Below are 57671 nucleotides of genomic sequence, written 5' to 3' on the forward strand. Positions count from 1 at the left end.
AAGCCAGCCGAAAATGGCGGCAAAAAAGACATTTCTTGCCCACCGAGGTGTGAATGTCGAAGGGATACGGTCAGTCTCGCTCATTTCCAGTCAAATGCTTATTTGTTCAGCGTGTCCCTAATGGACAATTTGGGGTTATATCTTCTGTCATCAGAGAAAGGAGAATCCCGATGAAACTGCGTAGTCTCCTCCTGTTGATCGCAGCAGCGGTCTTGGTGTTACAGATCGTCGTTGCGGTGGTTTCGTGGAACGTGCTGGATCGCAGCATCCACCATTTTTCGGTGGTGCGTACCGTAGTGATGCCCAACACCAAAGCGTTGGATGACGCCTTGCTGATCGGGGTGCAGGTACAGGCCGCAATGCGATTGCTTGTCTTTGAACCCAATGATGCTTTAGCATCCGAACGGATGCTCGCCTCAATGCGTCAATTTCCCGACGCGCTCAAACCAGTACTTGAGACCGCGCGGCGCGAGAAGGTTCGCCAGCTCGTGCAGCAAATGATTCACGACTGGGAGTAGAGCGTTGTTCCGCTCATCGACCGTTTCCGTATCGCCCGGGAGAACAACGCGTCACCGAGCGAACTGATGGCACTGGCAAAAGAAACCACCCAAGCTTGGCGGCAAATTCGAGATCCGCTCGAAAAGATGATCAAAGAGCGCAATCAAGCAAACGATCGTGAAATTGCTGAGCTGGCCGATCGGCTCGATCAGTCACGGATCACAATCGAAGTGTTGCTAGCTTTGGCGATCGCTATTTTTCTGATCTCTGTCGCGATTTTCTACCGCCTGTTGGTGCAGCGCACCGCAGTGGCGCGACGCATCGTCGAGGAGGTTGCCGTTTCACGGAATTTGAGTGGGATGGATGGAAAACCGGGACGAGACGAGCTTGGCGAGGTGATTCAAGGAATCCTTCGCCTCAAAGCGGTATTACGGGAACTCATCACCGAACAGAGCAAAAGCCTTGAGGCCATCGTCCAGGTAACGAACAGCCAGGAGCGCGATGCCGATACGGCGGCACAGATGGCGCAAGCCGCTGCGCGCAACGCCGAAGAGATCGCTCAGGCAATTGATGAGATTGGTAACGGCATGGCGCTGCTGCGCGCCAACGCCGAGCAGGCGCAGAAGACAACAGAAACCACCGACCGTGCGGCGGCCTCAGGTGAGCAGACGATCGACAGGACAGCTGCGGAAATGGAAGCGATCGCCGCGATCGCCTCAACCGCTGCCGCCAGCGTCGAGGCGCTTGTCGAGCAGACGCAGCGCATCGGCACGATTGCTCATTCGATCGAGGAGATTGCCGATCAGACCAATCTCCTTGCGTTGAACGCTGCGATCGAGGCGGCGCGCGCGGGTGAGGCAGGGCGTGGTTTTGCCGTTGTCGCGGATGAAGTGCGCAAGCTCGCGGAACGTACTGCTGCGGCTACACAGCAGATCCGTTCGATCATCACCGAAGTGCAATCCGATTCCAACGAGGCGAGTCGGCAGATGGAGGAGGTGAAAGCGAAAGTGGCCAACGGCCAGGCGATGGCGGGCGATGTGCGCAGCGTGATCGCCCGCATTCGCGCCGCGGCCGATGAAGCGCGTGAAGCGGTGCGTACCATCGTCACGCAGATTGCCCAAGAGGTGCAGACGGCAGAGGCGCTTCGGACGCGCGCCGCACACGCGCTCAAGGCTGCCCATGAGAGCGCTGCCCGCGCCGAGGAGAGCAAACACAAAGCCGTGGCGCTCCGAGTAGAGGTCGCGGCGCAGCGCGATCGCCTTGCCGCAGCGTTTCGGCTCTGACCGCGCGGGTGCCATGCGCTTTGGGGTTGCGTTTTCCTGAGGAATGTGCTAAAAAACCGATCATCATGCCCTTCACGGACTTTGTGATGCCTCTTCTTACGCTTTCTGCCCTTCTGGTCGTAGTCGTTGTAGTAAGCCAGCCAACCGGCCGGAGGGCGGGCGTGTAGCCAGTAACGGTAAAGCAACCCCAGCAAACCCCTCCGGCAACCCCGGAGGGGTTTTTGTTTTAGAGGAGTCGAAAATGGAAACGATGACCGGGGCCGAATTGATGGTGCGGCTCTTGGAGCGGCAGGGAATCACCCACCTTGCTGGAATACCTGGTGGGGCCATTCTTCCCTTTTACGACGCATTGGCGCAAAGGGGGACGATCCAACACATCCTGGCGCGTCACGAGCAAGGGGCGGGTTTCATCGCGCAAGGCATGGCGCGGGTAACGGGGCAGGCGGCGGTGTGTGTTGCATCGAGCGGTCCTGGCGCGACCAACCTGCTCACCGCGATTGCCGATGCGCACCTCGATTCGATCCCGCTCGTCGCGATCACCGGTCAGGTGCCGCTTGCGATGGTGGGTACTGACGCGTTTCAGGAGGTCGACGTCTATGGCATGTCGATCCCGATCACCAAGCACAATTTTTTGGTGCGCTCGGCCGCCGAACTGTTGGAGGTGATTCCGCAAGCGTTCCGATTGGCGCAAAGCGGTCGGCCCGGTCCGGTGCTCGTCGATGTCCCGAAAGATGTCCAGAATCAGAAAATAAGCTTCGAACATTGGCCGGAACCGGGAGTGCGTGAGCCGGGTCCCGAAATCTCCTTGCCAGCGATCGAACAAGCAGCGGCGCTGATCAACGAAGCGGAGCGTCCGGTGCTCTACCTGGGCGGAGGGGTGGTTGCCAGTGGGGCTGCGCCGCTTGCGGTGGCACTGGCCGAACAGGCATCGATGCCCACCGTGATGACGCTGATGGGGCTGGGCGCGATGCCGGTCGATCATCCCCTCTCATTGGGGATGCTCGGCATGCACGGTGCACGCTACGCCAATTTCGCGGTGCAAGAGAGCGACCTTTTGGTAGTGGTGGGCGCGCGTCTCGACGACCGAGCGGTGGGCAAGGCAAGTGCTTTTGCCCCCAACGCCAAGATCGTTCACATCGATATCGACCGTGCGGAATTTGGCAAAATCAAAACACCGTACCTCGCGGTTCATGCCGACGTGAAAGCGGCGCTTGCGGCGCTGTTGCCGCGCGTGCGGCCGCAGATGCGCAAGCGGTGGCTTGCGCACGTCGCCGCGCTCAAGGCGCGTTACCCGCTGGCGATGCCCGGACGCGACGACGTGCGCCAGCACTACGGCCTCATCGCGGCGGTTGCCGAAGCGCTTGACGATTCGGCGGTGGTGGTGACCGATGTGGGCCAACACCAGATGTGGGCCGCGCAGGCCTATCCGTTGCGCCGACCGCGCCAGTGGCTCACCTCGGGCGGATTGGGGACGATGGGGTTTGGTTTGCCCGCTGCGATCGGCGCGGCGCTTGCCGAACCGCAGCGGACCGTGGTGCTGTTCACGGGCGATGGCAGTATCAAAATGAACATCCAAGAGTTGGCAACCCTTGCCGAGCTGCAAGCCAACGTCAAGATCGTCTTGATGGACAACCGCTCTTTGGGACTTGTCTATCAGCAACAAAACCTCTTCTACGGCAAACGGGTGATTGCGTCCCGCTATGGTCATGGGGTCGATTTCGTCACCGTGGCACTGGGGTTTGGCGTTCCCGCGTTCGATCTCGATGGCGTGGCGGACCCGAAAGCGGCACTGACGGAAGCGCTGACCACACCGGGCCCGGTCTTCATCCGTTGTCCGATCGATGCCGAGGCGTTCGTCTATCCCATGGTGCCCCCCGGGGCAGCGAACACCGAAATGATCGAGGCGTAACGACAAGGAGCAAGCGATGATCGAACAGGTGGCAGAGCCGCTGCCGACGAGCGGTTTCGAGAAAACGGTGTTGGAGCTCGAAGTGAACAACCATCCGGGGGTGATGAGCCACATCGTCGGGCTCTTTGCGCGGCGAGCGTTCAACGTCGAAGGGATTTTGTGTATGCCGTTGCCTGACGGGACGGTGAGTCGCATTTGGCTCCTTGTGTTTGCCGACCAACGGCTCGAGCAGCTCATCAAACAGTTGGAAAAACTCGTTGACGTGCGTTCGGTCCGTCAGCATGGGGCGGACCACGAGGTATTCGTTCAAGCAGAGCGCTTCTTCCGCTGACGCGTGCGATAATCGCCTTTTCGCGATGTTCAGGATCGGCGGATGAGCGGAAACACCTTTGGGCAGCTTTTTCGCGTGACGACCTTTGGCGAGTCGCATGGATCCGCGCTTGGGTGCGTGATCGATGGGTGTCCTCCCGGGCTTGCGATCGACGCGGCGGAAATCCAGCGGGAATTGGATCGGCGCAAACCGGGCACGAGCCGTTTCGTGACGCAGCGGCGCGAGCCGGATCGCGTCGAAATCCTCTCCGGGGTCTTCGAAGGGGTGACCACGGGCACGCCCATTGCGCTCCTCATTCGCAACGAAGATCAGCGCTCGAAAGATTACGGCAAGATTGCAGCAACGTTCCGTCCTGGTCATGCCGACTACCCCTACCTGATGAAATACGGGATTCGCGACTATCGAGGGGGCGGACGCGCTTCGGCGCGCGAAACCGCGGCGCGTGTTGCGGCCGGGGCGATCGCGAAGAAGTGGTTGCGCACCCACTACGGAATCGTGATTCGCGCGTTCTTGGCGCAGATGGGGCCGATCGCGATCCCATTCGTTTCGTGGGACGAAGTGGAGCGCAACCCCTTTTTCGCCCCCAACGCGGAGATCCTTCCTGAACTCGAAACCTACCTCGACGGGGTGCGGCGTGCGGGTGATTCGGTCGGCGGCAAAGTGACGGTCGTTGCGTCCCACGTGCCGGTGGGGTGGGGAGAACCGGTCTTCGGCAAGCTCGACGCGGAAATCGCCTACGCGATGATGGGCATCAACGCAGTCAAAGGGGTCGAGATCGGTGACGGAATGGCGGTTGCCGCACAACACGGCAGCGAACATGGCGACGAAATCACGCCGGAAGGGTTCTTGAGTGACCATGCGGGGGGAATGCTTGGCGGCATCAGCACCGGGCAGCCGATCATCGTCCATCTGGCGATCAAGCCCACTTCGAGCATCCGAATCCCGAAACGCTCCATTACCGTCACCGGCGAGCCCACCGAGGTGGTGACCACTGGCCGCCACGACCCGTGCGTTGCGCTGCGCGCGGCGCCAATCGCCGAAGCGATGCTCGCGCTGGTATTGATCGACCAGGCGTTGCGTCACCGGGCGCAATGCGGCGATGTGACGCCCCCCCTTCGTCCAGTTCCCGGCGTTGCGCCGCACGGTGCGTTGCCGTTCCCCCTTCCGCCTGAAGCGCCGTAGCGCACCGACCGCTGCGCGATGACCACCGCGCGTTTTCCCTTCTGGCCGCTTGCCGGTTACCAGTTTTTCTATTTTGCGTTCATCGGGATCTTTTCGCCGTACTTTCCGCTCTACCTCGACGCAGTGGGGTGGGGTGCCGGGTCGATCGCGGCGTTGATGGTGGTGATGCAAGCGGCACGGATCGTCGCGCCAACGCTCTGGTCGCTCTGGGCCGGTAACCGTTATGCGCGCATGCGTCAGGTGGTGCGTTGGGCACCGCTAGCCGCGGTCAGCGGGTTTTCGCTCTTCTATTTTTCGGACGACGTCCAGGCGGCGCTCGTCGCGGTTGGGATCGTCGCGTTTTTCTGGAGTGGGGCGCTGCCGCTTTTCGAAGCATTGACGCTGGCCCATCTGGGCCGGGCGGTGCGGCGCTATCCTCTGATTCGGCTCTGGGGGTCGGTGGGTTTCATCGCAGCCGTGGTGGGGGTCGGGGCGTGGCTCGAAATCATGCCGCTCTCTACGGTTCGCGACGGGATTGTGCTGGTTCTGGTCCTGCTTACCCTTTCGGGGTGGGCGCTGCCGCTGCCGGCAAACCCCCCTGCACGCCACGTGCCGCACCCCGCAAACTGGCGGTGGTGGCGTATCCCGGCGGTGCGCTGGTTTTTGCTGGCGACCTGCCTCATGTCGGTCGCACACGGGGCGCTCTACACCTTTTTTTCGTTGCATCTCGCGCTCATTGGCTACAGTAAAGTCGCAATCGGGGCTTTGTGGGCGTTGGGGGTGGTTGCTGAAATCGGGCTCTTTTTGATTCTGCCGCGTCTGACCGAGCACTGGGGCGTTGCCTGGCCGTTCGTCGTAACCTTTGCTGTTGCCGCGCTACGCTTTCTCCTCATCGGTTGGTTGGCGGAGTCGCCCGTCTGGGTGGGGGTCGCCCAGCTCATGCACGCGGTCACCTTTGCGCTCTACCACGGTTGCGCGGTGCAACTCATCAACGGTTGGTTCGGGCCACGGGCACCGGCGTTGGGTCAGGCCCTTTACAGCAGCCTCTCTTTCGGCTTGGGGGGGATGATTGGCTCGGCGTTGGCTGGCGTTGTCTGGACACACGGCGGCCCTGGGTGGACGTTTACCGCGTCGAGCGTTGCGGCACTTGCGGGGTTGTTTGCGGCGTGGCAGAGCGTGCGCACCGCAACACCATTTGTCAGAGCAAACGCTCCTATGGAATAATTGCACGATCCAACACAGGAAAGATGGGATGGCAGGCAAAACACTGTACGACAAACTCTGGGACGCCCACCTCGTTCGGCAGGATCCGGATGGTACGGCGCTCATCTATATCGATCGGCATCTGGTCCACGAAGTGACTAGCCCGCAGGCGTTCGAAGGGCTGCGCATGGCGGGGCGGAAACCGTGGCGCATCGATTCGGTGGTGGCCACCGCTGACCACAACGTGCCGACCGACCCGCAGGAGTCTGAGATCAAGGATCCGGTCTCGCGTGAACAGGTGGTGACGCTCGACGCCAATATCCGCGCGTTCGGGGCACTGGCCTATTTTCCCTATCGCGACCCCCGACAGGGGATCGTCCATGTGATCGGACCGGAAACTGGAGCTGTCCTACCCGGGATGACTGTGGTTTGTGGCGATTCCCATACCTCGACGCACGGGGCGTTTGCCTGCTTGGCGCACGGTATCGGCACGTCGGAAGTCGAGCATGTCCTGGCCACGCAGTGTCTGGTCGCGAAAAAATCGAAGAATATGCGCATCTGGGTCGATGGTGCGCTTCCGGAAGGCGTCACGGCGAAGGACCTGATTCTGGCGATCATCGGCAAGATCGGTACCGCAGGCGGAACAGGGCATGCGATCGAATTTGCGGGGCCTGCCGTTGCTGCACTCTCGATGGAAGGGCGGATGACCCTCTGCAACATGGCCATCGAAGCCGGTGCCCGTGTGGGGATGGTCGCGGCGGACGAGAAAACCATCGACTATTTTGCCGACAAACCCTTTGCGCCGAAAGGAGCGTTGTGGGAACAAGCGGTCGCTTATTGGCGGACGCTTACGAGCGACGACGACGCCCATTTCGATCAGGAAATTCATCTCGATGGGAGAACGCTGGTACCGATGGTCACCTGGGGCACCAACCCGGAGCAGGTGACGACGATCGATAGCGTCGTTCCAGACCCCGAATCGTTTTCTGATCCGGTGAAGCGCGCGGCGGCGAAACGGGCGCTTGAATACATGGGCCTTACGCCCGGCACGAAGATCAGCGAAATCGCCGTCGATCAGGTCTTCATCGGCTCATGCACCAATTCGCGTATCGAAGATCTGCGTGAAGCGGCACGGGTCGTGCAGAAACTGGGCCGCGGCAAAGCGGAAAACGTCAAGCGTGTGCTGGTCGTTCCCGGCTCAGGACAGGTGAAAGCGCAAGCCGAAGCCGAGGGACTCGATCGGATCTTTCGTGCCGCTGGCTTCGAATGGCGTGCGCCGGGCTGTTCGATGTGTCTGGGGATGAATCCCGATCAGTTGCAACCGGGCGAACGGTGCGCTTCGACCTCGAACCGCAATTTCGAAGGGCGCCAAGGGCCGGGCGGCCGTACCCATCTGGTGAGCCCCGCGATGGCTGCTGCCGCGGCGATTTTCGGCCATTTCGTCGATGTCCGGAGCTTGTGATGATGCAACCGTTTACCGTTCATGAAGGAATCGTCGCGCCGCTGGATCGCGCCAACGTCGATACCGATGCGATCATTCCGAAGCAGTTTCTGAAATCGGTGCGCCGCAGCGGTTTTGGTCCCTACCTCTTCGACGAATGGCGCTATTTGGACCGGGGCGAACCCGGTATGGACTGCAGTCAGCGGCCCAAAAATCCCGATTTCGTCCTCAATCAGCCCAGGTATGCCGGAGCCACCATTCTGCTCGCGCGGGAAAATTTCGGTTGCGGCAGTTCCCGCGAGCACGCGCCGTGGGCGCTGGTCGATTACGGATTTCGCGCGATCATCGCGCCGAGCTTTGCCGATATCTTTTATAACAACAGCTTCAAGAACGGTCTGTTGCTCATCACCCTGCCAGCGGAGACGGTCGACCAGCTCTTTGCCGAATGTGCGGCAACCCCGGGCTATCGCTTGAAGATCGATCTGGCGCAGCAGACGGTCACCAAACCGGATGGGTCGTCGTTGCGGTTTGCGATCGACCCATTCCGCAAAGAGTGTTTGCTGAACGGCTGGGATGAGATCGGTTTGACCTTGAGGTACGCCAGCGAAATCCGTGCGTTCGAAGCGCGGTATCGAGAACGCTACCCCTTCTATTTCGTGAAAGGATGATCATGTCGGTTACCACCAAAAAGGTCTGTCTGCTTCCGGGCGACGGGATCGGGCCGGAGATCGTTGCCGAAGCGGTCAAAGTGTTGCAAGCATTACAGCTTCCGATCGAATTCGAGACGGCGCTCATCGGCGGCGCCGCGGTGGATGCCACGGGGGAACCCTATCCTGAGGCAACGCAGAAGCTTGCGCGCGAAGCCGACGCCGTTTTGTTGGGGGCAGTGGGTGGCCCGAAATGGGATACGCTTCCGCGGCCGCAGCGGCCGGAACGGGGCCTTTTGGCGATCCGCAAAGACTTGAACCTCTTTGCCAACCTGCGCCCAGCGATCCTTTATGATGAACTGGCCGCGGCCTCGACCCTCAAGCCGGAGGTGGTTGCCGGGCTCGACATTCTGATCGTACGCGAATTGACGGGCGACATCTACTTTGGTGAGCCGCGCGGGATCGAGGTTCGAAACGGCGAGCGCGTCGGGTTCAACACGATGATCTATTCGGAAGCCGAGATCCGTCGCATTGGTCGAATCGCGTTCGAGGCGGCGCGCAAACGGCGTAAGCGCCTCTGCTCGGTCGACAAGATGAACGTGCTCGAAACCACGCAACTGTGGCGTGACGTGATGAACGAACTCGCGCCGCAATACCCCGACGTGACGCTCACCCATATGCTGGTCGACAATGCCGCGATGCAGTTGGTGCGCGCACCGAAACAGTTCGACGTGATCGTCACGGGCAATATGTTCGGCGACATCCTTTCGGACGAAGCGGCGATGCTCACCGGCTCGATCGGCATGCTCCCTTCGGCGTCACTCAACGAAACGGGCAAAGGGCTCTACGAGCCGTGTCATGGTTCCGCCCCCGATATCGCAGGGCAGGGGGTTGCGAACCCGCTTGCGACGATCCTCTCGGCAGCGATGATGTTGCGTTACAGTTTCGGTTGGGAAGACCCGGCAACGGCAATCGAGCGCGCAGTGCAGAAGGTCCTGGCGCAAGGGCTTCGCACGCGCGATATCGCTGCGCCTGGGGATACGGTCGTAGGAACCGCGGCGATGGGAGACGCGGTAGTCGCGGCACTGGCTTGACTTTTTGGTAATGGGAGTGGAACACGATGGCAAAACCACGCGTGGGTTTGATCGGATGGCGCGGCATGGTCGGGTCGGTGCTCATGCAGCGGATGACCGAAGCGGGCGATTTCGCGCTGATCGAACCGGTCTATTTTTCCACGTCGGCAGCGGGAAAACCGGCGCCGACCTTTGGCGGCGTGACACCCGAGCTGCCGCTGCAAGACGCATACGAGATCGACGCGCTGAAACCCATGGAGATCATCGTCACTTGTCAGGGGGGCGATTACACGAAAGCCGTCTACCGCAAACTGCGTGATGCCGGGTGGCAAGGGCACTGGATCGACGCAGCGAGCACGTTGCGGATGGAACCCCATACCGTGATCGTGCTCGACCCCGTGAACCGGGCCGTGATCGACGCGGCGTTGACAAACGGTGGGCGCGATTGGATCGGCGGCAACTGTACCGTTTCCCTGATGCTCATGGCCATGGGCGGTTTGTTTCGGGCCGGGTTGGTCGAATGGGTCAGCGCGATGACCTACCAAGCCGCCTCTGGCGCCGGTGCGCAAAACATGCGCGAACTCTTGCAGCAGATGGGGCGGCTTTATCAGGCGGTGGAACAAGAGCTCGCCGACCCCGCAAGCGCGATTCTGGAGATCGACCGCAAAGTCACCGAAACGATGCGTTCGCCCGATTTTCCCACCCACCATTTTCGCGGTGCGCCTCTGGCGGGGAGTCTCATTCCCTGGATCGACGTGCCGGTCGAGCACGGACAGTCGAAAGAGGAGTGGAAAGGGGGGGCGGAGTGCAACAAAATCCTGGGGTTGCCGCCTTTCCGTTCGCCGGGGTCGATCCCGATCGACGGCATCTGTGTGCGCATCGGGGCGATGCGGTGCCATTCGCAAGGGCTGACCGTCAAGTTGAAGCGTGACGTGTCGTTAACAGAGATCGAAGCGCTGATTGCCAACGCCAACGAATGGGTGAAAGTAGTGCCCAACGAACGGGAAATCACGGAGCGTGCGCTGACGCCCGCAGCGGTTTCCGGAACCCTCACCATTGCCGTTGGGCGGCTGCATAAATTGGCGATGGGGCCCGAGTATCTGGGGGCGTTCACCGTCGGGGATCAGTTGCTCTGGGGTGCTGCCGAACCGTTACGGCGTATGTTGCGCATTTTGTTGGAACAGCGTTCCTGATACACGGGCAGAGAACGGCTCGGCGACGCGACGAAAGGGGAGACAACCGTGACTGCACCACAACATCGCATGAAAAAATGGTTGCTTGCCGTGACAGGCGGTTTGGCGTTGTCGCCAGCCTTTGCAGCAAGCCTGGGCGAGTTGACGGTTGCTTCCCGCTTGGGCGAACCCTTGACCGCATTCGTGACGGTGCACGCCGACGCTGCCGAACTGCGTTCGATGGCGGTGGGGCTTGCCGACGAAGCGGCGTATCGCGAAGCCGGAATCACGCCCTCTTCGCTCCTGCCGAAACTCTCCGCGCGCCTGATTCCGCGGGGCGCCGGGTGGGCGGTCGAACTCAAGACGCGCGAGCCAGTCCGTGAGCCGTTCGTCAATGTCTTGCTCGATTTGCGTTGGAACGGCGGGCGGATTCTTCGCGAATACGCGATTCTGATCGACCCGCCCGAATACGCGCTGCCCACGCAACCCGTTTTGCCCAAAGCGGTTGCCGCATCCCGCATGACTACCGAGCCAAACGCTCAAGGTCGTGTCGGGGCACGTACCCCAGCAGATCCGTTCGTTCCGAACTCACCCGGAACGCGGTGGGTACGTCCGGGGGAAACGTTGCTAAAAATCGCTCGGGAAACGCAGCCGCGCGGGGTGCCGCTCGAGGTCGTCCTCTACGCGCTCTGGCAGAAAAACCCGGAGGCATTTCTTGGCAACGACATCAATCGGCTTCAGGCAGGCGTGCGGCTTCGTTTTCCCACTCCGGACGAACTGACCCAGGTGCCGGTTGCGGATGCGCGCAGCGCGATCGAAGTCCAGCTCAAAGGCGCGTTGGCTACTCACCGACAGCGCGTTGCCGAAAAGCCAGCGGTCGTCGCCGAAAAATCTGCTGCCGCTGCGAAAGGTTCGGTCGTTGCCCGTACGTCGATTACCGAAACCGAGCCAAGCGCACAAGCGCGCGACCAGGTTGAGATCAAACCCACTCAGGTCGTTTCTTCCCCTAAAGAGGCGCCACGGGCAGGGGCAAAAGCGGCTCCCCCTGATGCGGTGCCCATTGAAGATTGGCTTGCTGTGAAAGGGGAGTTGGAAGAGGCGCGCGAACGCATTGCGGCGCTCGAGCAACAGCTGGCGCGCGTTGCGCAGCTTTTGGAAGTGCAAAATGGGCTTTTGGCCCAACTGCAGCAGCAGGCGGTCGCGCAACCCGGAGCGAAGGCGAGCACAACGCCAGCCGCGCATTCGGAAGCGCCAGGCGCGAAAGCGGGGGCGGTTCCGCCGCGTCCCAACGAACCGGAACAAACGGCGGCAGCCCAACCCGAAGCGAAAGGAAACGAGCCGGCGCAGCCTAAGCAAGCGGAAACCGAGCCTAAGCAAGCAGAAACGAAGCCCAGGAAAACGGAAACCGAAAAGCCAGCGGTTTCTGAAACGGCGAAAACACCCACCAAAGCGCCGGCCGATGCTTCACTGCCTCGCACGACCGAACCCAGCTTCCTCGATTTTCTCCTCGAGCAACCGGCGCTGCTGGCAGGGGCGGGGGGCGCGGTGCTCCTTTTGGTTGCGCTCCTCATAATGCGGCAACGCAAACAACGGGAAAGTGATGCCCATTCCCCTGCCGCTGAGGCTATGGAACCCGCAACGCAGGCGGTGACGCAGACTGCGCAGAACGCACAAGCCACACAGCTCAAGACGCTCAGCACCGAACCCTCGCCTTCGCGGCTTTCGGCAGCTTCAGGGCAGGAGGTCGATACCTCTGCCAGTATTTTGGGCGCCGACTTCACCCAGGTTGCGTTCAACGCGCTGCAAGCGGACGAAGGGATCGATCCGGTGACGGAAGCGGAGGTGTTGCTTGCCTACGACCGCGACCAGCAAGCCGAAGAGATCCTCCTCGACGCGCTCAAAGAGACCCCGAATCGACCGCAGATTCCGTTGAAATTGCTCGAAGTCTATGGGAAGCGGGGTGACCGGCAACAGTTCGACCACTATTTCGCTATGGTGGCGGCACTGACCGGGCGTAGCGGCAAAGAGTGGGATCGCGCCGTGTCCTTGCATGAACGGTTCTTCGGCCCGATGCCGGGTGCGCAGAGCGCGCCGCTTGCTGCCGCTACGAATTTGACGCCTCAAACCGACGAAGAGACGCTGCACTTCGACAGCGCAGAAACGTCTGCTAAGCCGCAAGCCGTGCCGCAAGGGGAGTCCGAAGCGGGTATTGAAGCGGCCCCAGAGCCGACGCCAGCAACATCGTCAGAAGCGCCGCTCGATTTCGCGTTCAACCTCGATACGGCCCAGAAGGAAGGTGAAGCCGGTGCCGATGAGGCGACGGCGCGTGGCCCCGAGTCGGCCGCAGAGCCGGAACTTGCGCTCGATATCGATCTCGGCGATCTCGATTTTGATCTCGATCTCGAATCGGAACGGAAACCGCCAACCCAATCCGGAACGACACCGGAACGCCTGGGGGGCGACGCGCTTGGGGCGTTGGCCGAAACGCTCGAACCACAGACTACAACGCCATCGTCAGAAGCTTTGCCCAGCCAACCCGAACCTACGAAGCTTCCCGAGTCGCTCGAGCCGCAAGAGGCGATTACGCTCCCTGATCTCGACCTTGACTTCGAGTTCGAAACCGAGCAACCCAAGGAACCCGATGGCGAACCGGCTCTGGAAGCGAAAACCTTTGCCGAACCCCCTGCGGACGAACCCATGGTGACGGCGCTCGAGGGCGCTACCGCGCCGGCCGAACTGGAGCCGCCTGCTGAAGAAGAACCGGCAGAGCAACCCACCTCAGAATTCAGCGAACCCGCAACGCAGCCCTCTGTCGATCTTTCGGAACTTCCTGAGGTCGACCTGGAGACGGTGATGCAAGAAGAGGGGGAAGCGCTAGAAGACGAAATCGACGACAGCCGCCTCCAATTGGCGCAAGCGTACCTCGATATGGAGGACTTCGAAGGGGCTCGGGAGCTGCTCGAAGAGGTTGTGCGTGATGGTAGCCCCGAAGCAAAAGCCAAAGCCGAGTCCCTGTTGGCGCAGCTTTCAGGTTGATAGGGCGTTTGGCGTCGGTGCGCGTCTCCTATGCTTTACGGGTCTGGCTCTGGATTGCCGGCGCGGTCGCGCTGCAGGCCGTGGCTTCGCTCACGCTCCTAGCCCTTGTGACCCTGCTTGTTGCAGGTGCAGCGATTGCAATCGACCGGGCGCGTTTCGTGCGGCTCCTAAGCCGGATCCGCTGGCTGTTGCTCAGCATCGTGATCCTCTTTGGCTGGATGACGCCGGGCACGGCGATTGCGCCGTTCGCGGTTGCGTTGATGCCAACCTATGAAGGGATGGAATTGGCGCTGCTGCACGCCTTACGCCTATTGGCGTTGGTCGCATGGTTGATTTTCTGGTTCGCGTGGTTACCCATCCCCGAACAGCCGACAGCGCTGTATCGCGCGTTTTTTCCCTTGGTCTGGTTCGGCGTTCCGCTGGAACGCTTCGCGGTGCGTTTGGCGCTCATCCTCGACGGACTCGATGCGCTGGCGAAAGCGCCGGTCCGGCTTCGGGACTGGCGCCACCTGCCGCGCTGGCTCGAAGGGGAGGACAACGCAGCTGAGTCGTGTCGTCAGAAGGCGGGTTTGCGATGACCGAGCCGCAACGGTGGTTGCTGTTGGTCGCATACGCGGGGGATCGGTTCCACGGGTGGCAAAGCCAACCGTCGGGACAAACGGTTCAGGACCATCTGGAACGTGCGATTGCTGCGATCGCCCAGCACGCGGTTCGTGTCCATTGCGCGGGGCGAACCGACGTCGGTGTCCATGCGCTCGCGCAGGTGGTCCATTTCGATACCGTCGTGCACCGCCCGGCAAGCGCGTGGCAGCGGGGAGTGAACGCACACCTCCCGCCGGGAATCGCGGTGTGGCACGCCCAGCCGGTATCGCGACGGTTTCACGCGCGTTTTGGCGCGCGGGCGCGGCGTTACCGTTATCTCCTTCTGGTGGGTGCGGCACCACCGGCCCAATGGTGCGGAAAAGTTGGATGGTTTCACCGCCCGCTCGATGGCGAAGCGATGCAACGGGCGGCGCAATACTGGGTGGGTACCCACGATTTCAGCGCCTTTCGTGCGGCACAATGTCAGGCAAAATCGCCGGTTCGGACCGTCACCGCAGCAACGGTCACGGCAATTCCCGGCGGGTTCGCGTTCGACTTCGAAGCCGACGGCTTTTTGCACCATATGGTGCGCAATTTCGTCGGCACCCTGGTCGCGATCGGCAAAGGGTATGCGCCACCGGAATGGGCAGCGGAGCTGCTTACCCACCGTGATCGCACGCGCGCAGCGCCCACTTTCATGCCCGACGGGCTCTACTTCTGTGGTGCCGATTATGGTGCGGTGCCGGAACTTCCTGGCGGCGGGCGAATCATCAAAGTGCCGCAGTTGGCGATCAAGGGGGAGGAAACGACGTGACGGCGAAGGGTAACCGGCGGATCCGAGTCAAGATTTGCGGCCTGACGCGCGCCGTCGACGTCGCTGCGGCAGTCGAGGCCGGTGCCGATGCGCTCGGGTTCGTCTTCTATCCCGCTAGTCCCCGTGCCGTGACGGTGGCGCAGGCACGCGCGCTTGCGCGTGACGTGCCGCCGTTCGTGAGCATCGTCGCGCTCTTTGTCGATCCATCGGTCGCCGAGGTCGCTGCGGTCTTGGACGCGCTCCCCATGGCGCTCCTACAGTTTCATGGGCAGGAAACGCCCGAATTTTGTCGCCAGTTCCACCGCCCGTACCTCAAAGCCTTTCCGGCCCGATCGCAAGCGATGCTCGCCCAGGCGCTCGTCCGCTACCCGGATGCGTGCGGCTGGCTCGTCGATACCCCGACGGTTCAGCATGGCGGAAGTGGAAAGACGTTCGACTGGACCGTCTTGCCCCCCCCTGAAGCGCGGACGCGGCCGCTTGTGCTCGCCGGTGGTTTGACCGCGGATAACGTTGCCGAAGCGATCGCGCGCGTGCGCCCGTGGGCCGTCGATGTCAGCAGCGGCGTCGAAAGCGCGAAAGGGATCAAAGATCGCGGTAAAATCGAACGGTTCCTCACAGCGGTGCGCAGAGCCGAAAACGACTGTGCCGCTTCTCATTGATGGAGACCAGACGAGCATGAACGCCCCCCAACCGAAGGCAACGGCGCAACCCTACGCCTATCCCGACGCAAACGGCCATTTTGGTCCCTACGGAGGCGTGTTCGTCGCCGAAACGCTGATACCCGCGCTCGAAGCGCTCACCGAAGCGTATGAAGCGGCGAAGGACGATCCGGCGTTTCGAGCTGAATTTGAAGCCGATCTCAAACAGTACGTCGGGCGTCCTACTCCGATCTACCACGCGAAACGCTGGTCGGAGGCGTTGGGTGGCGCGCAGATTTATCTCAAACGCGAAGACCTCAACCATACCGGGGCGCACAAGATCAACAACTGCATCGGTCAAGCCCTCTTGGCGCGCCGCATGGGCAAACCCCGCGTGATCGCTGAAACGGGCGCTGGGCAGCATGGGGTTGCGACGGCGACGGTGGCCGCCCGATTCGGGCTGAAATGCGTCGTCTATATGGGGGCAGAGGATGTCCAGCGGCAGGCGGCGAACGTCTATCGCATGAAGCTCTTGGGTGCCGAGGTCGTGCCGGTCCATTCGGGGTCGAAGACCCTCAAAGACGCGCTCAACGAGGCGCTGCGTGACTGGGTCACCCATGTTGCGGACACCTTCTACATCATCGGAACCGTCGCCGGTCCGCACCCCTACCCGATGATGGTGCGCGACTTCCAAGCGGTGATCGGACGCGAATGCCTCAAACAGATGCCGGCGCTCGTCGGGCGACAGCCCGACTACGTGATCGCCTGTGTTGGTGGGGGATCGAACGCGATGGGCATCTTCTACCCCTACCTTCCGTACGAGTCGGTGCGGCTCATTGGGGTCGAAGCCGCCGGCGAAGGGATCGCCACCGGGCGCCATGCCGCAAGCCTCACCGCTGGCCGGCCGGGCGTGCTTCACGGCAACCGAACCTATCTCTTGCAAAACGAAGATGGGCAGATCATCGAAACCCATTCGATCTCGGCCGGCCTCGACTACCCGGGGGTTGGGCCGGAGCACGCGTGGCTGAAAGAGATTGGGCGCGCGGAATACGTTGCCGTGACCGACGACGAGGCGTTGGCTGCGTTTCACGATCTGTGCCGCTACGAAGGCATCATCCCCGCGCTCGAATCGTCGCATGCGCTCGCGTACGCGGCCAAGATTGCGCCGAGATTGGCCAAAGATCGGATCCTTTTGGTGAACCTCTCGGGGCGTGGCGACAAAGACATGCATACGGTTGCCCAACGTGCGGGGATCACGCTATGAGTGCTCCTTCTAACCGCATCGACAGCCGGTTTGCGCGCCTCGCTTCCGAGCGGCGCAAAGCGCTGATTCCGTTCGTGACCGCCGGTTTTCCCGCTCCGGAAGTGACTGTTCCGCTCATGCACGCGATGGTGGCGGCTGGAGCCGACCTGATCGAATTGGGCGTACCCTTTTCCGACCCGATGGCCGACGGGCCAACGATTCAGCGCGCCAGTGAACGGGCGCTTGCAAACGGGCAGACGTTGGCGAAAACGCTCGCGATGGTCGAAGCGTTTCGTGCGCAAGACCGTGAGACCCCCGTCGTGCTGATGGGGTACTTGAACCCAATCGAAGCGATGGGGTGGGGGCGTTTCGTTTGTGAGGCTGCGCGCGTCGGGGTTGACGGGGTGCTCACCGTCGACCTGCCGCCGCAAGAGGCGCACGAACCGGCTCGGTTGCTCCATGCAGCAGGGATCGCGCCGATCTTTCTGTTGGCACCAACCTCGCCAGAGACGCGTGCGCGGGTGGTGGCCAAACTGGGGCGCGGCTACGTCTACTATGTGTCGCTCACCGGTGTGACCGGCGCCGGGCACCTCGACGTCGCAGCGGTCGCGGAACGCCTTGCCGCGTTGCGGCAGTGGGTTGCGCTGCCGATCGTGGTGGGTTTTGGCGTCAAAGATGCCCAGTCGGCACAAGCAATCGCCAAGGTTGCCGATGGTGTGGTCGTCGGTAGCCGATTGATCGAAGCAATCGACGCCGATCCGGCCAACGCCGTTACCGCAGCCACTCAATTGCTCACCCCGCTGCGCGCGGCAGTCGATGCGGTTGCGGCAACGGCGTAACCGCCACGGAGCGAGAAAGGAAACGGGTGACGATGAACTGGTTGGATAAAATCATTCCGCCGGGCATTCGGCGGGTCACGAGTGGCGCACGCAAAAGCGTGCCCGAAGGGTTATGGACCAAATGCCAGGGATGCGAAGCGGTCCTCTACACTGCTGACCTCGAAGCCAACTTGCGCGTCTGTCCACAATGTGGCCACCACCACCGTTTGGGGGCGCGCGCGCGACTCGACGCGTTGCTCGACCCACAAGGGCGTGAGCCGATCGGTGACGAAGTTCGGCCAGTCGACCCGTTGCGTTTCAAAGACAGCAAGCGCTATACCGAGCGGCTCAAAGAGGCGCAGCGCGCAACCGGCGAACACGACGCGTTGGTGGTCATCGCAGGCACCGTGGAACAGATCCCCGTCGTCGCCGCGGCGTTCGAATTCGAGTTCCTGGGGGGATCGATGGGGTCGGTCGTGGGCGAACGCTTCGTTCGTGGGGTGCGAGCCGCGGTCGAGCGCCGGGCCGCATTCGTCTCCATTGCGGCAAGCGGGGGCGCGCGCATGCAGGAGGGGCTTCTCTCCCTGATGCAGATGGCCAAAACCAACGCGGCGCTGGCGCAATTGGCGGAGGCTGGGTTACCCTATCTCTCGATCCTCACCGATCCGACGATGGGCGGCGTTTCCGCAAGTTTCGCGTTCATGGGCGATCTGGTCGTCGCCGAACCGGGGGCGTTGATCGGTTTTGCCGGACCGCGGGTGATCGAACAGACCGTGCGGCAAACGTTGCCCGATGGGTTCCAACGCGCCGAATTCCTGCTAGCAAAAGGGGCGATCGACGCGGTAGTCGATCGACGCGAACTCAAGCAGTGGACGGCGCGCGCCCTGAGCCTATTGATGGCCCGGTTTGGCACCCATGAATCCATCCCCGACGCCCCTTTCGCCACCGTCTGAGCACGCGCTACCGCAAAGCGTCGACGCGTGGCTGGCGCGGATCGAGGCGCGCGGCAGTGAAGCGCGCATCGTGCTGGGATTGGAGCGCGTTCGGGCGGTTTGGGAGCGGCTCTGGGGCGATCGTCCCTTTCCCCATCCGGTGATCACCGTTGCCGGCACGAACGGCAAGGGATCGACCTGTGCCTATCTCGACGCAATCTATCGCGCCGCTGGCTACCGCGTCGCTTGCTACACCTCGCCGCATCTCGTGCGTTTTCACGAACGGATCCGGGTGGGTGGTGTGCCAATCGACGATGCAGCGCTCATGGCGGCATTTTCCGCAGTGGAGAAGGCGCGTGACGCTCTTGCCCTCACCTATTTTGAATTCGTAACCCTTGCTGCGCTGTGGCATTTTGCGCAGACGCCGCTCGATCTCGTCATTTTGGAAGTGGGGATGGGGGGGCGGCTCGACGCGGTGAATCTGATCGACCCCGACGTTGCGATTCTCACAACGGTCGACCTCGACCACCAGGCGTGGCTGGGGCCGGACCGCGAAGCGATCGGGCGCGAAAAAGCGGGGATCTTCCGCACCGGACGTCCCGCGGTCGTCGCCGACCCCGACCCTCCGCAAAGCGTCCTTGCCACGGCAACGGCGCGCTCGGCACCGCTTTTTCGCATTGGGGTCGAGTTCGGTTTCGAACCCCAAGAGACCCAATGGCGGTGGTGGGCAACCGGTTTTGGGCAGCGCGCGGGGCTGCCTGCGCCCGCGTTGCGCGGCGAGGGGCAGTGGCACAACGCTTCGGCGGCGTTGATGGCGGTTTCGCTCTTGAGCGATCGGCTGCCGGTGCCGCAACAAGCGGTGCGAGAGGGGCTATTGACGGCGACGCTACCGGGTCGGTTTCAACTGTTGCCGGGGCGTCCGCTTGTGATCCTCGACGTTGCGCACAATCCGCAGGCGACGGCGGCGCTGGCGAAAAACCTCCACGCGCTGCGGTTGCCCACGCCTACGTACGCGATCTTCGGATGCTACCGTGACAAACCGGCTGAAGCGCTCGTAGCGCCGCTCGTTCCCTCGATCGACCGGTGGTGGCTGGTGCCAACCCCGGGGGAACGCGGCCAGGATGCGGCGGCTCTGGAACCGATCGTTTCCGCGGCAGGGGCGCGCGCCGTCACGGTTGCTGCGCATCTCGAAGCGGCCTTGACGCAAGCGGTGAAGGAAGCTGGGCCGGATGATAAAATCGTCATTTTCGGCTCCTTTTCGATCGTCGGACAGGCCTTGGCATGGCGCGACACGCAGCGCACCACGAATCCGTGACCGATCCCGTGGCTTCGTCACCCAGTGAGGCTCTTTTACGAGCGCGGCGCCGTTTTTTCGGAACGCTGGCTCTCTTTGGTCTGAGTCTTCTCGTCCTGCCGTTCGTGATGGATTCGGAACCGCCTGCATCGCTTCCTGCACCAACGGTTCGGTTCATCACGGAAAAGCAAGAGGTGATCACGCTTCGTCCTGGAACGGAAGCCATTACGCGTTCGGATTCGGATGCGAATGCTCCTGCGCCATCTGACCTTCCCGCTTCCTCCACAGAGGGGGCGCCAGCGGATGCGGCACCGCGTTCGGCAGTAGAACCCACCCCGGGTGCTCGAGCCGAACCCGCCGAGTCGTCTGCAAGTAGCAGCGGCAAAACGCCGGAAAAGGGGCGCTCGTCCCAGCAAAGTGGAACGCAGAACCCGCAAAACGCCGCTCACGATCGACCCAGCCAAAACGGGCAAAAAGCAGCGCACGAACGAACGGAAGCAAGCGTACCATCCGCAACCAAGGAGGTCGCACAACCCAAAAAGAACGTACCGATCTGGTCCGAAGCCAAGATTAGTGATACCGCGAAGGCGCAGGCGGCGTTGCAAGGTATTTCGTCACCGCAGCAACCCCTTACCCAGTTCTGGTACGTTCAGGCGGGTGCGTTCAAAGAGGAGGCGCAGGCGATCAGAGCGGTCGAACAGCTTCGACGTGCCGGTTATCCTGCATATCTCATGTCTGCGCAGGGGGGGTGGTATCGCATTCGGGTCGCCCCTTTTGTCACCGAAGCGGACGCGGAAGCGGTAACGGGCAAAATCGCGGCGCTCGTCGGCGGCAAACCGCGCGTCGGGGCGCAGAGGATCGCGCAATGAATCCGTTCGATCTTGCTGTCGTTGCGGTGATTGCGCTCTCGGTGGTTGCGGGGATCTGGCGTGGAATCGTTGCCGAGTTGCTGTCGCTTGCCGCGTGGGGGATCGCGATCGCTGCGGGATGGTTTTGGGGAGAAGCGCTTGGTGAGCGGGTGCTGGCCACGGTCTTTTCCGATCCCCGCTTGCGCTGGTTGGGTGGTGCGGTGATCCTTGCCCTTGCGGTTTTCTTACTGAGCGCCATATTGCGCGCGCTCTTAGGCGAGGTGTTGAAAGTGACGGGTTTGGCCGCTTTCGACCGCTTTTTGGGCGCATGGTTCGGTTTGGCGCGCGGCGTGGTGGTCGTGGTTTTCGTCGCGCAAGTACTGTTGTGGTTGGGCGCGGAAAAGACCCAATGGTGGCAAGCTGCGAAGACGCGCCCGTGGGTAGAAGCCGGGTTGGCGGAAGCGCTCCTTCTCTTGCCGGATACGGTGACACAACGCGTGGTGCAAAAGGGGTCTTGAAATGTGCGGAGTCATTGGGGTCGTTGCGCAGGAACCGGTCAATCAATTGCTCTATGACGGGTTGCTCGTCTTGCAGCATCGCGGCCAAGATGCGGCGGGCATCGCCACCGGCGCCGACGGGCGCTTCTTTCTCCACAAAGGGCCTGGATTGGTGCGCGACGTCTTTCGTACGCGCAATATGCGTAACTTGGTCGGCAATTGGGGGATCGGCCATGTGCGCTACCCCACCGCAGGGGATCCGTGCGATGTCTCGGAAGCGCAACCCTTCTACGTCAATTCCCCTTTCGGGATTTTGCTGGCGCACAACGGCAACCTTACCAATACCGAAACCCTGAAAGCGGAGCTCTTTCGCACCGATCGGCGACACATCAATACCAATTCCGATTCCGAAGTGATCCTCAACGTGTTGGCACACGAATTGCACCGTTCGGTTTCGGGGTTGGAATTGACCGACCGCGCCGTGTTCGACGCGGTGCGCGGGGTGCACCGTCGCTGCCGCGGCGCGTACGCGGTGGTCGCGATGATCGCCGGTTATGGCCTTTTGGCTTTTCGGGATCCGTTTGGCATTCGCCCGCTCGTCTTTGGCAAACGCGAAAGTGCCAACGGAACCGAATGGATGGTCGCTTCCGAATCGGTTGCGCTCGATGTCTTGGGGTTCGAACGCGTGCGCGACGTCGCACCGGGTGAAGCGATCCTCTTTTCGGCCGAACAGGGGATGCGCGCGGAGCAGTGTGCCGATCGGCCGATCCTGGCGAGCTGTCTCTTCGAATTCGTCTATTTGGCGCGGCCTGATTCCTTCATCGACGGGGTTTCGGTCTATGACGCGCGGGTGAAGATGGGCGCGAAACTGGCCGAGCGATTTCACGCATTGATGCCGCAGGAAAGGGTCGATGTCGTCGTACCGGTTCCCGACTCTTCGCGGCCCGCGGCGATGGAGATGGCGCAGCGCTTGGGGGTAGCCTATCGCGAAGGGTTCGTGAAGAATCGCTACATCGGGCGCACCTTCATCATGCCGGGGCAAGCGGTACGGAAAAAATCGGTGCGACAAAAGCTCAACGTGATCGAACAGGAATTCGCCGGAAAAAACGTGCTCATTGTCGACGATTCGATCGTGCGGGGCACCACGTCGCGCGAAATCGTCCAGATGGCGCGGGATGCGGGGGCAAAGCGCGTGATCCTCGCCTCTGCTGCGCCGCCCGTGCGCTACGCCAATGTCTATGGGATCGACATGCCGACGCGCGCCGAGCTGATCGCAGCGTATCGGGATGAGGCGGAGATTTGCGCCGAGATTGGCGCCGACCGCATCCTTTATCAGAGCCTCGACGACCTCAAAGCGTGCATTCGCGAGATCAACCCGGAGATTACCCACTTCGAGGCTTCCTGTTTCGATGGCTGCTATATTACCGGCGACGTTTCGCAAGAGTACCTCGACGGGATCGAAGCGCGCCGGAGTCGCGGTGCGCATAATCCCGCGCGCGGTGGCGGCAATCAGCTCGACCTCACTTTGGCCGGTGGGGATGAGGAGCGCGACGCGTGAAAGCAAAAACCCTTGCCGTTCGCGCGGGACAGACGCGCAGCCACTTTCAAGAACACGCCGAAGCGCTCTATCTGACTTCGAGCTTCGTGTTCGAATCGGCTGCGCAAGCGGCGGCACGCTTTGCTGGGGATGAGGAAGGATTCGTCTATTCCCGTTACGCCAATCCCACGGTGGCGATGTTCGAAACCCGCCTTGCGGCGCTCGAAGGGGGGGAACGGTGTGTTGCGACGGCCAGTGGGATGGCGGCGATCCTTGCGGTGGTGATGACGTTCTGCCAAGCCGGGGATCGAATCGTTGCGGGGCGCGGCCTTTTCGGCGCAACGCAGCAGCTATTGGGATCGATTTTTGCCCGGTTTGGGGTCGTGACCGAATGGGTCGACTTGAGCGACCCAGAAGCCGCCGCAGCCTCGATTCGTCGGGTTCGTCCGCGGCTTGTCTATTGCGAGAGTCCCACCAACCCGTTGACCGAGCTGGTCGATCTTGCGTTCGTCGCCGAGGTGGCGCATGAGGTGGGGGCCCTTTTCGTCGTGGACAACTGCTTCTGTACCCCGATCTTGCAACAGCCGCTTGCGTTTGGCGCCGATCTGGTCGTTCATTCCGCAACCAAGTATCTCGACGGACAAGGGCGCGTTTTGGGGGGAGCGGTCGTCGGGGCGCAGGCGCTGATCAACGAGGTGGTGCGGTTTCTGCGCACTGCGGGGCCGTCGCTTTCGCCGTTCAACGCTTGGGTGCTCTTAAAGGGCCTTGAGACGCTGCCGCTGAGAATGCACGCGCACTGCGCGCACGCTCAGGCAGTTGCGGAATTTCTGGCCGGACATCCGAACGTGACGCGCGTCTATTTTCCCGGGCTCCCCAGTCACCCGCACCACGAGTTGGCCAAGCGGCAACAGCGTGGATTCGGTGGGATCGTCGCGTTCGAGGTCGCTGGCGAGCGGCAAGCCGCATGGCAGGTGATCGACCGCGTCCGCCTCTTTTCGATTACGGCGAATCTGGGGGACGCGAAAAGCACCATCACCCATCCGGCGTCCACGACCCACGGGCGTCTGTCGCCAGAGGTCCGCGCTGCGATGGGGGTGCGGGAAGGGTTGATTCGGCTGTCGGTCGGGTTGGAGGATCCCGAGGATCTGATCGCCGATCTCGATCAGGCACTCTCCATGCGGTGAAAACCCGCTGCGTCGAGTCGCGCTAGCGGCGTGGGTTGGTGATCGCGCCATTCGGCGAGCACCCATCGGGTGCGCAGGGTGCCCGTTACCGGGTCGGGGTACGTCACAGCGCGGGGAATGTGGGTGTGACCGTGGATGAGGTGGGTGCCGGGATAGCGGCGAAAAAGCGCCGCAACGGCGGCTTCGCTCACATCATCGGGAATGTCGTGGCGCGCTGCGCTTTGTGCGCGCGCTTGCTGCGCAAATGCTAGCCGTTCCGCTAACGGGCGCGCCAAGAACGCGCGTTGCCACGCAGGGTCGCGCGCTTGGGCGCGCCATGCCAGGTAGGGCGCATCATTCCAGCAGAGTGCGTCGCCGTGGGTAAGGAGATAACGCGCTCTTCCGGTATCGACACCGACCAGGTCTGGGAGGCGGCGAAAGCCCAATCGCCTTGCCAAATGGCGTCCCACCAGGAAATCGCGGTTCCCGGGCTGAAAGAGGATGAGCCGCTGCTTAGCAACCGCTGCAAGCTGGGTGAAGAGGTCAGCGAACGCAGGGGGATCCCAGTCGTCGCCAATCCAAAAATCGAAAAGGTCCCCCAGGATCGCAACCGGCTCTTCAGGTGGGAGTTGCTGCAACCATTGAACGAACTGGTGTTGCCGTGCGCAGGGTGTGATCGGATCGAGGTGAAGGTCTGAGAGTAACCACAGCACCGGCAGGCGCAACCACAGGCGGCAGTACAGCTGCGGTGGGGTCATTCGACGCGGTCGTTTTCGCTACCGCCAGCCGTGAAGAATTCCCGCACGCGGTCGAGCCAGCTTTTGCTCTTCGGTTGCTGCCGCTCTTGGTGTTCGCGGCCAATCGCTTCGAATTCACGGAGGAGTTCTTTCTGGCGTTCGGTGAGATGCACCGGCGTCTCAACCACGACGTGGCAGTAGAGATCCCCAAAACCGTGGTGGCGGACGTTTTTGATCCCCTTGCCGCGCAGCCGGAAAACCTGGCCAGTTTGGGTCTCCGGGGGGATTTTCAGGCGCGCGACACCGTCGAGCGTCGGAATTTCGATTTCGCCGCCCAGCGCCGCGGTGACGATCGAAATCGGCATTTCGCAATGCAGGTCGTCACCATCTCGTTGAAAGATCGGGTGCGGTTTGACATGGATCTCCACGTAGAGGTCGCCCGGCGGTCCGCCATTGATCCCCGGTTCGCCGTAGCCGCTCTGCCGCAAGCGCATGCCGGAATCGATCCCTGCTGGAATTTTCACCTCCAGCGTTTTGTGTCGGCGAATCCGGCCGGCGCCACGGCACTCTGGACAGGGGTTGGCAATCATCGTTCCGGTGCCATGGCAGTCGGGGCAGGTTTGCTGAATGGAGAAGAAACCCTGTTGCATCCGAACTTGGCCCATCCCGCCACAGGTCGGGCAGGCGCGGGGTTGGGTTCCGGGTTTGGCACCGCTGCCATGACAGGTGGTGCAGGTTTCGTAGGAGGGGACACGGATCGTCTTGGTGGCGCCATGGGCCGCCTCTTCGAGCGAGATCTCGAGGTGGAAGCGCAGATCGGCGCCGCGATAGACCTGTGTGCGGCTGCGACGGGTGGTGCTGCCGCCAAAGAGGTCTTCGAAGATGTCACCAAATGCGCTCGCGAAATCGTCGAAGCCGCGCGCTCTCTCGCCAGCGGCCGCTGCCGCGCTTGGGTCAACGCCCGCGATGCCGTACCGATCGTATGCGGCGCGTTTGGACTCATCCGAGAGGATGTCGTACGCGCGTTGAATCTCTTTGAATTTCTCTTCCGCGGCTTTGTCGCCCGGGTTGCGGTCCGGGTGGTACTTCATCGCAAGCTTCCGGTATGCTTTCTTGATTTCGGCAGCGGAAGCGTCGCGGGAAACCTCGAGAATCGCGTAGAGGTCGATTTCACTCATGGGTTCGATCCGTCACTGAGGTACAAAAACAAGCAAAAGAAGCCGCTACCTCAGAGGCAACGGCTTCTTGGGGGTTACTGGGGCGATACGGTCACGACCTCTTGTCGTCTTTCACTTCGGTAAACTCCGCGTCGACCACGTCGGCATCGTTCGCGCTGGCGCTTCCTTGCGTGCTGCTACTGGTGGTGCTGCCGCTCTCTGCGCTTTGCGCTTTTTGCATCACTTCGGCACTGACTTGCGCCAGTTTTTGCATCGCCGCTTCGATCGCCGCTTTGTCTTCACCTTTCGCTGCCCGTTCGGCTTCTTCGATCGCCGCTTCAACCTTGCCTTTTTCCGCAGTGCCGACCTTGTCGCCAACCTGTTCGAGCGATTTCTTCACCGAATGGACGAGCGCATCGCACTGGTTGCGCGCTTCCACGAGCTCGCGCATCCGTTTGTCTTCGGCAGCGTGCAGTTCGGCGTCACGAATCATCTGTTGGATCTGCTCTTCGGTCAACCCGGAGTTCGCTTTGATCGTGATCTTGTTCTCTTTACCGGTATCCTTGTCACGCGCCGAAACGTGGAGGATCCCATTCGCGTCGATGTCGAAGGTGACTTCGATCTGCGGCACACCACGCGGCGCAGGCCGGATCCCTTCCAGATTGAATTCGCCCAAGAGCTTGTTGTCGCGCGCCATTTCGCGCTCGCCTTGGAAGACGCGAATCGTCACCGCGGTCTGGTTGTCGTCGGCGGTGGAGAAGATCTGCGTCGCTTTCGTCGGGATCGTGGTGTTCTTGTTGATGAGCTTGGTCATCACGCCACCGAGCGTTTCGATCCCAAGTGAGAGCGGAGTGACGTCGAGGAGCAGGACGTCCTTGACCTCACCTTGCAACACGCCCCCTTGGATCGCGGCACCGATCGCCACCGCTTCGTCCGGGTTGACGTCTTTGCGCGGTTCTTTACCGAAGAATTCTTTGACCTTTTCCTGGACCTTCGGCATCCGGGTTTGTCCGCCGACCAGGATCACCTCGTCGATGTCCTTGACGGTGAGACCCGCGTCTTTGAGCGCGATGCGGCACGGCTCGATGGTCCGCTCGATGAGGTCTTCGACGAGCGATTCGAACTTCGCTCGCGTGATTCTCATCGCCAGGTGCTTCGGCCCAGAAGCATCCGCGGTGATGTAGGGAAGGTTCACTTCGGTCTGTTGGCTGGATGAGAGCTCGATCTTCGCCTTTTCCGCCGCTTCTTTGAGGCGTTGCATCGCCAGCGGGTCTTTTTTGAGGTCGACCCCTTGCTCTTTCTGGAATTCACTGACGATGTAGTCGATCAGGCGGTTGTCGAAGTCTTCCCCACCCAGGAAGGTGTCACCGTTCGTAGCAAGCACTTCGAACTGGTGCTCCCCGTCGACTTCGGCAATCTCAATGATCGAGATGTCGAAGGTGCCACCCCCCAAGTCATAGACCGCGATCTTGCTGTCGCCGGGTTTCTTATCGAGGCCAAAGGCAAGCGCAGCCGCAGTCGGCTCGTTGATGATCCGTTTGACTTCGAGCCCTGCGATCCGCCCCGCGTCTTTCGTCGCTTGCCGTTGCGCGTCGTTGAAGTAGGCCGGCACGGTGATCACCGCTTCGGTGACCTCTTCGCCCAGATAGTCTTCTGCGGTCTTCTTCATTTTGCGCAAGACTTCCGCAGAAATTTGCTGCGGCGAAAGTTTCTTGCCAGCAGAGGTTTCCACCCACGCGTCGCCGTTTTCTGCGCGGATGATCTTGTAGGGCATCAGTTTGATGTCCTTCTGGACTTCTGGGTCTTCGTACCGGCGGCCGATGAGGCGCTTGATCGCGTAAAAGGTGTTCGCGGCGTTGGTGACCGCTTGCCGTTTTGCCGGTGCGCCAACCAGGATTTCACCGTCTGCGGTGTAGGCAACGACCGACGGTGTGGTGCGTGCGCCCTCCGAATTTTCGATGACGCGCGGTTTGCCGTTTTCCATCACCGCGACGCAGCTGTTGGTGGTTCCCAAGTCGATACCGATGATTTTGCCCATTGTTTTCTCCTATTGCCGTTTCTGAGTTGGAACTCTTTTTGTGTATGAGGGCGTTGCTGAGAATTTCAAGAGCCCGATTTGGCTTTCGAGACCATCACGAGCGCCGGACGGAGCACGCGCTCATGGATGAGATAGCCCTTCTGCAACACCTGCGCTACCAGGTTGGGTTCACCGTCGGACTCGATCATCCCGATTGCCTGGTGCCGGTTGGGGTCGAATTTGTTGCCTGCCGGATTCTCTTCCTGAACGCCGAACTGTTCGAGCGCGGCGATGAGTTGCTTGAGCGTCAACTCGACCCCCTCGCGCAGGCTTTCGACGGTTTGATTCTCGGTGGCGAGCGCCGCTTCCAGGCTATCCTTGACCGGCAAGAGCGCCGCGGCGAATTTGTCGATCGCGTAGAGACGCGCTTTGGCGATCTCCTCTTCGGCACGACGCCGGACGTTTTCCGTTTCGGCTTTGGCGCGCAACCAGGCGTCGTAGTGCTCGGCCGCTTTGCGCTCGGCAATGCGCACCATCTCTTCAAGGTCGGGAACGGTGTCGATCGGCCGCTCGTTGACCTCGTCGCTCGTCACCGACGCACCGACTTCGGTAGGGCTTTCCGGGATTGGGTTCGTCTGTTCTTGGGGATTGTTCATAAGGTTCTGCTCCCATTGCAATGGCTCAATTATAATGAAATGGGAGCAGCGCTCGGGAATTTCAAGGGGGATTACCGCCTAGCGTGAAGCCATCAAACGCGAAGATCGAGATGGGAGACGGTACCGACGCCACCACTTTCGCGAAGGTAGATACTGCTTTTTTGGAGCTGCCCCAAAGGGTTCCCGTTTGAATCGTCCACGGTGAAACGGGTTCGGACTGCTTGGGTAGCCAGCGCGCCGATATCGGCGTTTCGTAGCGCAATGAGGCGGTCGGGGGCAAAGGGGTGCCAGACGAAGAGGCGGTGGTAACTCTGATCGCCTTCGTCGATCCAGCCGTTGCTGTCTTCGTCCAGCGCAGCCAGTTCGGCGAAACCGTCACCCGTAGCCGGCCCAAAGAGCTCTTTGCCGTCATCGACGCGGCCGTTGCCATTGCGGTCAAAGACCAGGAACCCTTTTCCACTTATCGGCACCGGGAGATTGACCTCCGTTCCGTTTCCCATGAGGTCGAAGCGAAAGCCGATATCGACCAGTTCGCCTTCACTTGCCGTGAAATCGACGACCAGTGGATCCTTCATTTTCGGAGCGCGCTCAGCGGTGAGTTGGGTGGTTGCCAGTGAGACCGAAAGGCTTTCGCTGCGTTGCCAGGTGAAACCGGCCGCAAATTCGATCGTTCGCCCATCGGCGGTCCGCACCACCCCCGATGCAGAAAAGGCAAGCGCTTCGGTGCGAACGACAGTTGCCGTGGCAGTCAGGGTTTCGGCACGCAGAACGATCACATCGGGTTCGTTTGCCGAACTGCTCGCCACAGAGGCAGGGGCAGGGGGAGTCGCGGAGGGGGTGGTGGCATGCGACGAATCGAGGGGGTAGGTTTCCGTGTGCTCTGGCGCGATGCCAAAAAAGCGCCGCAGCAGTTCCCGAACGAACCGCATTTCTGGCGTCAAGGCACGCTCCTTTTCCTTTTCGATCACGTCTGTAGGGCGCGTGGTGTCCGCTGGGGTCTCTCCCGTTTGGGGTTTGCGAGTCGATTCGTCGGCGCGTCGCCCCCCGGTTTCGCGGGGTGCAGATGGGGCGTGTAAGCGCCGAGGCCCAGTAAGGCGGCCGATTTCACGCCCCTCTTGTTGAACCGTGAATGTGGTGCGTTCGTTCTCTACCGCTGTTGCGGCCAGATTGAGGGTCGATTCGGTGATGCGCATGGCTGCCCTCCTGAGGGAAGTACAAAGGGGCAAATGGGTTTACGGCATCACCAGAAAAAACTTGAGAGCTGTTCGACCATCACCGCTTGGTGGCGCAGAAAGGGCGCATGTGCGGCGTTGGGGATGGGCAGCCATTTCCCATGAGGCACGTTCTGGGCGATGGCTTCCCCCGCGGCACACGGAATGAGGGGGTCATTCTCCCCGTGGATGACGAGGACAGGGGCCGTAATGCGGGGGAGTTCGGCGCGCAGATCGACTGTAGCCAGCCAATCAAGTCCAGCAAGCAGGATCTCCAGGGGCGGGGCGGGATCGGCTGTCGCGAGAATTTCGGCGGTCAGCGTTTTGCTCTCCAGCTCCCCGCGGTTGAAGCCACCGACGAAACGGGGGAGCATCGCCGGTTCGTCTTCGGCGATCGCAGCGCGAAACTCGGCAAGCGCTTGAGGCGCAAGCCCATGGGGCCACTCGTTGCGGGTGACGAACGACGGCGTGCCGCCGATCGCAACCACGCCGCCAATGTGGTGCGGCGCGCGCGCCGCCGCCGCAAGGGCGATCATTGCGCCCAATGACCAGCCCATCAGGATGGTTCCGTGCGGTACTGTGGCAACGAGGCGGGTAACTGCGTCGGCAAAATTGGCGGTGAAGGGGGTTTCACGGTATCCAGGTAGATCGTACCATTCTGCACCCAACGCGTCCGCCAAGGGTTGAAGCGGCCCCCGCCCGAGCCGCCACCCGGGTAGCATCACGATGGGCGGTTTCATCGCAGATAACCTTGGAGCCAGGAGAGGAGTCGTCCGGCGTCGATCGCGCCGCTTTGCCGCGCCACTTCCCGACCGCGGATAAAGAGGGCGATCGTGGGAATGCTCCGAATCTGATACTGCGCGGCAAGATCCGGGTTGGCCTCGGTATCGACCTTGACGAAGTGGATTTTGGGCGCCTTGTGCGCAGCTTGGGCGAAGTGAGGGGCCATCATGCGGCACGGACCACACCACGGGGCCCAGAAGTCGACCACGACAGGGATGGTTGGTTGCAGGACGTGGCGGCCAAACCACGCCGAATCGACGTTGATCGGTTCGCCGGGCAGAAGCGATTGTTTGCATTTGCCACATACCGGCCCATCGTCGAGGCGCTCGGCAGGTACGCGGTTCAGAGCGTGGCACTGCGGACAAGGGATCATCAACGGTTCAGCCATCCTTTGCTCCTCATGACATCCAGGGATCGTCGTCTCGGTCTTGCGAGCGGCGTCGATCGACGCGCCAGCGTACCTTGATTGCATAGGTGGGGTCGGAAAGCGCGATGTCAACCACCCCCGTCAGAATGCTGTAGAGCAACGCGCCCCAAAACGCCGACCAAAAGTCGGCGACGACTACTCCGGGCACGATTCCTGTGGCTGCCCAAAAGAGGAGCGCGTTGATCACGAGGGCGAAGATGCCGAGCGTGAAAATAGTGGCTGGCAGGGTCAACACCAGCAGGAGGGGTTTGATCGACCAGTTGATGATCCCCAATACGAAGGCGGTCAAGAGTGCTGCCCCGTAGCCCGTGACGGTAATCCCAGAAACGATCTCGGCAACCGCCAGGAGCGCCACGGCATTGAGCAGCCAATGCAGCAGTAATCGGAGCCAAGGGGGGAGCCTCATGAGGCAGGGAACTCCACGGGGGTGTGCATCGGCCAACCGGAAAGATGCGAAGTGAGGATGGTGGCGAAATCACGGATCCATTCGGGATCTGCGTTGAGACACGGAACGTAGGTGAAGTGTTCGCCGCCTGCGGCCAAGAACGCCTCTTGGCATTCGATCGCGATCTCTTCCAATGTTTCGAGGCAGTCGGCAACGAAACCGGGACAAACCACGGCGACCCGCTTCACCCCTGAGCGCGCCAACTGCTCGAGCGTCTCTTGCGTGTAGGGTTGCAGCCATTTCGCTGGCCCGAAGCGGGATTGAAAGGTGACCTGCCAACGTTCGCGCGGCAGGCGCAGCGCTTCTGCGATCAACCGGGCACTTTTCTGACATTCGCAATGGTAGGGATCACCGGCGTAGAGGGTTTTAAGCGGCATGCCGTGAAAGCTAAAGAGGAGCTGCTCCGGTTCCCCATTCTGCTCGAACGCTCGGCGAAGGGTTGTGGCAACCCGTTCGACCCATACCGGGTGGTCATGCCAGTGGCGCACGAAGCGAACTTCCGGTACATCCCGCCACCGCTGAAGTGCCTGCGTGACGGCGTCAAAGACCGAACCGGTGGTGCTCGCACAATACTGAGGGTAGAGGGGCACGACCAAAAGACGCCGCACGCCAGCTTGCCGCAGCGAAACCAATTCGTCACGCACATTCGGGTTGCCGTAGCGCATCGCACAACGAACGAGCGGCCCGGATTCTCCCCACAGGGCTTGAAGCCCTTCGGCCAGTTGCCGCGTGACAACCGTGAGGGGGGAGCCCGCTTCGGTCCAGATTTGGGCGTATTTCGCAGCGCTCGCTTTCGGGCGGCGCGGCAGAATCGCCAGTTCGAGAATGGGGCGCCACAGCCAGCGTGGCAGTTCGATCACGCGAGGGTCGGTGAGAAATTCACGCAAATAACGGCGAGTTGCAGCAGGAGTGGGGGCGTCGGGAGAGCCCAAATTGACGAGCAAAACCGCGGTGTGGAGGGTGATTCTCTCATGAAACCGTCGACACTCGACAGGATCGGATCGTTCCGTTGGCTGCATCGTTGTACTCATCCTTGGGTATTCTCATATTGACTCAGCGCATGGGTGAGGAGTTTCGCGGTGATATCGACGATGGGAATCACCCGGTCGTAGGCCATGCGGGTGGGGCCGATCACCCCGATCGAGCCGACGATTTGGCCATGCACCGAGTAGTTGGCGGTAATCAGCGAACACTCTTCCAATTCCGCGACACCCGATTCGCTCCCGATGAAAATCTGCACGCCGTTTGCCTGTGTCGCCTGCTCCAAAAGACGTATCAACGCGGTGCGTTGCTCGAACAGGGAGAAGAGTTCGCGCAGCCGCTCCATGTTGCTGGCGAATTCGCCCACTTCCAGCAACCGGTTTTCACCGGAAACGACGTAGGGATCCGCTTCGGGCAACGGCGCAGTGAGTGCGGCACGCATCAGATCCGAGATGTCTTCCCGCATGCGGCTCAATTCTTGCGCCAACGCTTCTCGCATCTCTTCAAGCGTTTTACCCGCGAAATGGGTCGTCAAAAAGTTGCTGGCCTCGACGAGTTCGGACGGAGAGAGCGCCCGAGGCGCAGTCACCAGACGGTTGAGGACCTCGCCGCTTTGGGTCACCAAGATGAGCAACAGGCGGTTGCCCGAAAGCGGGACGAATTCGATGTGCCGCAACCGTTCGGTATCGCGCTTGGGCGCCATGACGATGCCGGCACATTGCGTCAGTTCCGACAAAATCTGCGAGGCGCGGCGGATCAACTGCTGCGGCTGGTCGGGTTTGAGCTCTTCGCGCAAATCGGCGATCAGTCGTTGATCGAGCGGTTGGATCGAGATCAATTTGTCGAGGTAGAAGCGATAGCCTGCCGCGGTGGGGGCGCGACCTGCCGACGTGTGGGGACTCATCACCAACCCGAGCTCTTCCAGATCGCTCATGATGTTGCGCACGGTGGCCGGCGAAAGCGTCAAGCCACTTGCGCGCGACAGGGTGCGCGAGCCGACGGGTTGGCCTTCGGCAATGTACCGTTCAACCAGCGTTTTGAGCAGGATGCGGCTGCGATCGTCCAACATGGCGTTCCAAGCAGTGTCTACCGCGCCCATATTACCACTGGCCTGGCTTTTCGTTACAATGGGGTTATGGGTGTGCCATTTCAATCCGTTGGGCTTGCCGCGAAGGTGCACTCGGAAGCGGCGCTGGAAGCGCTGCAAACGCTTGCCGAGTGGTTGACGCGGATGGGCTGCCGAGTAGTGATCGAGTCGTCGACGTTTGCGCACGACGCAGCCGAATCGTCTCCTTGGACATTCGCCCCGTTTTCCCGTCTTGGGCAGATGGTGGATCTTGCGGTGGTTTTGGGCGGCGATGGGACGATGCTCAATGCGGCGCGGCAGCTGGTCGAGCACGACGTGCCACTTGTCGGGATCAACCTGGGCCGGGTCGGGTTCCTTACCGATATCGCCCGTTCCGAGGCGATTCCGCAACTGGAACGGATTCTCAATGGGGAATATCAAGAGGAGCGGCGGCTACTTCTTTCCGGGCGAATCGTCCGCAACGGCGTCGTGATCGCCGCAAGCCACGCACTCAACGACATCGTGATGAACAAAGGGGATCTGGGGCGGATGATCGAATTCGAATTGCACATCGACGGTCATTTCGTCTATACCCAACGCTCGGACGGGATGATCATTGCTACGCCCACCGGTTCCACCGCCTACGCGCTTTCGGCGAACGGCCCCATTCTGCATCCTCAGGTTGCGGGAATTGCGCTCGTGCCCCTTTGCCCCCACGCACTCACGGCGCGACCGATCACGATTCCCGACCGCGCAGAGATCGAGCTTGCCTTACTGCCCGGTCATGTTGCCGATGTCCATTTCGACGGGCAAGGTCGGGTGGAGATGCTGCCTTCGGACCGCTTGCAGGTGCGGCGCGCCGGTCACCAAGCCCGTTTTCTCCATCCGATTGGCTACGACTATTTTGCGATGTTGCGGGAAAAGCTCCATTGGAGCGCGTCGCCACGGTAAAGGATCATGATTCGTCGTTTGGAAATTCGCGATTTCGTCCTGATCGAACACCTCGATCTCGCGTTCGCAGCGGGGTTCGGGGCGCTTACTGGCGAGACCGGAGCGGGGAAATCGATTCTGCTCGATGCCGTGACGTTCGTTTTGGGCGCACGTGCCGATGCGAACTGGGTACGCAGTGGCGCGCAACGGGCCGAAGTGGTGCTCACTTGTGATTGGCCGAAACAACCTGAAGCCGCGTCGCTTCTTGCCGAATGGGAGATCGCGCCAGACGACGAGGCGATGCTGCTCATTCGGCGTACCCTCGACGCCAATGGGCGTTCGCGCGCTTGGATTCAAGGTGTCGCGGTGACGCAAAGCCAATTGCGCGCATTGGGGGCGTGGCTTGCCGACGTACATGGGCAACATGCGCACCATGCGCTCCTGACCCCAGAGACGCAACGGCGGCTCGTCGATCGTTTCGCCGAAGCCGTTCCAGAAGCGGAAGCGGTCGCGCGTGCCTGGCAAGCGTGGCAACAAGCGAAAAATGCACTCGATGAAGCGATCGCGACGCAGGGACGGATCGCCGAGGAGCGTGAGCGCCTTACTTGGTGGTTGACGGAGTGGCAATCGATCGCTTTCACCGCAGAGGAGTGGCAAGCGTGGGAAGCGGAATACCGCCGCTTGAGCCATGCAGCCGAACTGCAGCAGCAAGTAGCGGTTGCGCTCGACCTCCTCGATCGGGACCCGGATGGCGCGCTTGTTGCTGTCAGCCGCGCGATCCGCGCGTTACGGGAAGTCGAGACGTTCCATGCTGCGATCGCGGAGCCGCTTTCGCTGTTGGCAGCCGCCGAAGCGGAGCTCGACGAAGCGGCGGCGAGCCTCAAGCGGGAGTTGGCGCGCTTCGGGGAGGATCCCGAACGGTTGGCCTTTTTGCACGAACGCATCAGCGCCGCCCATGAATTGGCGCGCAAACATCGCATCCTTCCGGAAGCGCTCCCTACGCTTGCTGCCGAATGGGAAAAACGCCTAGCTGCGCTCGATGCGGCAAGCGACCTGGAGCGGTTGCAGGCGGCAGAGCGCGCAGCGCACCAAGCGTATCGGGACGCCGCGGCGTGCCTGAGCGCAAAGCGTCTGAAGGGTGCGCGGCGGTTGCGCGACGCCGTCCGGCGTTTGTTGCCGGAACTGGCCATGCCCCATGCCCGGTTCGAAGTGGCGCTCGAACCAATCGACCCGAGTGGGCACGGCGTGGAAAGGATTGCGTTTCGTTTTGCCGCAAACCCAGGACAGATGCCAGCAGCGTTGGCCCAAGTGGCGTCGGGTGGGGAACTCTCCCGCATTGGTTTGGCGATTCAGGTGGCTTCGGTTGGTGCCGAGGCGATTCCCACTGTGATTTTCGACGAAGTGGATGTCGGAATCGGTGGCGCGGTTGCCGCAGTGGTGGGGCGGTTGATGCAGCAGCTCGGGACATGGCGACAAGTCTTAGCGGTGACCCATCAGCCACAGGTCGCGGCGTGTGCCGACTGGCATTGGCGGGTCAGTAAACGGGCCGAAGCGGGGGAGCGCGTTATGACGGTTGTCGAACCGCTTGCTGACGAAGCACGGATCGACGAATTGGCGCGTATGGTTGGGGGCGCAGAGGTCGATGAAGCGGCGCGCGCCCACGCCCGGTCACTCTTGGCGATGAGCCAGCGTGGGGCGCAAGAAACGAAGGACTAACTTCTCGAACGCGGTTTGCGGTACGGGCAATTGGCCCCTTGCAAGCAACGGCCGTAAAGTGCAAGAGCGTGGTCCTCGAGCGAAAAACCGTACTGTTCGGCGATCGCTTTTTGCCGCGCTTCGATCGCTTCGTCGTGGAATTCGACGATCCGTCCGCAATCGACGCAAACGAGGTGGTCATGGTGGTGGGTTTCCGCCAGCTCGAAAACCGCTTTCGTGCCGTCGAAGTGGTGTTTGAGCAGCACGCCGGCCTGTTCGAACTGCGTGAGGACGCGATAGACCGTAGCGAGCCCGATTTCGACCCCCTGGTCGAGCAGTTCGCGATAGACATCGTCGGCGCTCAAATGGCGCGCGCCTTCCTGGGCGAAGAGTTCGAGGATTTTGATTCGCGGGTAGGTGGCTTTGAGCCCTTTTTCCCGGAGGTCGATGTCGGTCTTTGCGTTCATGGCAATCAGAGAGGATGACGACAAAAAGAATCGTTCCGATTATACGCAATCGTTGCTCTGAGTGCGAATCACGCACCGACCAGAGCATGCTATAGTTTCGCATCGTGAAGGGTTTTCGAGGGAAACATGCGTCGCGAATCGCCTTTTCGTCGCACTAAGAAACGCCTACTCACCGCGGAGCTTGCGGGGGTTGGGGTTGTCTTCGCGCTTACGGGGTGTGCGCTGGAGCAAGGAAGCGCGTTCGACCGTGTTGCCGCAATCGCTTCCCCCTATTCGGCACCGGTTCGTCAAGGCAACTGGGTGGAGCCGGAAGCGGTGCGCCAACTGCGCAAAGGGATGCCGCAGGAAACGGTCCGGTTGTTGCTTGGGTCGCCACTACTTGTCGACCCGTTCCGCAACGACCGTTGGGATTATCTCTACCGTTATGACGACAAGCGGGGGCATGTTGAGACGCGCCGCTTGATCCTCTTTTTTGAAAACGGCGTCCTGGTGCGGGTGGAGGGCGACGTCGTTCCGGCAAACGAAGCCGCGGAAGGTTCGTCACCAGAAAGCCGACCGCGTTGGCAGACGGTCGAGATTCCCGCAAAACAGAAAGAGTAGTGCATTTGCATAAGCCAAGGGTGTGTAGAAAAGGAGAATGGGTCCATGCGTGCGGTCAAGGTAGCGATTGCGGGCGCGGGGGGGCGGATGGGACGGATGTTGATCGAAGCGGCGCTTGCGCCCGATTCCGGAGTGGCGCTTGCAGCGGCGTTCGACCGTCCAGGGGCTCCCGTGATCGGTCAAGATGCGGGGCAACTCTTGGGCCGGACCACCGGCGTCTCGATCAGCGACGACATCGCTGCGGCGGTCGCGGCTGCCGATTGTGTGATCGATTTCACGCGACCCGAAGGAACCTTCGCCATCCTCGACGAAGCGGTGCGCCACAAGCGGGCGATGGTGATCGGCACCACGGGGTTCGACGAGGCAGGCCGCGCTCGGATCGTTGCCGCAGCGCGCGACATTCCCATCGTCTTTTCGCCCAATATGGCGGTCGGGGTCAACGCCGTATTCAAACTTTTGGAGGTAGCAGCAAAACTTCTGGCAGGGTATGACGTCGAGGTGATCGAAGCGCACCATCGCCACAAGGTCGATGCCCCGTCGGGTACGGCGCTCGAAATGGGGCGGATCGTTGCCCGCACGTTAGGCTGGCCGTTCGACGAAGTGGCGATTTACGGGCGGGAAGGGCACACCGGGGAACGCCCCAAACAGCAAATTGGGTTTTCGACGATCCGGGCCGGCGAGATCATTGGCGACCATACGGTGCTCTTTGCCGCGCAAGGGGAGCGAATCGAGATCACCCACCGGTCGCAAAGTCGGATGCCGTACGCCGCTGGTGCGATCCGGGCTGCGCGGTTTCTCGCCGATAAGTCAGCGGGGCTCTACTCGATGCAGGATGTCCTGGGCATCTGAGACGACGGGAATTCTGGTAAAATCCTAGCAAGGACTACCAAAAAAACAACGGGATGCGGTTGCGTCCCGTTTTTTTACGTGAGGAACGATCGTGCGCTCGAATGCAGTTTTGGCTCTGGCCGACGGAACGGTTTTCCACGGGGTGGGGATCGGAGCGGTTGGTTTGACCGTTGGTGAGGTGGTGTTCAACACCTCGTTCACAGGGTATCAGGAGATCCTCACCGACCCCAGCTACCGTCGCCAAATCGTGACGCTCACCTACCCCCATATCGGGAACGTGGGGACGAACCCAGAAGACGAAGAGAGCGACGCGGTGCACGCGGCAGGGTTGGTGATTCGCGATCTCTCTCGCGTCGTGAGTAATTTTCGTGCCACCGAATCGCTTCCTGACTACCTCAAGCGCCACAATGTGGTGGCAATCGCGGAAATCGATACCCGCGAACTCACGCGTCGCTTACGCGACCAGGGGGCGCAAAGTGGCGCGATTCTCACCGCTCCGCCTGGTACCACGCCGAACGTTGCCGAAGCGCTTGCTGCGGCCCGGGCATTTCCTGGGTTGGCGGGGATGGATCTTGCGCAAGAGGTGACGCGCCGTACCGTGAGCGAATGGCGTGAGGGCGCGTGGCAACTCGGTCTCGGTTACCCGACGGTGACGGAAACGACCCGACACGTCGTCGTCTATGATTTTGGGGTGAAACGCAACATTTTGCGCCTTTTGGCGTCACGCGGTTGCCGGGTGACGGTGGTGCCGGCGCAGACCCCTTACGCCGAAGTGAAAGCGCTCGATCCCGATGGCATCATGCTCTCGAATGGCCCAGGGGATCCGGAGCCGTGCCACTATGCCATCGCAGCCGCGCGTGCGGCGATGGACGAGGGGGTTCCCCTATTTGGAATCTGTTTGGGGCATCAGATCCTGGGTTTGGCCTCTGGCGCGCGCACCGTCAAGATGAAATTCGGTCACCACGGCGCGAACCATCCGGTCAAGGATCTCACCAACGGCCGTGTCTATATCACCAGCCAGAACCACGGTTTTGCGGTGGACGCCGCTTCGCTGCCCCCCCATTGCCGCGTTACCCATGTTTCCCTCTTCGACGGCAGCGTTCAAGGGATCGAGCGCACCGACGTGCCGGCGTTCGGTTTTCAAGGCCACCCCGAAGCGAGTCCCGGGCCGCACGATATTGCCGATCTCTTCGACCGCTTCGTAGCAATGATCGACGCGCGGCGTCAGGCATAACCCCAAGATTGCAAGGAAAAATCATGCCGAAACGCACGGACATCGAATCGATTCTGATCATTGGCGCAGGGCCGATCGTCATCGGCCAGGCCTGTGAGTTCGACTACTCTGGGGCGCAAGCGTGCAAAGCGTTGCGCGAAGAGGGGTACCGGGTCATTTTGGTGAACTCCAACCCGGCAACCATCATGACCGACCCCGAAATGGCCGATGTGACCTATATCGAGCCCATCACCCCTGAGGTCGTCGAGCGTATCATCGCAAAAGAGCGTCCCGATGCGCTCCTGCCCACGATGGGGGGGCAAACCGCGCTCAATACCGCGCTGGATCTCGCCCGTTCCGGCGTGCTCGAGCGCTACGGCGTCGAATTGATCGGAGCAACCGAAAGCGCGATTGCCAAAGCCGAAGACCGCCAGCTCTTCAAAGAGGCGATGACCCGCATCGGACTGGAGTCGGCGCGCTCGGGCATCGCGCATAGCTTGGAAGAGGCGCTCGCCATTCAGGCCGAGATCGGTTTTCCGGTGATCATCCGCCCCTCTTTTACCTTGGGGGGGACAGGGGGCGGCATCGCCTACAACATGGAGGAGTTCGTCGAGATTTGCAAGCGGGGGCTCGACCTGAGCCCCGTGCATGAACTTCTCATCGAAGAGTCGCTCATTGGCTGGAAAGAGTTCGAAATGGAGGTGGTGCGGGACAAAAACGACAACTGCATCATCGTCTGTTCGATCGAAAACCTCGACCCGATGGGCGTGCACACGGGCGACTCGATCACGGTGGCACCGGTGCAGACGCTCACCGATAAAGAGTACCAGCGGATGCGGGATGCCTCGATCGCGGTGCTGCGCGAAATCGGCGTCGATACCGGGGGCTCGAACGTTCAGTTCGCGATCAATCCGAAAGATGGTCGCATGATCGTGATCGAAATGAACCCGCGGGTGTCGCGCTCTTCGGCGTTGGCGTCGAAGGCAACCGGCTTCCCGATCGCGAAGATCGCAGCCAAACTGGCGGTGGGCTACACCCTCGACGAACTCAAGAACGACATCACCGGCGGCGCGATCCCAGCGTCGTTCGAGCCGACCATCGACTACGTCGTCACCAAAATCCCCCGTTTCGCATTCGAAAAGTTTCCGCACGCCAACGACCGTCTGACCACCCAAATGAAGTCGGTCGGCGAGGTGATGGCGATTGGACGCACTTTCCAAGAGTCGGTGCAAAAAGCGTTGCGCGGCCTGGAAGTAGGCGTCTATGGGTTCGACGAGATCGAATGCACCCCCGAATCGCTCGAACACGAGCTCGCAAACCCTGGTGCGCAGCGCATTTTGTATCTGGCGCAAGCGTTTCGCGAAGGGATGTCGCTGGAAAAAATCCACCAGCTGACCAAGATCGATCCGTGGTTTTTGAGCCAGATCGAAGCGCTCGTGGAAATCGAGCAAAAGCTCAAAGGGCGTTCGCTCAAAGGGATCGACGCCGACGAAATGCGCGCGTTGAAGCGCAAAGGATTCTCGGATCGCCGGTTGGCGAAGCTCCTCGATACCACCGAAGAGGCGGTCCGGTTGCATCGCCACGCACTTGGGGTGCGGCCCGTCTATAAACGGGTGGATACCTGTGCGGCCGAATTCGCCACGCCAACCGCCTATCTCTATTCCACGTACGAAGCCTTTTGCGAAGCAGCGCCCAGTAACCGTCGCAAAATCATGATCCTAGGCGGAGGGCCGAACCGCATCGGGCAGGGGATCGAATTCGATTACTGCTGTGTCCATGCGGCACTGGCGCTGCGCGAAGACGGCTTCGAAACGATCATGGTCAACTGTAACCCGGAGACGGTCTCGACCGATTACGACACCTCTGATCGCCTCTATTTCGAACCGATCACGCTCGAAGACATCCTTGAAATCTGTCACGTCGAAAAGCCGGAAGGGGTGATCGTCCAGTTCGGCGGGCAAACCCCGCTCAAGCGCGCCAAGGCGCTTGCGGCAAATGGCGTGCCGATCATCGGAACGTCGCCGGATGCGATCGATGCGGCGGAAGATCGCGAACGCTTCCAAAAATTGTTGATGCGATTGGGGTTGCGGCAGCCGGAAAACCGCACTGCGCGTACCCCGGAGGAGGCGATGCGTCTCGCTGCAGAGATCGGTTACCCTCTGGTCGTCCGTCCCAGCTACGTCCTGGGCGGGCGCGCGATGGAGATCGTTCACGATCCGCAAGACCTCGAACGCTACATGCGCGAAGCGGTCAAAGTGTCGAACGATTCGCCCGTGTTGCTCGACCGGTTCCTGGACGACGCGACCGAAGTCGATATCGACGCGGTGAGCGACGGTGAGCGCGTCGTGATCGCCGGCTTGATGGAGCACATCGAGATGGCGGGGGTCCATTCGGGCGACTCCGCGTGCTCACTTCCCCCCTATACTTTGCACCCTGCGGTGCTCGATGAGATCCGCCGTCAGACCGTTGCGCTCGCGAAAGCGCTCGATGTCGTCGGCTTGATGAACGCCCAGTTTGCGGTGCAGGGTAGTGGCCCCAACGCCACCGTGTATGTGCTGGAGGTAAATCCCCGTGCGTCCCGGACGGTTCCGTTCGTCTCCAAAGCGTGCGGGGTGCCTTACGCGAAAGTGGCCGCGCGCTGTATGGCTGGGAAAAAGCTCGCGGAACAGGGCGTGACCGAAGAGCTCGTTCCCCCCTATTTTTCGGTCAAAGAGGTGGTCTTCCCGTTCAACAAGTTTCCGGGTGTCGACCCGATCCTCGGGCCCGAGATGAAGTCGACGGGCGAAGTGATGGGGATCGGCCGAACCTTTGCCGAAGCGTTCTACAAATCGCAGTTGGCCGCTGGAGTGGTGTTACCCCGAAGCGGAAAGGTCTTTTTGAGTGTCAAACCGAGCGATCGCCCCGCGGCAGTCACTGTCGGGCGCCGCCTGCACGATCTCGGCTTCACGATCGTGGCGACTCGGGGCACGGCGCGCACGCTTGAAGCAGCAGGCATTCCCGTGCAGGTCGTCAATAAGGTCAATGAAGGGCGGCCGCATATCGTCGATATGATCAAAAACGGCGAGATCGCGCTGGTGATCAATACGGTCGAGGCACGCCGTCAGGCGGTGATCGATTCCCGTTCGATTCGGGTGAGTGCGCTTGCGGCAAAAGCCCCCATCTATACGACGATCGAAGGGGCAGAGGCTGCGGTGATGGGCATCGAAATGGCCGAACGGTTCGACGTCTATGCGTTGCAACAACTCCATCGGGAAGCGTTGGCAGCTCGGAGGAACGGTTGATGAAATATCCCATGACCGTGTACGGCGCACAAAAGCTCAAAGCGGAGCTCCATCGCCTGAAAACGGTGGAGCGCCCAGCAGTGATCGCGGCAATTGCCGAGGCGCGTAGCCATGGAGACCTTTCGGAGAATGCCGAATACGACGCGGCGCGCGAACGGCAGGCGTTCATCGAAGGGCGGATCTTGGAGCTTGAGGGGAAATTGGCGAACGCCCAGATCATCGACCCGAAAACCCTCGACGCCGACGGGCGGGTGGTGTTTGGCGCCACTGTCGATTTGGAGGCCACGGATTCGGGCGAGCAGGTCACCTATCAGATCGTTGGTGAAGACGAAGCCGACGTGCGTGAAGGAAAAATTTCGGTCACCTCGCCGATTGCACGTGCTCTGATTGGCAAATATGCCGGAGATGTCGTGGTCGTGCAGGCGCCTGGAGGCGCCCGCGAATACGAGATTCTCGACGTGCGTTACGAGTGACTCTGTTTTTTCCTCAAGGCTTGCCGACGCGCGCGCCGAACGAACGCCGCGGTATCGTTGGTTTTAGAGGTTTTCGCGTGCGTGGCGCGCGGGGATTCCGCGCGCTTTTCTGGGTTGGGTCGCCAAACGACCAAGAGGTTACCCAGCATCTGCACCGGAGCGCAATCGAGCGTGTCGCAGATCGTTTCCAGATATTGGGCGCGAACGGCGCGCTCGGCACCCGAAACGCGGATTTTGATCAGTTCATGCGCGGAGAGTGCTCGGTCGATTTCGGCCAGCACGGCTGGCGTCAGCCCTTTGCTGGCGATCATCACGACCGGTTTCAGATGGTGGGCCTGCGCCCGCAAGGCTCTTCGCTGGTCCGAATCGAGGGTCAGTGCAGCCATGGTGGATCGTACTCTCACGATGCGCGGAAACGACGATTATCGCAGAAAACGTGACTCCTCATGAAGAAACACCGCAGTAAAAAAGCTTGGCTCGACCGGCATGTGCACGACCCCTATGTCCAGCGCGCCGTACAGGAAGGGTACCGTTCGCGGGCTGCGTACAAACTCCTCGAGATCGACGAAAAAGATCACTTGCTACAACCCGGGATGCGGGTGGTCGATCTTGGGGCAGCGCCCGGGGCATGGTCGCAGATTGCAGCTGCTCGGGTTGCGCCAACCGGCAAGGTCTTTGCGCTCGATCGTTTGCCGATCGTGCCGCTTCCCGGTGTGACGGTGATCCAGGGAGACTTCACCGACGAAGCGGTCCTGAAATCTCTGGAACGAGCGCTCGAGGGCGAACCGGTCGATCTCGTGCTTTCCGATATGGCGCCCAACCTCTCTGGGATTGCCATCACCGATGCGGCAAAAAGTTTTCATCTTGCCGAATTGGCGTTGGCGTTTGCGCTCGAGCACCTGACCCCGAGTGGCGCGTTCCTGGTCAAAGTGTTCCAGGGTCCAGGAATCGACGCATTCCGGCGGGAATTGCACGATGCGTTCCATACGGTGGTTCCGCGCAAACCCAAAGCGTCCCGTTCGGAAAGCAGCGAACTCTATTTCTTGGGTAAACGACCCAAAGGGCGCTGATCCCATCTTGGGGAGCGCGTTGATCCCATTCCGGTGAGCGAATTTTTCTCTTGCCGTGTGGAACCCAAGCGGTTAGAATCGACTCGAAGTAGCGTGCGTAGGTAGGTAGAAGGAGTCACCCTTTGAACGGCAGCAGTTTCTTTCGCAATCTGGCGATCTGGCTCGTCATCGGCATGGTGTTGATGACGGTCTTCAACCAATTCAACGATCGCACCGCGCCTGCGTCGACCATGGAATACTCCCAATTCATGGAAGCGGCGAAAGAGGGGAAGGTGACGAAAGCGATCATCGACGGGCGAACCGTGCGCGCCCTGATGAACGATGGCCGTCAGGTGACCGTCTACGCGCCGCCGATGGATCTGTGGATGGTTTCCGACCTGATGAAGTACGGCGTTTCCATTGCCGCGACGAAGCCGGAAGAGGGGCAGTCGCTCCTTACCAATATCTTCGTATCTTGGTTCCCGATGCTTCTGCTCATCGCAGTCTGGGTCTATTTCATGCGACAGTTGAGCGGTGGCGGGAAAGGGGGCGCGTTCTCCTTTGGGAAATCGCGGGCGCGTCTGCTCGACGAATCGAGCAATACCGTCACTTTCGCCGATGTCGCCGGTTGCGATGAAGCCAAAGAGGAGGTCCAAGAGCTCGTCGACTTTTTGAAAGATCCCAGCAAATTCCAGCAGCTCGGCGGCCGCATCCCGAAAGGGGTGCTGATGGTCGGACCGCCGGGAACCGGTAAGACGCTGTTGGCGAAAGCGATCGCAGGCGAAGCGAAAGTACCGTTCTTCAGCATCTCGGGTTCTGACTTCGTCGAAATGTTCGTCGGTGTCGGTGCCGCGCGGGTGCGCGACATGTTCGAACAAGCGAAAAAGCACGCCCCGTGCATCATCTTCATCGATGAGATCGATGCGGTCGGGCGGCAACGGGGAGCCGGGTTGGGCGGCGGCAACGACGAACGCGAACAGACGCTCAACCAACTTCTGGTCGAAATGGACGGCTTTGAAGGCAGTAGCGGCATCATCGTGATCGCTGCGACCAACCGCCCAGACGTCCTCGACCCGGCGCTCTTGCGGCCTGGTCGCTTTGACCGGCAAGTGGTGGTGTCGCTTCCTGACGTTCGTGGCCGCGAACAGATTCTCAAAGTCCACATGCGCAAAGTTGCGTTGGGTCCAGACGTCGACCCTGCGATCATCGCGCGGGGCACGCCCGGCTTTTCGGGTGCCGATCTCGCCAATCTGGTCAATGAAGCGGCGCTCTTTGCCGCCCGCGCCAACAAGCGCTATGTGGAAATGGAGGACTTCGAGCGCGCGAAAGACAAGATCCTGATGGGGCCGGAGCGGCGCTCGATGGTGATGAGCGAAGAGGAGCGGCGCAATACCGCATACCACGAAGCGGGGCACGTCGTGGTCGCGAAGCTCCTGCCCAAAACCGACCCGGTGCACAAAGTGACGATCATCCCGCGCGGCCGCGCGCTCGGGGTGACGATGCAACTTCCGGAAGGGGACCGCTACAGTCAAGACAAAGAGCGGCTCCTCAACACGATCGCGGTGCTCTTTGGGGGGCGGATCTGCGAAGAGATCTTCATGAACCAGATGACGACGGGCGCGTCGAACGACTTTCAACGGGCAACCGAGATCGCGCGGAAGATGGTGACCCAATGGGGAATGTCCGACACTCTGGGGCCGATGGTCTACGGGGAAGAGGAAGGGGAGATTTTCCTTGGTCGGGCGGTGACGACCCACCGCAACATCTCCGAAGCGACGATGCAGAAGGTCGATGCCGAGGTACGCCGCATCATCGATGAGCAGTACGCGCTCGCGCGCCGCTTGATCGAAGAGAACCGGGACAAGGTCATCGCCCTTGCCGAAGCACTGCTCGAATATGAGACGCTTGATGCCGACCAGATCGACGACATCATGGCGGGAAAACCGCCGCGTCCGCCGAAAAAACCGGAGACGAACCCGCACAATGCGGCGCCACCGAGTGGCGAAGGGGTAGTTGCCGACGCGCCGGCGCCAGACGGAAAAGAGGCGCGCCCCGCTTCGCCTGGCGGGCAGCCGCCCGAAGCGGAACCAGCTGGATGAGCGTGGTGAAAAACCGTCGATGAAACCCAAAACCGTCGATTACCCTCAGCCCCGCGTTTGGCACGCGGGGCGTTTCCGTTTGTCGTTGCGCGAGCCACTCGTGATGGCGATCGTCAACCTTACCCACGATTCGTTTTCGGGCGACGGGGTTGGCGACAACCTCTCCGCGGCACTCAAGCAGGCCGAAGCCGCGGTCGAAGCAGGCGCTGCAATTCTTGACCTCGGCGCCGAATCGACCCGCCCGGGGGCGCTGCCTGTCCCAGCAGAGGTGGAATGGCAACGGTTGGCGCCGGTGCTGCGGGAAGTGACGCGCTGGCCGGTTGCGATTTCGGTCGATACGCGCAAACCAGAGATCATGGCGCGTGCGGTTGCGCTCGGTGCGGACATTCTCAACGATGTTTCGGGCTTTCGCACTGCGGATGCGGTTCGCGTCGCTGCGCAGAGCGGTTGTGGCTTGTGTGTGATGCACATGAAAGGGGAGCCGCAAACGATGCAAGCAGCGCCGTACTATGACGATGTGGTCGGTGAGGTGCATGCGTTTCTCGATGCGCGGACCCGTGCGCTCGAAGCCGCAGGAGTGGCCCCCCAACGCATCGTCTGGGACCCTGGCTTCGGTTTTGGGAAGACGTTGGAACACAACGTGGCGCTTTTTCGTGCGTTGCCGCGTTTTGTCGCATCGTATCCCGTCCTCGTTGGTGTTTCGCGCAAACGGATGATTCAGGCGATCACCGGTCGGGACGAACCCAAGGCGCGCGTCTTTGGCAGTGTTGCCGCCGCGCTCAAAGCGGTGGCGTTGGGTGCTGCGATCGTGCGCGTTCACGATGTTGCGGCAACGGTCGATGCACTGCGCGTTTGGCGTGCGCTGGCGTGAACGCGTAGCGAAATAGCGGCTTTGTACGATCCCCCTGGTACAATGGCACTTTTTTGAACTGGGTAATCTATATGGCTCGGTGGTTTGGCACCGACGGCATCCGCGGGCGTATTGGAGATCCCCACCTTGCGCCCGATTTCGTCGTTCGGTTGGGTTTTGCCGCGGGCAAGGTTTTGGCGCGCGCCCATACCGGTTTGCGACGCCCGACGGTCGTCATCGGCAAAGACACGCGGGTTTCTGGGTATCTCTTAGAAGCGGCGCTCGAAGCGGGGTTGGCCAGTAGCGGTGTCGATGTCTTGTTGACAGGCCCCTTGCCGACGCCTGGGATCGCCTACCTCACACGCGCGATGCGGCTCGATGCGGGAATCGTCGTCAGCGCGTCGCACAACCCCTATTACGACAACGGAATCAAATTTTTCTCCGCAGCGGGGACGAAACTCGACGACGCGCTGGAAGTACAGATCGAAGAGTGGCTGGAAGCGCCCGTCGAATCGGTTACAGCAGACGCGTTGGGCAAAGCGAAGCGAATCGACGACGCCTCGGGGCGTTACATCGAATTTTGTAAGAATACTTTTCCCGCGGACCTTACGCTCGATGGCTGGCACCTGGTGCTTGATTGCGCTCATGGCGCAACGTACCAGGTAGCGCCGCACGTTTTTCACGAATTGGGCGCGAAGACCACGGTGATCGGCGCGGAACCCGACGGGTTCAACATCAACCGCGCGGTGGGAGCAACCCATCCTGAGACGCTACAGCATGCGGTCGAAATGCACCAGGCCGACCTCGGGATCGCGTTTGACGGTGACGGGGACCGCGTGGTGATGGTCGACCGGGAAGGGCGGTTGTACGATGGCGACGCACTGTTGTTCGCAATCGTCCGCGACCGTTTGGCTGCGGGCGTTTCTGTTCCCGGGGTCGTGGGAACGGTGATGACCAATCTGGGGTTGGAGCGTGCGCTCGGTGCCTACGGTGTGCCGCTTGAACGGACTGCGGTGGGCGATCGTTTCGTCGCAGAGCGTTTGCGCAAACGGGGTTGGTGCTACGGCGGGGAGAATTCGGGGCATCTCCTCTGTTTGGACAAACACACCACGGGCGACGGGATTATCAGCGCGTTGCAGGTTCTGGCCGCGTTGGTGCGCTATGAGACGACCTTGGCCGAATGGACGGCGCCGTTACAGACCTATCCCCAAAGGTTGCGCAATGTCGTCTGGCCAAAGGGAGAGGACTGGCAAGCCCACGGGGCGCTTCGGGACGCCGTAGCGCTTGCCCAATCCCAATTGGCTGATCACGGTCGGATTCTGATTCGCCCGTCAGGCACCGAGCCGCTTTTGCGGATCATGGTCGAAGGGGAGGAGGCGGCGGTGGTCGACGCCATTGTGGAGGCGCTCGCGGAAACCGCGGAACGGGTTGCTCAACAGGTGCGCCGGTGACGATTGCATTGGGGTGAGGAGTCTTTTCCATGAAGTGGGTAATCGGTAACTGGAAATCAAACGGCACTTGGGCGCAGAACGAAGCGCTACTCGTCGCGCTCAAAGCGCTGGTTTTCGAGAAAACGCAGGTAGGGGTCTGTGTGCCGTACCCCTATCTGGCGCAAGCACAGCGAATGTTGCAAGCGCACAAGCTGCTCTGGGGCGCACAGAATGTCAGCCCGTTCGGCCCTGGGGCCTATACCGGTGAAGTGCATGCGGAAATGCTGCGCGATTTCGGATGCCGATTGACCATCGTCGGCCACTCGGAACGGCGGCAATATTTCGGTGAAACCAATGCGCAGATCGCCGAGAAGATCCAGCGACTCAATGCGGTGGAGATTACGCCGATCTGGTGTGTTGGTGAGACACTGGAAGAGCGGGAGCGCGGCGCCTGGCAAGAAGTCCTGCGCCGTCAGATTGTCGAGGTGGTCGAAATCGTCGGCGCCCCAGCGGTCGAAAACGTCCTCATCGCTTACGAACCCGTTTGGGCGATTGGAACCGGGCGCAACGCCACGCCCGAAGACGTCGCTGCGGCGCATGGTTGGTTGCGCAAGGTGCTTTCTGAGGTTGGGGCGCGCGCAGACCTTCCGATCCTCTACGGGGGAAGTGTCAAAGGAAGCAACGCTGCGGAACTCTTTGCCGTCGAGGGGTGTGATGGCGGTCTGATCGGCGGCGCGTCATTGAGTGCACCAGAATTTGCCGCGATCGTTGCGGCTGCTGAAAAGGAGTAACCATGGGGGGTTTGGCTTTTTCGATCGTTCTGACGATTCACTTGGTCGTTGCCGTAGCATTGATCATACTGGTGTTGTTGCAACACGGTAAGGGCGCCGATGCCGGTGCCGCGTTTGGTGGCGGAAGCTCGGCAAGCCTTTTTGGGGCTTCCGGCGGAGCCACCTTTTTGAGCCGCACCACTGCGATCCTCGCCACGGTCTTCTTCTTGACCAGCTTGGCGATGACCTATCTGGCAAGCAAGACCCAGCTTTCGACTCCGTCTAGCGTCATGCAGCAAGAGGTTGGTGGTGCGGCACCGCAGCCGCAAACGCCTGCGCCGGATTCGAAAATCCCTCAGTAGCGGCACGAGGTATTGCACTGCGGCAAAATTCCGGTATAATTCGTTTCGTTGCTGCCGACGTGGTGGAATTGGTAGACACGCCATCTTGAGGGGGTGGTGGCGAAAGCCGTGTGAGTTCGAATCTCACCGTCGGCACCAAACAAAAAAAGCCGCTAATAAGCGGCTTTTTTTGTTGCAAAAAGAATTTTTATCAAAAAAAATTCAAATAACTTAGATTTTTTTGATAGCTCGTTTTTTGGCTTCGCGCTGCATTTAGAACCAAAAAGGTGTATCCTATCGGTCGCCCGAAGATGAGGAGCGGCCGTAATGGAAAGCTACTTTCCGGTCCTGGTTTTCCTGGTAGTCGCGCTGGCGATCGGCGTACTGCCGATGGTGTTTGGGTGGATCCTTGGCTCACGCCGTCCTGATCCCGAAAAATACTCCCCCTACGAATGCGGTTTCGAGCCGTTCGAAGACGCCCGTATCAAATTTGACGTTCGCTATTACCTCATTGCGATCCTGTTCATTCTGTTCGACTTGGAAATCGCGCTCTTGTTTCCGTGGGGCGTTACGTTCAATGAAATGATCGCTGCAGGCGCAAACGCCTGGTACGCTTTTACTACTGTGCTGATCTTCCTGGCCGTGTTGGTCTTGGGCTATGCGGTCGAATGGAAGAACGGCGCGCTCGATTGGGAGTGAGCGATGGGCATTGAAGGAGTGATGCGCGAAGGGTTCATGACCACGTCGCTCGATACGGTCATCAACTGGACGCGGACGGGGTCGCTGTGGCCGATGACCTTCGGGTTGGCGTGTTGTGCGGTCGAAATGATCCATGCCGGCTGTTCGCGTTACGATCTCGACCGCTTCGGCGTCGTTTTTCGTCCCAGTCCGCGACAATCCGACCTGATGATCGTCGCAGGGACGCTCTGCAACAAAATGGCGCCCGCATTGCGCAAGGTTTATGACCAAATGCCCGAGCCGCGGTGGGTGATCTCGATGGGATCCTGCGCCAACGGGGGCGGCTATTACCACTACTCCTATTCCGTGGTGCGCGGATGTGACCGCATCGTGCCGGTCGATGTCTACGTTCCCGGCTGTCCACCCACGGCGGAAGCGCTTCTGTACGGCATCATTCAGCTTCAGAACAAAATCAAGCGCACGTCCACGATCGCGCGCATGTAGCCTAGGGGGCGTCGATGAAAAGAACCGAAGCTTTGGTGCAACGACTGCGGAACCGGTTCGGCGATCAAGTCGTGGTGCAGGAGCACCACGGGGAAGTGACGATGACCGTCGACAAAGACAACTATCTGGCGATCGCGCGAACGTTGCGCGACGATCCCGATTTTGCGTTCGAACAGTTGATCGACCTTTCCGGCATCGACTATGCCACTTACGCCAACCGTCCGTGGCCGGGGCCCCGTTTCGCCGTTGCCGTCCATCTGCTTTCGCTCACCCATAACGTAAGGTTGCGGCTGAAGACCTTTGCGGTAGACGACGACTGGCCGACCCTTCCTTCGTTGATCGAGATCTGGCCCAGTGTCGATTGGTATGAACGCGAAGCGTTCGACCTCTTTGGGATCCTCTTCGAAGGGCACCCCGATTTGCGGCGCATTTTGACCGATTACGGATTCGTCGGCCACCCCCTGCGCAAAGACTTCCCGGTGACCGGCCATGTCGAAATGCGTTACGACCCGGAGAAAGGGCGCGTCGTCTATCAACCGGTGACGATCGAGCCGCGCGAAAACACGCCGCGAATCGTCCGTGAAGCGAACTACGGGGACGTGTGACGATGGCCGAAATCAAGAACTTTACGATCAACTTCGGGCCGCAGCACCCGTCGGCCCACGGTGTCTTGCGCCTGATCCTCGAACTCGACGGGGAGGTGGTGGTGCGCGCCGACCCGCACATCGGGTTGTTGCATCGCGGTACAGAAAAATTGGCGGAAACCCGCACCTGGGTGCAATCGGTTCCCTATATGGACCGGTTGGACTACGTCTCGATGATGTGCAACGAACACGCCTACTGCCTGGCCATCGAGCGGCTGCTTGGGATCGAAGTGCCGATTCGCGCGCAGTACATCCGCGTGATGTTCGATGAAATCACGCGCATCCTCAACCACCTTCTCAATATCGGTACCCATGCGCTCGATATCGGCGCGATGACGATGGTGCTCTATACCTTCCGTGAGCGCGAAGATCTGATGGATGCGTATGAGGCGGTCTCCGGTGCGCGGATGCACGCAGCGTACTATCGCCCAGGCGGGGTGTACCGCGACCTGCCGGACGAAATGCCCAAATACACCGTCAGCAAATACAAAGACGAAAAACGGGTCAAGGAGCTCAATCGCGCTCGTGAAGGGTCGCTGCTCGACTTCCTGGAAGATTTCTGTGAGCGGTTCGAAGGGTATCTCGACGACTACCATACGCTCCTTACCGACAACCGCATCTGGAAACAGCGGACCGTGGGGATCGGCGTGGTCTCCCCGGAAGAGGCGCTGGCGTGGGGATTCACCGGGCCGATGCTGCGCGGCTCTGGCGTGGCGTGGGACCTGCGCAAGAAGCAGCCCTATGAAGTCTACGATCAGCTCGAATTCGATATCCCGGTGGGGACCAACGGTGACTGTTACGACCGCTACCTGGTGCGCATGGAGGAGATGCGGCAATCGAACCGCATCATCAAACAGTGCATCGACTGGTTGCGGAAAAACCCCGGCCCGGTGATCACGGACAATTACAAAGTGGCGCCGCCTCCCCGCGAGAAGATGAAAACGGGGATGGAAGAGCTGATCCACCATTTCAAGTTGATGACCGAAGGAATCCACGTGCCGCCAGGTGAGGTTTATGCCGCAGTGGAACATCCGAAAGGGGAGTTCGGCGTCTACGCGATCTCCGATGGTGCCAACAAACCCTACCGGGTCAAACTGCGCGCCCCCGGGTTTGCGCACCTTTCGGCGATGGACAAGATGGCGCGCGGACATTTGATTGCGGACGTCGTTGCGATCATCGGCACCATGGATATCGTCTTCGGCGAAATCGACCGCTAAAGGAGTTTTCGATGCTCTCACCAGAGGCGTTGGCCCGCATCGACCGTGAAATCGCCAAATACCCGGCGGGGCAGAAGCAGTCGGCGGTGATGGCGGCGCTACGGATTGCGCAAGAAGAGAAAGGGTGGCTTTCGGAAGAGACGATCGCGTTCGTCGCGGACTATCTCGAGATGCCGCCAGTCGCGGTCTATGAAGTCGCCACTTTCTACAACATGTACGATTTGGCACCAGTAGGCAAATACAAACTCACGGTGTGCACCAATTTGCCCTGTGCGCTCTCTGGCGGCTACCACGCGGCAGAACACCTCAAGGAGCGCCTCGGCATCGATTTCAACGAGACCACACCGGACGGCCTTTTCACACTGAAAGAGGGTGAGTGCATGGGCGCTTGTGGAGATGCTCCGGTGCTGCTCGTCAATAACCACCGAATGTGCTGCCGGATGACACGCGAACGGCTCGACGCCCTTTTGGAAACCCTCAAGCGCCAAGCCACGGAGAATACCCAATGAGTACGCTCAAGCTGGGTCAGATGATCCTCAAGGATTGCGATGAATCCCGTTGGCGGTTGGCCGATTACGAAGCGCGGGGTGGCTACCAAGTTCTGCGGCGTATCCTCACGGAAAACTGGTCGCAAGAACGGGTGATCGAAGAGGTGAAGACCTCGGCGCTGCGTGGGCGTGGGGGTGCTGGCTTCCCAACCGGGCTCAAATGGAGTTTCATGCCCCGGCAGTTTCCCGGGGAAAAATATGTCGTGTGTAACTCCGATGAAGGCGAACCCGGAACGTTCAAGGATCGCGACATTCTGCGCTACAACCCACACAGCGTGATCGAAGGGATGATCATTGCCGGTTACGCGATGGGGGCGAGCTGCGGGTACAACTACATCCACGGTGAAATTTTCGAAGTTTATGAGCGTTTCGAAGAAGCGCTCGAAGAGGCGCGCCGCGCTGGCTACTTGGGTGAGAATATCTTGGGGAGTGGTTTCCACTTCGAACTCTATGCCCACCACGGCTACGGGGCTTATATCTGTGGCGAAGAGACGGCGCTTTTGGAATCGATCGAAGGGAAAAAAGGGCAGCCACGGTTCAAGCCGCCATTTCCCGCCAGTTACGGCCTTTACGGAAAACCCACCACCATCAACAACACCGAAACGTTTGCTTCGGTTCCTTTTCTGCTTGCGATGGGGGGCGAGCAGTTCCTGCATTTGGGCAAGCCCAACAATGGCGGGATGAAGATTTTTTCGGTCTCGGGACATGTCAATCGCCCGGGAAACTACGAAATTCCCATGGGAACGCCATTTTCGGAGCTCTTGGAACTGGCTGGCGGTGTCCGAGGCGGGCGCAAGCTCAAAGCGGTGATCCCGGGGGGCTCTTCCGCGCCAGTCGTGCCGGGAGACGTGATGATGGAATGTACGATGGATTACGACTCCATCGCCCAGGCTGGCTCGATGCTGGGTTCTGGTGCGGTGATCGTGATGGACGAAACGACCTGCATGGTAAAAGCGCTGGAGCGACTCTCTTACTTTTACTATGAGGAGTCGTGCGGTCAATGTACGCCGTGCCGCGAAGGGACCGGTTGGCTTTATCGAATCGTCCACCGCATCGAACACGGCCAGGGTCGTGTCGAGGATCTCGAGCTCCTTGAGTCGGCAACCAGCAACATCATGGGCCGGACCATCTGTGCGCTCGGCGACGCGGCGTCGATGCCGGTGCAAAGCTTCATCAAGCATTTCCGCGACGAATTTCTCTACCACATCGAACACAAGCGCTGCTTGGTCCCTCCAGAAGTCCAGTGGGCCGGTAGCGACATCTACGTGGAGGCGTGATGCTGACGCTCGAGATTGATGGCAAACCGGTCGAGGTCGAAGACGGCGCCACCGTGATGGACGCCGCGAACAAACTCGGCATTTACATTCCTCATTTCTGCTACCACAAAAAGCTGTCGATCGCTGCCAACTGCCGCATGTGCCTGGTCGAAGTGGAGCGCGCTCCGAAGCCGCTACCTGCTTGTGCGACGCCAGCGACCAACGGTATGAAGGTGCGGACCCATTCCCGGAAAGCGATCACGGCGCAAAAGGGGGTGATGGAGTTTCTGCTCATCAACCACCCGCTCGACTGCCCCATTTGTGATCAGGGCGGCGAATGCCAGTTACAGGATCTGGCGGTCGGCTATGGTCAGAGCGCTCATCGCTTCGCTGAAGCGAAGCGCGTGGTCGCCGACAAAGACCTCGGGCCGCTCATCGACACCTTCATGACCCGTTGTATCAACTGTACGCGGTGCGTGCGTTTCTTGGCCGAAATCGGTGGATTTCAAGAACTGGGGCAAGCGTTTCGCGGCGAGCATGCCGAGATCCTACCGTTTCTGGGGCAGACCGTTCATTCGGAGATCTCGGGTAACGTCATCGACCTGTGCCCAGTAGGGGCGCTCACCTCCAAACCCTTTCTCTATCGTGCGCGTACCTGGGAATTGACGCGGCGCCGCTCCATCAGTCCCCACGACGCCTGGGGTTCGAATCTGATCGTACAGAGCAAACACGACACGGTCAAACGGGTTCTGCCGCTCGAATTCGAAGCGATCAACGAATGTTGGCTCTCCGACCGTGACCGCTTCGCCTATGAAGGGTTGAACGCTTCGGATCGCCTCACGCGGCCGATGGTCAAAACCGATGGCCGCTGGGTCGAAGTGGCGTGGCAAACCGCGCTCGAAGTGGCTGCGAATCGTCTTGCCAGTGTCGCCGAAGAAAATGGGGATGACGCGCTTGCCTTCCTCGCGCACCCGATGAGCACCGTCGAAGAGCTCTACCTGCTTAAGGCGCTCGGGGCCGCTTTCGGAGCAGCGGTCGACACCCGGATTCGCCAGCGCGACGCGCGCGCAGACCTGGCACGCGGCAAGGTTGCGTGGCTCAACGGTTCGATTACCGAAATCGTCGAGAGTGACGGTCACTGGTTCCTGGGTGCGGACGTGCGGCGCGAACTGCCCCTCATGGCGGTACGTCTTCGTGCTGCGGCGAAAGCCGGAGCCCGTATCGTCCGCTGGGACGACAGCGACGACGATTGGCGCATCCCTGGTGTGGATCCGCACAAACTGACCGCACCCGCAATGCTCGTCGCGTTGGTCCATTTCGCGAAACACTTGGGGGTGACGCTTCCGGATTGGGCGGTTGGTCTGGTGCAACAGCCTTCGCCGCTTTCGGCAGCCGAATTCGACGCGCTCAGCGCCGCGCTGCGGGGCGCTCAGAAGCGGCGGATTTGGCTGGGGCGCCCGTTACGCGCGCATCCCAACGCCGCCGAATTCGAATGGCTGGCCGAAGCGATTGCCGGTGCGCTGGGCGCAAAACTGGGTTGGCTGGTCGATGGCGCGAACGCTGTGGGCGCAGCTGTCGTCGGCGCGCAAGCAACGCAAACCGCGCATCAGTTGGCGTCTGCCGGAAAAGCGGGCTATCTCCTCGTCAATCTGGAACCGGAAGATTTCGCTGCGCCTGATGCGGTTGCCGATTCGTTCGCGCGCGCACGCACCGTCGTTGCGCTGACCCCATACGCAAGTGAATCGCTCAAAGCCGCTGCGGATGTGCTTTTGCCAATCGCACCCTTTACCGAAACCTCGGGCACATTGGTCAATATCGAGGGGCGGTTGCAATCCTTTACCGCAGTTGTACGGCCGCGGGAAATGACGCGACCGGGTTGGAAAGTCTTGGCTGCGCTCACCGCGATGCGCACGGGGAGATCGGTGGCCTACACGGCAAGCGACGCTGTTCGGGATGCGGCGCTGCCGCAAGGGTGGCGTACCCAACTGGCGCAACATGGCCTCACCGCAATCGCCCCCGCGCCAACGCTGCACGCGAGCGCCATTCCCGCGTTCGACCGCGTCACGCTCTATCAAGGCGATATGATCGTTCGCCGTTCTGCGTCGCTGCAAGCCACGGACGACGCGAAAGCGGAACGGGGAGCAACCATTCCGAGTGAGGAGGCCGCAGCATGAACGAATGGCTCTCGTTGGCGCAGGGCTGGCTGGGACCCGCGTGGCCGGTCGTCTGGAACGTGCTCAAAATCATTGTGCTGCTGGTGCCGCTCCTACTCGCGGTTGCCTATCTGACCTACGCGGAACGTAAGATCATCGGTTACATGCAGGTGCGCATCGGGCCGAACCGTGTGGGGCCTAAGGGGTGGTTGCAGCCGATCGCTGACGCGCTCAAACTGCTCTTCAAAGAGGTGATCGTCCCCAGCCAGGCCAACAAGGTCCTCTATTTCGTCGGTCCGGCGATGGCGCTTGCGCCGTCGCTGTTGGTCTGGGCGGCAGTTCCCGTGAACGACGGTTGGGTGATCGCCGATCTCGACGCCGGGTTGCTCTTCGTGATGGCGGTGATTTCGCTCGAAGTCTATGGGGTGATCATCGCCGGTTGGGCGTCGAACTCGAAATACGCATTTCTGGGCGCGATGCGTGCCTCGGCGCAGATGATCTCGTACGAAGTGGCGATGGGGTTCGGCTTGATCTGTGTGCTGCTCGTTTCGGGTACGCTCAACCTCAGTGAGATCGTGCGGCAACAGGGAACCGGCTGGTTCGCCGACCACGGCTTATCGTTCCTCTCCTGGAACTGGTTGCCGTTGCTGCCGATCGCCGTCGTCTATTTCATTTCGGGTGTCGCCGAGACCAACCGGGCCCCGTTCGACTTGCCGGAAGGGGAGTCGGAGATCGTCGCCGGACATATGGTCGAATACTCCGGTATGGCGTTTGCACTCTTTTTCTTGGCGGAATACGCCAACATGATCCTGGTCTCGTTCCTCACCTCGATCCTCTTTTTCGGCGGGTGGTTGAGCCCAGTGGCGTTCCTTCCGGATGGGCTACATTGGTTGCTGATCAAAGCCAGCGTCTTCCTTTTCCTCTACCTGTGGATCCGCGCCACCTTCCCGCGCTTTCGCTACGACCACGTGATGCGGTTGGGGTGGAAGGTGTTCGTGCCGATCACCATCGTCTGGTTGCTGGT

55 protein-coding genes and 1 tRNA gene (1 of these 56 running past the window's edge) are annotated in these 57671 nt (G+C 60.9%); 44 read left to right on the forward strand and 12 right to left on the reverse strand.

What is annotated here, in order from left to right; translation table 11 throughout:
• Positions 1-170: 170 nt before the first annotated feature.
• From KUL93_RS05795 to KUL93_RS05900, 22 genes are all read left to right on the forward strand, one after another.
• Entirely contained in the window at positions 171-518 is a 348-nt protein-coding gene (locus KUL93_RS05795) for a hypothetical protein (protein ID WP_217126138.1), read from the forward strand.
• Positions 519-584: 66 nt separating this feature from the next.
• Complete coding sequence (locus KUL93_RS05800; protein WP_217126139.1) at positions 585-1781, forward strand: methyl-accepting chemotaxis protein; 1197 nt, start codon at positions 585-587, stop codon at positions 1779-1781.
• Positions 1782-2022: 241 nt separating this feature from the next.
• Positions 2023-3690 (forward strand): acetolactate synthase large subunit, encoded by a 1668-nt coding sequence (ilvB, locus tag KUL93_RS05805; protein ID WP_217126140.1) that lies wholly within the window; start codon positions 2023-2025, stop codon positions 3688-3690.
• Between the two features lie 16 nt (positions 3691-3706).
• Positions 3707-4021, forward strand: a complete 315-nt coding sequence (gene ilvN / locus KUL93_RS05810) for an acetolactate synthase small subunit (protein WP_217126141.1) — start codon at positions 3707-3709, stop codon at positions 4019-4021.
• 42 nt (positions 4022-4063) lie between these two features.
• Positions 4064-5203 (forward strand): chorismate synthase, encoded by a 1140-nt coding sequence (aroC, locus tag KUL93_RS05815; protein ID WP_217126142.1) that lies wholly within the window; start codon positions 4064-4066, stop codon positions 5201-5203.
• An 18-nt stretch (positions 5204-5221) separates the two neighbouring features.
• The gene (locus KUL93_RS05820; RefSeq protein WP_217126143.1) at positions 5222-6406 is read left to right on the forward strand and encodes an MFS transporter; all 1185 of its coding nucleotides are present in this window, start codon (positions 5222-5224) and stop codon (positions 6404-6406) included.
• A gap of 28 nt (positions 6407-6434) precedes the next feature.
• Positions 6435-7847: a 3-isopropylmalate dehydratase large subunit gene (leuC, locus tag KUL93_RS05825; RefSeq protein ID WP_217126144.1), complete on the forward strand. Its 1413-nt coding sequence runs from the start codon at positions 6435-6437 to the stop codon at positions 7845-7847.
• Positions 7848-7849: 2 nt separating this feature from the next.
• Positions 7850-8494: a 3-isopropylmalate dehydratase small subunit gene (gene leuD, locus KUL93_RS05830; protein WP_346731661.1), complete on the forward strand. Its 645-nt coding sequence runs from the start codon at positions 7850-7852 to the stop codon at positions 8492-8494.
• Between the two features lie 2 nt (positions 8495-8496).
• Positions 8497-9567, forward strand: a complete 1071-nt coding sequence (gene leuB, locus KUL93_RS05835) for a 3-isopropylmalate dehydrogenase (protein ID WP_217126146.1) — start codon at positions 8497-8499, stop codon at positions 9565-9567.
• 26 nt (positions 9568-9593) lie between these two features.
• Positions 9594-10739, forward strand: coding sequence for an aspartate-semialdehyde dehydrogenase (gene asd, locus KUL93_RS05840; RefSeq protein WP_217126147.1), 1146 nt, complete (start codon positions 9594-9596; stop codon positions 10737-10739).
• A gap of 48 nt (positions 10740-10787) precedes the next feature.
• The gene (locus tag KUL93_RS05845; RefSeq protein WP_217126148.1) at positions 10788-13754 is read left to right on the forward strand and encodes a FimV/HubP family polar landmark protein; all 2967 of its coding nucleotides are present in this window, start codon (positions 10788-10790) and stop codon (positions 13752-13754) included.
• A gap of 17 nt (positions 13755-13771) precedes the next feature.
• Positions 13772-14332 (forward strand): hypothetical protein, encoded by a 561-nt coding sequence (locus tag KUL93_RS05850; RefSeq protein ID WP_217126149.1) that lies wholly within the window; start codon positions 13772-13774, stop codon positions 14330-14332.
• The gene (gene truA / locus KUL93_RS05855; RefSeq protein ID WP_217126150.1) at positions 14329-15150 is read left to right on the forward strand and encodes a tRNA pseudouridine(38-40) synthase TruA; all 822 of its coding nucleotides are present in this window, start codon (positions 14329-14331) and stop codon (positions 15148-15150) included. The genes KUL93_RS05850 and truA overlap by 4 nt, the downstream gene beginning before the upstream one ends.
• Positions 15147-15809, forward strand: coding sequence for a phosphoribosylanthranilate isomerase (locus KUL93_RS05860; RefSeq protein WP_217126151.1), 663 nt, complete (start codon positions 15147-15149; stop codon positions 15807-15809). The genes truA and KUL93_RS05860 overlap by 4 nt, the downstream gene beginning before the upstream one ends.
• Positions 15810-15825: 16 nt before the next feature.
• On the forward strand, positions 15826-17052 hold the full coding sequence (trpB, locus tag KUL93_RS05865) for a tryptophan synthase subunit beta (RefSeq protein WP_217126152.1): 1227 nt from the start codon (positions 15826-15828) through the stop codon (positions 17050-17052).
• Positions 17049-17870 (forward strand): tryptophan synthase subunit alpha, encoded by an 822-nt coding sequence (gene trpA, locus KUL93_RS05870; RefSeq protein WP_217126153.1) that lies wholly within the window; start codon positions 17049-17051, stop codon positions 17868-17870. The genes trpB and trpA overlap by 4 nt, the downstream gene beginning before the upstream one ends.
• Before the next feature lie 32 nt (positions 17871-17902).
• On the forward strand, positions 17903-18802 hold the full coding sequence (accD, locus tag KUL93_RS05875; protein ID WP_217126154.1) for an acetyl-CoA carboxylase, carboxyltransferase subunit beta: 900 nt from the start codon (positions 17903-17905) through the stop codon (positions 18800-18802).
• Positions 18765-20096, forward strand: coding sequence for a bifunctional tetrahydrofolate synthase/dihydrofolate synthase (gene folC / locus KUL93_RS05880; RefSeq protein ID WP_217126155.1), 1332 nt, complete (start codon positions 18765-18767; stop codon positions 20094-20096). The genes accD and folC overlap by 38 nt, the downstream gene beginning before the upstream one ends.
• A complete protein-coding gene (locus KUL93_RS05885) occupies positions 20063-20944 on the forward strand; it encodes an SPOR domain-containing protein (RefSeq protein ID WP_217126156.1) in 882 nt (293 codons plus the stop codon). The genes folC and KUL93_RS05885 overlap by 34 nt, the downstream gene beginning before the upstream one ends.
• Positions 20941-21441, forward strand: coding sequence for a CvpA family protein (locus KUL93_RS05890; protein WP_119335206.1), 501 nt, complete (start codon positions 20941-20943; stop codon positions 21439-21441). Before KUL93_RS05885 ends, KUL93_RS05890 begins: the two co-directional genes overlap by 4 nt.
• A gap of 1 nt (position 21442) precedes the next feature.
• A complete protein-coding gene (gene purF / locus KUL93_RS05895) occupies positions 21443-22978 on the forward strand; it encodes an amidophosphoribosyltransferase (RefSeq protein WP_217126157.1) in 1536 nt (511 codons plus the stop codon).
• Positions 22975-24141, forward strand: coding sequence for an O-succinylhomoserine sulfhydrylase (locus tag KUL93_RS05900; RefSeq protein ID WP_217126158.1), 1167 nt, complete (start codon positions 22975-22977; stop codon positions 24139-24141). The genes purF and KUL93_RS05900 overlap by 4 nt, the downstream gene beginning before the upstream one ends.
• On the opposite strand, the gene KUL93_RS05905 is transcribed toward KUL93_RS05900, so the two are convergent.
• The 10 genes from KUL93_RS05905 to hrcA form a co-directional block, all read right to left on the reverse strand.
• Positions 24120-24878, reverse strand: a complete 759-nt coding sequence (locus KUL93_RS05905) for a UDP-2,3-diacylglucosamine diphosphatase (RefSeq protein WP_217126159.1) — start codon at positions 24876-24878, stop codon at positions 24120-24122. The genes KUL93_RS05900 and KUL93_RS05905 overlap by 22 nt on opposite strands.
• Positions 24875-26035, reverse strand: coding sequence for a molecular chaperone DnaJ (gene dnaJ, locus KUL93_RS05910; RefSeq protein ID WP_217126160.1), 1161 nt, complete (start codon positions 26033-26035; stop codon positions 24875-24877). Before dnaJ ends, KUL93_RS05905 begins: the two co-directional genes overlap by 4 nt.
• Positions 26036-26126: 91 nt before the next feature.
• Positions 26127-28052 (reverse strand): molecular chaperone DnaK, encoded by a 1926-nt coding sequence (gene dnaK / locus KUL93_RS05915; RefSeq protein ID WP_217126161.1) that lies wholly within the window; start codon positions 28050-28052, stop codon positions 26127-26129.
• 65 nt (positions 28053-28117) lie between these two features.
• Positions 28118-28687, reverse strand: a complete 570-nt coding sequence (grpE, locus tag KUL93_RS05920) for a nucleotide exchange factor GrpE (RefSeq protein ID WP_217126162.1) — start codon at positions 28685-28687, stop codon at positions 28118-28120.
• A 92-nt stretch (positions 28688-28779) separates the two neighbouring features.
• Positions 28780-29880, reverse strand: coding sequence for a hypothetical protein (locus KUL93_RS05925; RefSeq protein ID WP_217126163.1), 1101 nt, complete (start codon positions 29878-29880; stop codon positions 28780-28782).
• Positions 29881-29927: 47 nt separating this feature from the next.
• The gene (locus KUL93_RS05930) at positions 29928-30638 is read right to left on the reverse strand and encodes an alpha/beta fold hydrolase (protein ID WP_217126164.1); all 711 of its coding nucleotides are present in this window, start codon (positions 30636-30638) and stop codon (positions 29928-29930) included.
• Positions 30635-31069 carry a thioredoxin TrxC gene (trxC, locus tag KUL93_RS05935; RefSeq protein WP_217126165.1) on the reverse strand — a complete coding sequence of 145 codons (435 nt, stop codon included), beginning with the start codon at positions 31067-31069 and terminating at the stop codon, positions 30635-30637. Before trxC ends, KUL93_RS05930 begins: the two co-directional genes overlap by 4 nt.
• Before the next feature lie 10 nt (positions 31070-31079).
• Positions 31080-31514, reverse strand: coding sequence for a phage holin family protein (locus KUL93_RS05940; protein WP_217126166.1), 435 nt, complete (start codon positions 31512-31514; stop codon positions 31080-31082).
• The gene (hemH, locus tag KUL93_RS05945) at positions 31511-32572 is read right to left on the reverse strand and encodes a ferrochelatase (protein ID WP_217126167.1); all 1062 of its coding nucleotides are present in this window, start codon (positions 32570-32572) and stop codon (positions 31511-31513) included. Before hemH ends, KUL93_RS05940 begins: the two co-directional genes overlap by 4 nt.
• An 8-nt stretch (positions 32573-32580) precedes the next feature.
• The gene (gene hrcA / locus KUL93_RS05950; protein ID WP_217126168.1) at positions 32581-33603 is read right to left on the reverse strand and encodes a heat-inducible transcriptional repressor HrcA; all 1023 of its coding nucleotides are present in this window, start codon (positions 33601-33603) and stop codon (positions 32581-32583) included.
• 66 nt (positions 33604-33669) lie between these two features.
• Between hrcA and KUL93_RS05955 the strand changes: the two genes are divergently transcribed.
• Together KUL93_RS05955 and recN are read left to right on the forward strand one after the other, a co-directional pair.
• The gene (locus KUL93_RS05955) at positions 33670-34551 is read left to right on the forward strand and encodes an NAD(+) kinase (RefSeq protein WP_249419299.1); all 882 of its coding nucleotides are present in this window, start codon (positions 33670-33672) and stop codon (positions 34549-34551) included.
• A 6-nt stretch (positions 34552-34557) separates the two neighbouring features.
• Positions 34558-36246, forward strand: coding sequence for a DNA repair protein RecN (gene recN / locus KUL93_RS05960; RefSeq protein ID WP_217126170.1), 1689 nt, complete (start codon positions 34558-34560; stop codon positions 36244-36246).
• Here the strand turns inward: recN and fur are convergent.
• Positions 36243-36692, reverse strand: a complete 450-nt coding sequence (gene fur / locus KUL93_RS05965) for a ferric iron uptake transcriptional regulator (RefSeq protein ID WP_217126171.1) — start codon at positions 36690-36692, stop codon at positions 36243-36245. The genes recN and fur overlap by 4 nt on opposite strands.
• Positions 36693-36818: 126 nt before the next feature.
• Between fur and KUL93_RS05970 the strand changes: the two genes are divergently transcribed.
• The 5 genes from KUL93_RS05970 to greA all read left to right on the forward strand — a co-directional run bounded on the left by KUL93_RS05970 (position 36819) and on the right by greA (position 43108).
• The gene (locus KUL93_RS05970) at positions 36819-37292 is read left to right on the forward strand and encodes an outer membrane protein assembly factor BamE (protein ID WP_217126172.1); all 474 of its coding nucleotides are present in this window, start codon (positions 36819-36821) and stop codon (positions 37290-37292) included.
• A 45-nt stretch (positions 37293-37337) separates the two neighbouring features.
• Positions 37338-38141 carry a 4-hydroxy-tetrahydrodipicolinate reductase gene (gene dapB, locus KUL93_RS05975; RefSeq protein WP_217126173.1) on the forward strand — a complete coding sequence of 268 codons (804 nt, stop codon included), beginning with the start codon at positions 37338-37340 and terminating at the stop codon, positions 38139-38141.
• Between the two features lie 91 nt (positions 38142-38232).
• Positions 38233-39375, forward strand: a complete 1143-nt coding sequence (carA, locus tag KUL93_RS05980) for a glutamine-hydrolyzing carbamoyl-phosphate synthase small subunit (protein ID WP_346731659.1) — start codon at positions 38233-38235, stop codon at positions 39373-39375.
• A gap of 23 nt (positions 39376-39398) precedes the next feature.
• Positions 39399-42635 (forward strand): carbamoyl-phosphate synthase large subunit, encoded by a 3237-nt coding sequence (carB, locus tag KUL93_RS05985; RefSeq protein WP_217126174.1) that lies wholly within the window; start codon positions 39399-39401, stop codon positions 42633-42635.
• On the forward strand, positions 42635-43108 hold the full coding sequence (greA, locus tag KUL93_RS05990; RefSeq protein ID WP_217126175.1) for a transcription elongation factor GreA: 474 nt from the start codon (positions 42635-42637) through the stop codon (positions 43106-43108). Before carB ends, greA begins: the two co-directional genes overlap by 1 nt.
• Here greA and KUL93_RS05995 read toward each other — a convergent pair.
• On the reverse strand, positions 43099-43494 hold the full coding sequence (locus KUL93_RS05995; protein ID WP_217126176.1) for a YhbY family RNA-binding protein: 396 nt from the start codon (positions 43492-43494) through the stop codon (positions 43099-43101). The two genes, greA and KUL93_RS05995, sit on opposite strands and share 10 nt — an antisense overlap.
• A 60-nt stretch (positions 43495-43554) precedes the next feature.
• Between KUL93_RS05995 and KUL93_RS06000 the strand changes: the two genes are divergently transcribed.
• The 15 genes from KUL93_RS06000 to nuoH form a co-directional block, all read left to right on the forward strand.
• The gene (locus KUL93_RS06000) at positions 43555-44178 is read left to right on the forward strand and encodes an RlmE family RNA methyltransferase (protein WP_217126177.1); all 624 of its coding nucleotides are present in this window, start codon (positions 43555-43557) and stop codon (positions 44176-44178) included.
• Positions 44179-44351: 173 nt separating this feature from the next.
• Positions 44352-46256: an ATP-dependent zinc metalloprotease FtsH gene (gene ftsH / locus KUL93_RS06005; RefSeq protein ID WP_217126215.1), complete on the forward strand. Its 1905-nt coding sequence runs from the start codon at positions 44352-44354 to the stop codon at positions 46254-46256.
• Between the two features lie 19 nt (positions 46257-46275).
• On the forward strand, positions 46276-47127 hold the full coding sequence (gene folP, locus KUL93_RS06010) for a dihydropteroate synthase (protein ID WP_217126178.1): 852 nt from the start codon (positions 46276-46278) through the stop codon (positions 47125-47127).
• 71 nt (positions 47128-47198) lie between these two features.
• A complete protein-coding gene (glmM, locus tag KUL93_RS06015) occupies positions 47199-48557 on the forward strand; it encodes a phosphoglucosamine mutase (protein ID WP_217126179.1) in 1359 nt (452 codons plus the stop codon).
• A 29-nt stretch (positions 48558-48586) separates the two neighbouring features.
• Positions 48587-49327: a triose-phosphate isomerase gene (gene tpiA, locus KUL93_RS06020; RefSeq protein ID WP_217126180.1), complete on the forward strand. Its 741-nt coding sequence runs from the start codon at positions 48587-48589 to the stop codon at positions 49325-49327.
• 2 nt (positions 49328-49329) lie between these two features.
• Positions 49330-49668, forward strand: coding sequence for a preprotein translocase subunit SecG (gene secG, locus KUL93_RS06025; RefSeq protein WP_217126181.1), 339 nt, complete (start codon positions 49330-49332; stop codon positions 49666-49668).
• A gap of 53 nt (positions 49669-49721) precedes the next feature.
• Positions 49722-49806: transfer RNA gene (locus KUL93_RS06030), tRNA-Leu, on the forward strand.
• A 168-nt stretch (positions 49807-49974) separates the two neighbouring features.
• Positions 49975-50346, forward strand: coding sequence for an NADH-quinone oxidoreductase subunit A (gene ndhC / locus KUL93_RS06035; RefSeq protein ID WP_217126182.1), 372 nt, complete (start codon positions 49975-49977; stop codon positions 50344-50346).
• Positions 50347-50349: 3 nt separating this feature from the next.
• A complete protein-coding gene (locus KUL93_RS06040; RefSeq protein WP_217126183.1) occupies positions 50350-50829 on the forward strand; it encodes a NuoB/complex I 20 kDa subunit family protein in 480 nt (159 codons plus the stop codon).
• A gap of 14 nt (positions 50830-50843) precedes the next feature.
• Positions 50844-51434 (forward strand): NADH-quinone oxidoreductase subunit C, encoded by a 591-nt coding sequence (locus KUL93_RS06045; protein WP_217126184.1) that lies wholly within the window; start codon positions 50844-50846, stop codon positions 51432-51434.
• 2 nt (positions 51435-51436) lie between these two features.
• Positions 51437-52690 (forward strand): NADH-quinone oxidoreductase subunit D, encoded by a 1254-nt coding sequence (locus tag KUL93_RS06050; protein ID WP_217126185.1) that lies wholly within the window; start codon positions 51437-51439, stop codon positions 52688-52690.
• Between the two features lie 11 nt (positions 52691-52701).
• Positions 52702-53199, forward strand: coding sequence for an NADH-quinone oxidoreductase subunit NuoE (nuoE, locus tag KUL93_RS06055; protein WP_217126186.1), 498 nt, complete (start codon positions 52702-52704; stop codon positions 53197-53199).
• Between the two features lie 20 nt (positions 53200-53219).
• Complete coding sequence (nuoF, locus tag KUL93_RS06060) at positions 53220-54515, forward strand: NADH-quinone oxidoreductase subunit NuoF (RefSeq protein ID WP_346731663.1); 1296 nt, start codon at positions 53220-53222, stop codon at positions 54513-54515.
• Positions 54515-56668: an NADH-quinone oxidoreductase subunit NuoG gene (nuoG, locus tag KUL93_RS06065; protein ID WP_217126188.1), complete on the forward strand. Its 2154-nt coding sequence runs from the start codon at positions 54515-54517 to the stop codon at positions 56666-56668. The genes nuoF and nuoG overlap by 1 nt, the downstream gene beginning before the upstream one ends.
• Positions 56665-57671, forward strand: partial view of an NADH-quinone oxidoreductase subunit NuoH gene (gene nuoH / locus KUL93_RS06070; protein WP_119335176.1) — the 5' portion only. 43 nt of this gene lie beyond the right edge of the window; 1007 of the gene's 1050 nt are visible here — the first part of the coding sequence; it begins with the start codon at positions 56665-56667; the stop codon falls past the right edge of the window. The genes nuoG and nuoH overlap by 4 nt, the downstream gene beginning before the upstream one ends.

The sequence above is a fragment of the Hydrogenophilus thiooxidans genome (genome assembly GCF_019049855.1).
In the GTDB taxonomy this organism is placed as follows: domain Bacteria; phylum Pseudomonadota; class Gammaproteobacteria; order Burkholderiales; family Rhodocyclaceae; genus Hydrogenophilus; species Hydrogenophilus thiooxidans.

Coding starts and splice junctions, on each gene's coding strand:
- KUL93_RS06040 (WP_217126183.1), top strand. CDS start 50,350: ATGGGCATTGAAGGAGTGATGCGCGAAGGGTTCATGACCACGTCGCTC.
- aroC (WP_217126142.1), top strand. CDS start 4,064: ATGAGCGGAAACACCTTTGGGCAGCTTTTTCGCGTGACGACCTTTGGC.
- KUL93_RS05890 (WP_119335206.1), top strand. CDS start 20,941: ATGAATCCGTTCGATCTTGCTGTCGTTGCGGTGATTGCGCTCTCGGTG.
- ilvN (WP_217126141.1), top strand. CDS start 3,707: ATGATCGAACAGGTGGCAGAGCCGCTGCCGACGAGCGGTTTCGAGAAA.
- fur (WP_217126171.1), bottom strand. CDS start 36,692: ATGAACGCAAAGACCGACATCGACCTCCGGGAAAAAGGGCTCAAAGCC.
- KUL93_RS05905 (WP_217126159.1), bottom strand. CDS start 24,878: ATGACCCCACCGCAGCTGTACTGCCGCCTGTGGTTGCGCCTGCCGGTG.
- ilvB (WP_217126140.1), top strand. CDS start 2,023: ATGGAAACGATGACCGGGGCCGAATTGATGGTGCGGCTCTTGGAGCGG.
- leuB (WP_217126146.1), top strand. CDS start 8,497: ATGTCGGTTACCACCAAAAAGGTCTGTCTGCTTCCGGGCGACGGGATC.
- recN (WP_217126170.1), top strand. CDS start 34,558: ATGATTCGTCGTTTGGAAATTCGCGATTTCGTCCTGATCGAACACCTC.
- folC (WP_217126155.1), top strand. CDS start 18,765: ATGAATCCATCCCCGACGCCCCTTTCGCCACCGTCTGAGCACGCGCTA.
- purF (WP_217126157.1), top strand. CDS start 21,443: ATGTGCGGAGTCATTGGGGTCGTTGCGCAGGAACCGGTCAATCAATTG.
- tpiA (WP_217126180.1), top strand. CDS start 48,587: ATGAAGTGGGTAATCGGTAACTGGAAATCAAACGGCACTTGGGCGCAG.
- folP (WP_217126178.1), top strand. CDS start 46,276: ATGAAACCCAAAACCGTCGATTACCCTCAGCCCCGCGTTTGGCACGCG.
- asd (WP_217126147.1), top strand. CDS start 9,594: ATGGCAAAACCACGCGTGGGTTTGATCGGATGGCGCGGCATGGTCGGG.
- greA (WP_217126175.1), top strand. CDS start 42,635: ATGAAATATCCCATGACCGTGTACGGCGCACAAAAGCTCAAAGCGGAG.
- nuoE (WP_217126186.1), top strand. CDS start 52,702: ATGCTCTCACCAGAGGCGTTGGCCCGCATCGACCGTGAAATCGCCAAA.
- KUL93_RS05940 (WP_217126166.1), bottom strand. CDS start 31,514: ATGAGGCTCCCCCCTTGGCTCCGATTACTGCTGCATTGGCTGCTCAAT.
- dnaJ (WP_217126160.1), bottom strand. CDS start 26,035: ATGAGTGAAATCGACCTCTACGCGATTCTCGAGGTTTCCCGCGACGCT.
- ndhC (WP_217126182.1), top strand. CDS start 49,975: ATGGAAAGCTACTTTCCGGTCCTGGTTTTCCTGGTAGTCGCGCTGGCG.
- dapB (WP_217126173.1), top strand. CDS start 37,338: ATGCGTGCGGTCAAGGTAGCGATTGCGGGCGCGGGGGGGCGGATGGGA.
- leuD (WP_346731661.1), top strand. CDS start 7,850: ATGCAACCGTTTACCGTTCATGAAGGAATCGTCGCGCCGCTGGATCGC.
- KUL93_RS05995 (WP_217126176.1), bottom strand. CDS start 43,494: ATGGCTGCACTGACCCTCGATTCGGACCAGCGAAGAGCCTTGCGGGCG.
- KUL93_RS05925 (WP_217126163.1), bottom strand. CDS start 29,880: ATGCGCATCACCGAATCGACCCTCAATCTGGCCGCAACAGCGGTAGAG.
- KUL93_RS05955 (WP_249419299.1), top strand. CDS start 33,670: ATGGGTGTGCCATTTCAATCCGTTGGGCTTGCCGCGAAGGTGCACTCG.
- KUL93_RS05800 (WP_217126139.1), top strand. CDS start 585: ATGGCACTGGCAAAAGAAACCACCCAAGCTTGGCGGCAAATTCGAGAT.
- carB (WP_217126174.1), top strand. CDS start 39,399: ATGCCGAAACGCACGGACATCGAATCGATTCTGATCATTGGCGCAGGG.
- leuC (WP_217126144.1), top strand. CDS start 6,435: ATGGCAGGCAAAACACTGTACGACAAACTCTGGGACGCCCACCTCGTT.
- trpA (WP_217126153.1), top strand. CDS start 17,049: ATGAGTGCTCCTTCTAACCGCATCGACAGCCGGTTTGCGCGCCTCGCT.
- nuoG (WP_217126188.1), top strand. CDS start 54,515: ATGCTGACGCTCGAGATTGATGGCAAACCGGTCGAGGTCGAAGACGGC.
- grpE (WP_217126162.1), bottom strand. CDS start 28,687: ATGAACAATCCCCAAGAACAGACGAACCCAATCCCGGAAAGCCCTACC.
- hrcA (WP_217126168.1), bottom strand. CDS start 33,603: ATGTTGGACGATCGCAGCCGCATCCTGCTCAAAACGCTGGTTGAACGG.
- nuoF (WP_346731663.1), top strand. CDS start 53,220: ATGATCCTCAAGGATTGCGATGAATCCCGTTGGCGGTTGGCCGATTAC.
- glmM (WP_217126179.1), top strand. CDS start 47,199: ATGGCTCGGTGGTTTGGCACCGACGGCATCCGCGGGCGTATTGGAGAT.
- KUL93_RS06050 (WP_217126185.1), top strand. CDS start 51,437: ATGGCCGAAATCAAGAACTTTACGATCAACTTCGGGCCGCAGCACCCG.
- secG (WP_217126181.1), top strand. CDS start 49,330: ATGGGGGGTTTGGCTTTTTCGATCGTTCTGACGATTCACTTGGTCGTT.
- KUL93_RS06045 (WP_217126184.1), top strand. CDS start 50,844: ATGAAAAGAACCGAAGCTTTGGTGCAACGACTGCGGAACCGGTTCGGC.
- dnaK (WP_217126161.1), bottom strand. CDS start 28,052: ATGGGCAAAATCATCGGTATCGACTTGGGAACCACCAACAGCTGCGTC.
- KUL93_RS06000 (WP_217126177.1), top strand. CDS start 43,555: ATGAAGAAACACCGCAGTAAAAAAGCTTGGCTCGACCGGCATGTGCAC.
- trpB (WP_217126152.1), top strand. CDS start 15,826: ATGAACGCCCCCCAACCGAAGGCAACGGCGCAACCCTACGCCTATCCC.
- truA (WP_217126150.1), top strand. CDS start 14,329: ATGACCGAGCCGCAACGGTGGTTGCTGTTGGTCGCATACGCGGGGGAT.
- hemH (WP_217126167.1), bottom strand. CDS start 32,572: ATGCAGCCAACGGAACGATCCGATCCTGTCGAGTGTCGACGGTTTCAT.
- KUL93_RS05930 (WP_217126164.1), bottom strand. CDS start 30,638: ATGAAACCGCCCATCGTGATGCTACCCGGGTGGCGGCTCGGGCGGGGG.
- KUL93_RS05795 (WP_217126138.1), top strand. CDS start 171: ATGAAACTGCGTAGTCTCCTCCTGTTGATCGCAGCAGCGGTCTTGGTG.
- accD (WP_217126154.1), top strand. CDS start 17,903: ATGAACTGGTTGGATAAAATCATTCCGCCGGGCATTCGGCGGGTCACG.
- KUL93_RS05970 (WP_217126172.1), top strand. CDS start 36,819: ATGCGTCGCGAATCGCCTTTTCGTCGCACTAAGAAACGCCTACTCACC.
- trxC (WP_217126165.1), bottom strand. CDS start 31,069: ATGGCTGAACCGTTGATGATCCCTTGTCCGCAGTGCCACGCTCTGAAC.
- KUL93_RS05820 (WP_217126143.1), top strand. CDS start 5,222: ATGACCACCGCGCGTTTTCCCTTCTGGCCGCTTGCCGGTTACCAGTTT.
- KUL93_RS05885 (WP_217126156.1), top strand. CDS start 20,063: ATGGCGCGACACGCAGCGCACCACGAATCCGTGACCGATCCCGTGGCT.
- ftsH (WP_217126215.1), top strand. CDS start 44,352: ATGGTGTTGATGACGGTCTTCAACCAATTCAACGATCGCACCGCGCCT.